General features: G+C 72.9%; 57 protein-coding genes and 1 tRNA gene (1 of these 58 running past the window's edge). 23 read left to right on the plus strand and 35 right to left on the minus strand.

Features of this window, described 5'->3' with window-relative positions; genetic code table 11:
• From Q1V71_RS03660 to Q1V71_RS03675, 4 genes are all read right to left on the minus strand, one after another.
• Positions 1-542 (minus strand): proteasome accessory factor PafA2 family protein (locus tag Q1V71_RS03660; protein ID WP_300640842.1); only part of this gene is annotated, 542 nt, incomplete at its 3' end.
• Between the two features lie 95 nt (positions 543-637).
• A complete protein-coding gene (arc, locus tag Q1V71_RS03665) occupies positions 638-2,422 on the minus strand; it encodes a proteasome ATPase (protein ID WP_300640844.1) in 1,785 nt (594 codons plus the stop codon).
• Positions 2,423-2,569: 147 nt separating this feature from the next.
• Positions 2,570-3,538, minus strand: a complete 969-nt coding sequence (locus Q1V71_RS03670) for a tRNA (adenine-N1)-methyltransferase (RefSeq protein WP_300640846.1) — start codon at positions 3,536-3,538, stop codon at positions 2,570-2,572.
• Positions 3,539-3,660: 122 nt separating this feature from the next.
• Positions 3,661-4,797: a site-2 protease family protein gene (locus Q1V71_RS03675; protein ID WP_300640848.1), complete on the minus strand. Its 1,137-nt coding sequence runs from the start codon at positions 4,795-4,797 to the stop codon at positions 3,661-3,663.
• An 88-nt stretch (positions 4,798-4,885) separates the two neighbouring features.
• Between Q1V71_RS03675 and Q1V71_RS03680 the strand changes: the two genes are divergently transcribed.
• Positions 4,886-5,785, plus strand: coding sequence for a PD-(D/E)XK nuclease family protein (locus Q1V71_RS03680; protein ID WP_300640850.1), 900 nt, complete (start codon positions 4,886-4,888; stop codon positions 5,783-5,785).
• Between the two features lie 8 nt (positions 5,786-5,793).
• Here Q1V71_RS03680 and Q1V71_RS03685 read toward each other — a convergent pair whose 3' ends face one another.
• The 5 genes from Q1V71_RS03685 to metH form a co-directional block, all read right to left on the minus strand.
• A complete protein-coding gene (locus tag Q1V71_RS03685; protein ID WP_300640851.1) occupies positions 5,794-6,426 on the minus strand; it encodes a response regulator transcription factor in 633 nt (210 codons plus the stop codon).
• On the minus strand, positions 6,423-7,787 hold the full coding sequence (locus Q1V71_RS03690) for a sensor histidine kinase (RefSeq protein WP_300640853.1): 1,365 nt from the start codon (positions 7,785-7,787) through the stop codon (positions 6,423-6,425). The genes Q1V71_RS03685 and Q1V71_RS03690 overlap by 4 nt, the downstream gene beginning before the upstream one ends.
• A 17-nt stretch (positions 7,788-7,804) precedes the next feature.
• Positions 7,805-8,221 (minus strand): hypothetical protein, encoded by a 417-nt coding sequence (locus Q1V71_RS03695; protein ID WP_300640855.1) that lies wholly within the window; start codon positions 8,219-8,221, stop codon positions 7,805-7,807.
• A 310-nt stretch (positions 8,222-8,531) separates the two neighbouring features.
• Positions 8,532-9,239, minus strand: a complete 708-nt coding sequence (locus Q1V71_RS03700) for an HAD family phosphatase (RefSeq protein WP_300640856.1) — start codon at positions 9,237-9,239, stop codon at positions 8,532-8,534.
• Positions 9,232-12,960, minus strand: a complete 3,729-nt coding sequence (gene metH, locus Q1V71_RS03705) for a methionine synthase (protein ID WP_300640858.1) — start codon at positions 12,958-12,960, stop codon at positions 9,232-9,234. The genes Q1V71_RS03700 and metH overlap by 8 nt, the downstream gene beginning before the upstream one ends.
• Positions 12,961-13,097: 137 nt before the next feature.
• On the opposite strand from metH, the gene Q1V71_RS03710 reads away from it, so the two are divergent.
• Entirely contained in the window at positions 13,098-13,946 is an 849-nt protein-coding gene (locus Q1V71_RS03710) for a PAC2 family protein (protein ID WP_300640860.1), read from the plus strand.
• Between the two features lie 49 nt (positions 13,947-13,995).
• On the opposite strand, the gene mshC is transcribed toward Q1V71_RS03710, so the two are convergent.
• Genes mshC through Q1V71_RS03730 form a run of 4 tightly spaced genes read right to left on the minus strand, consistent with a single transcriptional unit; the run spans position 13,996 to position 17,392 of the window.
• A complete protein-coding gene (mshC, locus tag Q1V71_RS03715) occupies positions 13,996-15,243 on the minus strand; it encodes a cysteine--1-D-myo-inosityl 2-amino-2-deoxy-alpha-D-glucopyranoside ligase (protein WP_300640862.1) in 1,248 nt (415 codons plus the stop codon).
• Between the two features lie 34 nt (positions 15,244-15,277).
• Positions 15,278-16,051: an SCO1664 family protein gene (locus Q1V71_RS03720; RefSeq protein WP_300640864.1), complete on the minus strand. Its 774-nt coding sequence runs from the start codon at positions 16,049-16,051 to the stop codon at positions 15,278-15,280.
• Positions 16,052-16,062: 11 nt separating this feature from the next.
• Positions 16,063-16,644 (minus strand): DUF3090 domain-containing protein, encoded by a 582-nt coding sequence (locus Q1V71_RS03725; protein ID WP_300640866.1) that lies wholly within the window; start codon positions 16,642-16,644, stop codon positions 16,063-16,065.
• Between the two features lie 10 nt (positions 16,645-16,654).
• Positions 16,655-17,392 (minus strand): histidine phosphatase family protein, encoded by a 738-nt coding sequence (locus tag Q1V71_RS03730; RefSeq protein ID WP_300640868.1) that lies wholly within the window; start codon positions 17,390-17,392, stop codon positions 16,655-16,657.
• Positions 17,393-17,436: 44 nt separating this feature from the next.
• Here Q1V71_RS03730 and corA point away from each other — a divergent pair, with 44 nt between their 5' ends.
• Positions 17,437-18,426, plus strand: coding sequence for a magnesium/cobalt transporter CorA (gene corA, locus Q1V71_RS03735; protein ID WP_300640870.1), 990 nt, complete (start codon positions 17,437-17,439; stop codon positions 18,424-18,426).
• Between the two features lie 10 nt (positions 18,427-18,436).
• Here corA and Q1V71_RS03740 read toward each other — a convergent pair whose 3' ends face one another.
• On the minus strand, positions 18,437-19,261 hold the full coding sequence (locus Q1V71_RS03740; RefSeq protein WP_300640872.1) for an undecaprenyl-diphosphate phosphatase: 825 nt from the start codon (positions 19,259-19,261) through the stop codon (positions 18,437-18,439).
• 89 nt (positions 19,262-19,350) lie between these two features.
• On the opposite strand from Q1V71_RS03740, the gene Q1V71_RS03745 reads away from it, so the two are divergent.
• Positions 19,351-20,301 carry an aldo/keto reductase gene (locus tag Q1V71_RS03745; protein ID WP_300640874.1) on the plus strand — a complete coding sequence of 317 codons (951 nt, stop codon included), beginning with the start codon at positions 19,351-19,353 and terminating at the stop codon, positions 20,299-20,301.
• Positions 20,302-20,332: 31 nt separating this feature from the next.
• The gene (locus tag Q1V71_RS03750; RefSeq protein ID WP_300640876.1) at positions 20,333-20,548 is read left to right on the plus strand and encodes a DUF5703 family protein; all 216 of its coding nucleotides are present in this window, start codon (positions 20,333-20,335) and stop codon (positions 20,546-20,548) included.
• Here the strand turns inward: Q1V71_RS03750 and Q1V71_RS03755 are convergent.
• Positions 20,545-21,900, minus strand: a complete 1,356-nt coding sequence (locus Q1V71_RS03755; RefSeq protein WP_300640878.1) for a M20/M25/M40 family metallo-hydrolase — start codon at positions 21,898-21,900, stop codon at positions 20,545-20,547. The genes Q1V71_RS03750 and Q1V71_RS03755 overlap by 4 nt on opposite strands.
• Positions 21,901-22,025: 125 nt before the next feature.
• Between Q1V71_RS03755 and Q1V71_RS03760 the strand changes: the two genes are divergently transcribed.
• A tRNA-Leu gene (locus Q1V71_RS03760) sits at positions 22,026-22,110 on the plus strand.
• 104 nt (positions 22,111-22,214) lie between these two features.
• Here the strand turns inward: Q1V71_RS03760 and Q1V71_RS03765 are convergent.
• A complete protein-coding gene (locus Q1V71_RS03765; protein ID WP_300640880.1) occupies positions 22,215-23,807 on the minus strand; it encodes a hypothetical protein in 1,593 nt (530 codons plus the stop codon).
• On the minus strand, positions 23,804-24,742 hold the full coding sequence (locus Q1V71_RS03770) for an ABC transporter ATP-binding protein (protein ID WP_300640882.1): 939 nt from the start codon (positions 24,740-24,742) through the stop codon (positions 23,804-23,806). The genes Q1V71_RS03765 and Q1V71_RS03770 overlap by 4 nt, the downstream gene beginning before the upstream one ends.
• Before the next feature lie 158 nt (positions 24,743-24,900).
• Here Q1V71_RS03770 and Q1V71_RS03775 point away from each other — a divergent pair, with 158 nt between their 5' ends.
• Both Q1V71_RS03775 and Q1V71_RS03780 read left to right on the plus strand, forming a co-directional pair.
• Positions 24,901-25,575: a hypothetical protein gene (locus tag Q1V71_RS03775; RefSeq protein ID WP_300640884.1), complete on the plus strand. Its 675-nt coding sequence runs from the start codon at positions 24,901-24,903 to the stop codon at positions 25,573-25,575.
• Positions 25,576-25,606: 31 nt separating this feature from the next.
• Positions 25,607-26,185, plus strand: a complete 579-nt coding sequence (locus Q1V71_RS03780; RefSeq protein WP_300640886.1) for a LysR family substrate-binding domain-containing protein — start codon at positions 25,607-25,609, stop codon at positions 26,183-26,185.
• Positions 26,186-26,197: 12 nt separating this feature from the next.
• On the opposite strand, the gene Q1V71_RS03785 is transcribed toward Q1V71_RS03780, so the two are convergent.
• Entirely contained in the window at positions 26,198-27,631 is a 1,434-nt protein-coding gene (locus Q1V71_RS03785) for a GuaB1 family IMP dehydrogenase-related protein (protein WP_300640888.1), read from the minus strand.
• Positions 27,632-27,712: 81 nt separating this feature from the next.
• Between Q1V71_RS03785 and galK the strand changes: the two genes are divergently transcribed.
• A complete protein-coding gene (gene galK, locus Q1V71_RS03790; protein WP_300640890.1) occupies positions 27,713-28,924 on the plus strand; it encodes a galactokinase in 1,212 nt (403 codons plus the stop codon).
• Between the two features lie 15 nt (positions 28,925-28,939).
• Here the strand turns inward: galK and Q1V71_RS03795 are convergent, their stop codons facing one another.
• A complete protein-coding gene (locus Q1V71_RS03795) occupies positions 28,940-30,295 on the minus strand; it encodes a DUF2252 domain-containing protein (RefSeq protein ID WP_300640892.1) in 1,356 nt (451 codons plus the stop codon).
• 167 nt (positions 30,296-30,462) lie between these two features.
• Between Q1V71_RS03795 and Q1V71_RS03800 the strand changes: the two genes are divergently transcribed.
• From Q1V71_RS03800 to Q1V71_RS03810, 3 genes are all read left to right on the plus strand, one after another.
• The gene (locus tag Q1V71_RS03800) at positions 30,463-30,756 is read left to right on the plus strand and encodes a YiaA/YiaB family inner membrane protein (protein WP_300640894.1); all 294 of its coding nucleotides are present in this window, start codon (positions 30,463-30,465) and stop codon (positions 30,754-30,756) included.
• A 107-nt stretch (positions 30,757-30,863) separates the two neighbouring features.
• Positions 30,864-31,475, plus strand: a complete 612-nt coding sequence (locus tag Q1V71_RS03805) for a hypothetical protein (protein WP_300640896.1) — start codon at positions 30,864-30,866, stop codon at positions 31,473-31,475.
• A gap of 172 nt (positions 31,476-31,647) precedes the next feature.
• Positions 31,648-31,836, plus strand: coding sequence for a hypothetical protein (locus Q1V71_RS03810; RefSeq protein WP_300640898.1), 189 nt, complete (start codon positions 31,648-31,650; stop codon positions 31,834-31,836).
• 71 nt (positions 31,837-31,907) lie between these two features.
• On the opposite strand, the gene Q1V71_RS03815 is transcribed toward Q1V71_RS03810, so the two are convergent.
• Together Q1V71_RS03815 and Q1V71_RS03820 are read right to left on the minus strand one after the other, a co-directional pair.
• Positions 31,908-33,128, minus strand: a complete 1,221-nt coding sequence (locus Q1V71_RS03815; protein ID WP_300640900.1) for an acyl-CoA dehydrogenase family protein — start codon at positions 33,126-33,128, stop codon at positions 31,908-31,910.
• Complete coding sequence (locus Q1V71_RS03820; protein WP_300640902.1) at positions 33,128-34,501, minus strand: acyl-CoA dehydrogenase family protein; 1,374 nt, start codon at positions 34,499-34,501, stop codon at positions 33,128-33,130. Before Q1V71_RS03820 ends, Q1V71_RS03815 begins: the two co-directional genes overlap by 1 nt.
• Positions 34,502-34,595: 94 nt before the next feature.
• Here Q1V71_RS03820 and def point away from each other — a divergent pair, with 94 nt between their 5' ends.
• Positions 34,596-35,204, plus strand: coding sequence for a peptide deformylase (def, locus tag Q1V71_RS03825; protein WP_300640904.1), 609 nt, complete (start codon positions 34,596-34,598; stop codon positions 35,202-35,204).
• A 134-nt stretch (positions 35,205-35,338) separates the two neighbouring features.
• Here the strand turns inward: def and Q1V71_RS03830 are convergent, their stop codons facing one another.
• Positions 35,339-36,142: an RNA methyltransferase gene (locus Q1V71_RS03830; protein ID WP_300640906.1), complete on the minus strand. Its 804-nt coding sequence runs from the start codon at positions 36,140-36,142 to the stop codon at positions 35,339-35,341.
• 1 nt (position 36,143) lies between these two features.
• On the minus strand, positions 36,144-37,478 hold the full coding sequence (gene cobA, locus Q1V71_RS03835; protein WP_300640908.1) for a uroporphyrinogen-III C-methyltransferase: 1,335 nt from the start codon (positions 37,476-37,478) through the stop codon (positions 36,144-36,146).
• Positions 37,479-37,563: 85 nt separating this feature from the next.
• Between cobA and Q1V71_RS03840 the strand changes: the two genes are divergently transcribed.
• Positions 37,564-38,094, plus strand: a complete 531-nt coding sequence (locus tag Q1V71_RS03840) for a YbhB/YbcL family Raf kinase inhibitor-like protein (protein WP_300640910.1) — start codon at positions 37,564-37,566, stop codon at positions 38,092-38,094.
• On the opposite strand, the gene Q1V71_RS03845 is transcribed toward Q1V71_RS03840, so the two are convergent.
• The 3 genes from Q1V71_RS03845 to Q1V71_RS03855 are packed head-to-tail and all read right to left on the minus strand — an operon-like array spanning position 38,048 to position 40,897.
• Complete coding sequence (locus Q1V71_RS03845; protein WP_300640912.1) at positions 38,048-38,989, minus strand: hypothetical protein; 942 nt, start codon at positions 38,987-38,989, stop codon at positions 38,048-38,050. The two genes, Q1V71_RS03840 and Q1V71_RS03845, sit on opposite strands and share 47 nt — an antisense overlap.
• Complete coding sequence (locus tag Q1V71_RS03850; protein WP_300640914.1) at positions 38,982-39,743, minus strand: class F sortase; 762 nt, start codon at positions 39,741-39,743, stop codon at positions 38,982-38,984. Before Q1V71_RS03850 ends, Q1V71_RS03845 begins: the two co-directional genes overlap by 8 nt.
• Before the next feature lie 50 nt (positions 39,744-39,793).
• Positions 39,794-40,897 carry a PP2C family protein-serine/threonine phosphatase gene (locus Q1V71_RS03855; RefSeq protein ID WP_300640916.1) on the minus strand — a complete coding sequence of 368 codons (1,104 nt, stop codon included), beginning with the start codon at positions 40,895-40,897 and terminating at the stop codon, positions 39,794-39,796.
• Positions 40,898-41,044: 147 nt separating this feature from the next.
• Between Q1V71_RS03855 and Q1V71_RS03860 the strand changes: the two genes are divergently transcribed.
• The 4 genes from Q1V71_RS03860 to Q1V71_RS03875 are packed head-to-tail and all read left to right on the plus strand — an operon-like array spanning position 41,045 to position 44,884.
• Complete coding sequence (locus Q1V71_RS03860; protein WP_367280119.1) at positions 41,045-42,556, plus strand: catalase; 1,512 nt, start codon at positions 41,045-41,047, stop codon at positions 42,554-42,556.
• A 44-nt stretch (positions 42,557-42,600) separates the two neighbouring features.
• Entirely contained in the window at positions 42,601-43,431 is an 831-nt protein-coding gene (locus Q1V71_RS03865) for a glycerophosphodiester phosphodiesterase (protein WP_300640918.1), read from the plus strand.
• Entirely contained in the window at positions 43,428-44,411 is a 984-nt protein-coding gene (locus Q1V71_RS03870; protein ID WP_300640919.1) for an alpha/beta hydrolase, read from the plus strand. The genes Q1V71_RS03865 and Q1V71_RS03870 overlap by 4 nt, the downstream gene beginning before the upstream one ends.
• Before the next feature lie 53 nt (positions 44,412-44,464).
• Positions 44,465-44,884, plus strand: coding sequence for a hypothetical protein (locus tag Q1V71_RS03875; protein WP_300640921.1), 420 nt, complete (start codon positions 44,465-44,467; stop codon positions 44,882-44,884).
• A gap of 74 nt (positions 44,885-44,958) precedes the next feature.
• Here the strand turns inward: Q1V71_RS03875 and Q1V71_RS03880 are convergent, their stop codons facing one another.
• From Q1V71_RS03880 to Q1V71_RS03890, 3 genes are all read right to left on the minus strand, one after another.
• Positions 44,959-46,047, minus strand: a complete 1,089-nt coding sequence (locus Q1V71_RS03880; RefSeq protein WP_300640923.1) for an SPFH domain-containing protein — start codon at positions 46,045-46,047, stop codon at positions 44,959-44,961.
• A gap of 73 nt (positions 46,048-46,120) precedes the next feature.
• Complete coding sequence (locus Q1V71_RS03885) at positions 46,121-46,612, minus strand: NfeD family protein (RefSeq protein WP_300640925.1); 492 nt, start codon at positions 46,610-46,612, stop codon at positions 46,121-46,123.
• Between the two features lie 9 nt (positions 46,613-46,621).
• Positions 46,622-47,416, minus strand: a complete 795-nt coding sequence (locus tag Q1V71_RS03890; protein ID WP_300640927.1) for an ABC transporter ATP-binding protein — start codon at positions 47,414-47,416, stop codon at positions 46,622-46,624.
• Positions 47,417-47,524: 108 nt separating this feature from the next.
• Between Q1V71_RS03890 and Q1V71_RS03895 the strand changes: the two genes are divergently transcribed.
• Together Q1V71_RS03895 and serB are read left to right on the plus strand one after the other, a co-directional pair.
• The gene (locus Q1V71_RS03895) at positions 47,525-48,283 is read left to right on the plus strand and encodes a hypothetical protein (protein WP_300640929.1); all 759 of its coding nucleotides are present in this window, start codon (positions 47,525-47,527) and stop codon (positions 48,281-48,283) included.
• Between the two features lie 34 nt (positions 48,284-48,317).
• A complete protein-coding gene (gene serB / locus Q1V71_RS03900) occupies positions 48,318-49,568 on the plus strand; it encodes a phosphoserine phosphatase SerB (protein ID WP_300640931.1) in 1,251 nt (416 codons plus the stop codon).
• A 73-nt stretch (positions 49,569-49,641) separates the two neighbouring features.
• On the opposite strand, the gene Q1V71_RS03905 is transcribed toward serB, so the two are convergent.
• The 4 genes from Q1V71_RS03905 to Q1V71_RS03920 all read right to left on the minus strand — a co-directional run bounded on the left by Q1V71_RS03905 (position 49,642) and on the right by Q1V71_RS03920 (position 52,127).
• Positions 49,642-50,181 (minus strand): histidine phosphatase family protein, encoded by a 540-nt coding sequence (locus Q1V71_RS03905; protein WP_300640933.1) that lies wholly within the window; start codon positions 50,179-50,181, stop codon positions 49,642-49,644.
• Between the two features lie 128 nt (positions 50,182-50,309).
• Positions 50,310-51,089, minus strand: a complete 780-nt coding sequence (gene fabI / locus Q1V71_RS03910; RefSeq protein WP_300640935.1) for an enoyl-ACP reductase FabI — start codon at positions 51,087-51,089, stop codon at positions 50,310-50,312.
• Positions 51,090-51,102: 13 nt separating this feature from the next.
• The gene (fabG, locus tag Q1V71_RS03915; protein WP_300640937.1) at positions 51,103-51,840 is read right to left on the minus strand and encodes a 3-oxoacyl-ACP reductase FabG; all 738 of its coding nucleotides are present in this window, start codon (positions 51,838-51,840) and stop codon (positions 51,103-51,105) included.
• A 74-nt stretch (positions 51,841-51,914) separates the two neighbouring features.
• Positions 51,915-52,127 (minus strand): dodecin, encoded by a 213-nt coding sequence (locus Q1V71_RS03920; RefSeq protein WP_300640939.1) that lies wholly within the window; start codon positions 52,125-52,127, stop codon positions 51,915-51,917.
• A gap of 106 nt (positions 52,128-52,233) precedes the next feature.
• Between Q1V71_RS03920 and Q1V71_RS03925 the strand changes: the two genes are divergently transcribed.
• Both Q1V71_RS03925 and Q1V71_RS03930 read left to right on the plus strand, forming a co-directional pair.
• A complete protein-coding gene (locus tag Q1V71_RS03925) occupies positions 52,234-52,584 on the plus strand; it encodes a DUF3099 domain-containing protein (protein WP_300640941.1) in 351 nt (116 codons plus the stop codon).
• Positions 52,585-52,596: 12 nt separating this feature from the next.
• On the plus strand, positions 52,597-52,818 hold the full coding sequence (locus Q1V71_RS03930) for an acetone carboxylase (protein WP_300640943.1): 222 nt from the start codon (positions 52,597-52,599) through the stop codon (positions 52,816-52,818).
• A gap of 27 nt (positions 52,819-52,845) precedes the next feature.
• On the opposite strand, the gene moaA is transcribed toward Q1V71_RS03930, so the two are convergent.
• Entirely contained in the window at positions 52,846-53,859 is a 1,014-nt protein-coding gene (gene moaA, locus Q1V71_RS03935; RefSeq protein WP_300640945.1) for a GTP 3',8-cyclase MoaA, read from the minus strand.
• 87 nt (positions 53,860-53,946) lie between these two features.
• On the opposite strand from moaA, the gene Q1V71_RS03940 reads away from it, so the two are divergent.
• Positions 53,947-54,735, plus strand: coding sequence for an SURF1 family protein (locus tag Q1V71_RS03940; protein ID WP_300640947.1), 789 nt, complete (start codon positions 53,947-53,949; stop codon positions 54,733-54,735).
• Positions 54,736-54,750: 15 nt separating this feature from the next.
• Here Q1V71_RS03940 and Q1V71_RS03945 read toward each other — a convergent pair whose 3' ends face one another.
• Positions 54,751-54,869, minus strand: the end of a protein-coding gene (locus tag Q1V71_RS03945) for an ABC transporter ATP-binding protein (protein ID WP_300640973.1). 1,753 nt of this gene lie beyond the right edge of the window; only the last 119 of its 1,872 coding nucleotides appear in the window; its start codon lies off the right edge, out of view; it ends in the stop codon at positions 54,751-54,753.

Raw genomic sequence — 54,869 nt, forward strand, 5'->3', positions numbered from 1 at the left:
CGGGACACGAAGAACGGCGTCAGCCCGGCGATCACCGAGTTGAACGGCGTCTGCCGGCTCATCAGATAGTTCTCGTGCGTGCCGTACGACGCGCCCTTGCCGTCGACGTTGTTCTTGTACAGCTGCAGCCTGGCCGCGCCCGGGACGCTGGCGACGTAGCGGGCCGCGGCCTCCATGACGCGTTCGCCGGCCTTGTCCCAGATGACCGCGTCCATCGGGTCGGTGACCTCGGGAGCGGAGTACTCCGGGTGGGCGTGGTCGACGTACAGGCGGGCGCCGTTGGTGAGGATGACGTTGGCCAGGCCGAGGTCCTCGTCGGTCAGCTGGCTGGGGTCGGCGACCTCGCGAGCCATGTCGAAGCCGCGCGCGTCCCGCAGCGGCGACTCCTCCTCGAAGTCCCACCGCGCCCGGCGCACGTGCAGCTCGGCGCTCGCGTAGGCGTTGACCAGCCGGGTGCTCGCCACCATCGGGTTCGCATGCGGCTGGCCCACCACCGAGATCCCGAACTCGGTCTCGGTGCCCATGATGCGACGCACGGTCATGCAGTGAACCCTAGTGGGGACGGGTTTGCGCGCACGTCACCCTCCGTCTCGACAGGCTCGACGACCGCCTGATCAAGGCCGCAGAGCGGCCGTGATCACAGGTACTGACCCGTGTTCGACACCGTGTCGATGGAGCGGCCGGGCTCGGTGCCCTGCTTGCCGGTGACGAGCGTGCGGATGAACACGATCCGCTCGCCCTTCTTGCCGGAGATGCGGGCCCAGTCGTCGGGGTTGGTCGTGTTGGGCAGGTCCTCGTTCTCCTTGAACTCGTCCACGCACGCCTGCAGCAGGTGGCTGACCCGCAGACCCTTCTGCTGGTGGTCCAGCCAGTCCTTGATCGCCATCTTCTTCGCGCGGTCGACGATGTTCTGCAGCATCGCGCCGGAGTTGAAGTCCTTGAAGTAGAGGACCTCCTTGTCGCCGTTGGCGTAGGTGACCTCGAGGAAGCGGTTCTCGTCGGTCTCGGCGTACATCCGCTCGACGGTGGCCCGGATCATGCCCTCGACGCAGGCCTGCCGGTCGTCGCCGAACTCGGCGAGGTCCTCGGCGTGCAGCGGCAGGTCGGGGGTGAGGTACTTGCTGAAGATGTCGCGGGCGGCCTCGGCGTCGGGGCGCTCGATCTTGATCTTCACGTCCAGGCGACCGGGACGCAGGATGGCGGGGTCGATCATGTCCTCGCGGTTGGAGGCGCCGATGACCAGCACGTTCTCGAGCAGCTCCACGCCGTCGATCTCGCTCAGCAGCTGCGGGACGATGGTGTTCTCCACGTCGGAGGAGACACCGGTGCCGCGGGTGCGGAACAGCGAGTCCATCTCGTCGAAGAACACGATGACCGGCGTGCCGGCCGAGGCCTTCTCGCGGGCCCGCTGGAAGACGAGCCGGATGTGGCGCTCGGTCTCGCCGACGTACTTGTTGAGCAGCTCGGGGCCCTTGATGTTGAGGAAGTAGGCCCTGCTCTCAGGACCCAGCCCCTCCTGGCCCGTCTTGGCCGCCACCTTCTTGGCGAGGCTGTTGGCGACCGCCTTGGCGATCAGCGTCTTGCCGCAGCCCGGAGGGCCGTAGAGCAGCACGCCCTTGGGCGGCTTGAGCTGGTGCTCCTTGAAGAGCTCGGGGTAGAGGTAGGGCAGCTCGACGGCGTCCTGGATCGCCTCGATCTGGCCACCGAGGCCACCGATCGACTCGTAGGCGATGTCCGGGACCTCCTCGAGGACGAGCTCCTCGACCTCGGACTTCGGGACCTTCTCGTAGACGTAGCCCGCGCGGGAGTCGAGCAGCAGGGAGTCACCGGCGCGGATCGTCTCCTCGCGCAGCGGCTGGGCCAGCCGGACGACCTTCTCCTCGTCGGCGTTGGCGATGACCAGGGCCCGCTCGCCGTCGGCGAGCAGCTCCTTGAACATCACGACCTCTCCGACCTGCTCGAACTCCATGGCCGCGACCACGTTGAGGGCCTCGTTGAGCATGACCTCCTGGCCACGGCGCAGGGTGTCGAGGTCGACCTCGGGACTCACGTTGACCCGCAGCTTGCGGCCTCCGGTGAACACGTCGACCGAGTCGTCGTCGTTGCGTTGCAGGAAGGTGCCGAAGCCGGCCGGGGGCTGGGCGAGCCGGTCGACCTCCTCCTTGAGCTTGGTGATCTGGTCGCGCGCCTCGCGCAGGGTCTGGGCGAGCCGCTCGTTCTGGCTGGTGACGGCCGCCAGCGAGCGCTGGGCGTCGGCGAGCCGGAGCTCGACGGTGCGGTGGGAGCCGGGCGCGTCGCTCAGGCGGCGCCGCAGGTCGGTGACCTCGGCCTCCAGGAAGCGCACCTGGTTCATCAGCTCCTCGGCGCTGCGCCCAGCGTCCTCGGGGGAACCTTCACGTGACCTGCCATCGGATGTCGACATCAGAGCACCTCCTCGTTGCGACCCTACTCACTCCGACCACGCACGGTAGGGGTGAGCGGACGATGTCGGTCACGATTCGGTCACCGGCGCGTCGCTGCCGGTCGAAGGCCGGGTCAGTGGCCCGTCGGCCCTGCGGACCCCTCCGGTCTACTGATCGGCAGCGTCGGCCGGATCCTGCGGTGCGCCGGCCGGACGGGGGCCCGTGTAGTCGGGGCCGTAGGCGCCCGGTGCGGGTCGGCGGGTCTTGCGCGGGGGCTTCTCCCCCGGCGCCATCCGGCGCGCGGTGACGAGGAACGCGGTGTGGCCGATCATCTTGTGGTCCGGGCGCACGGCGAGCCCCTCCACGTGCCAGTCGCGCACCAGGGACTCCCAGGCGTGCGGCTCGGTGAAACCGCCGTGCACCCGCACGGTCTCGACGAAACGCGAGAGCTGCGTGGTGGTCGCGACGTAGGCGCAGACGATCCCGCCGGGCACGAGGGCGTCGGCCGCCGCGTCCAGGCACTCCCAGGGCGCGAGCATGTCGAGGATGATCCGGTCGCAGCGCTCGCCGGAGGCGGGCAGTGCCTCCGCGAGGTCGCCCAGGGTCAGGGTCCACGCCGGGTGGGTCGTGCCCTCGGGCGCGGAGAAGAACTGGTCGACGTTCTTGCGCGCGACCTCGGCGAACTCCTCGCGCCGCTCGTACGACGACACCCGGCCGTGCGGGCCGACGGCGCGCAGCAGCGAGCAGGTCAGCGCACCGGAGCCCACGCCGGCCTCGACGACCCGCGCGCCGGGGAAGATGTCGGCCATCGCGACGATCTGGGCGGCGTCCTTGGGGTAGATCACCGCGGCGCCGCGCGGCATCGAGACCACGAACTCCGAGAGCAGCGGGCGGAAGACGAGGTAGTCCCCGCCGCCGGAGGTGGTGACGGTGAAGCCCTCCTCGCGTCCGATCAGCTCGTCGTGGTCGAGGTGGCCGCGGTTGGAGAAGAACTTCTTGCCGGCCTCGAGCGCGAAGTTGTGCTTGCGTCCCTTGCCGTCGAGCAGCCGGACCCACTCGCCCGCGCGCAGCGGACCACGGTGGACGCCGGACCAGGCCTCCTGGGGTACGTCGGGCAGGGGCTCGTTCTCAGGCACGGCGGAACCCTAGACCGGCGGCGCCACGGGCGGCGAGTCGGCGCTCGCGCGGTGCTGGCCCACCGGACCGGGCGGCCGGCCCAGCGCGTCGCGCGGAACGCTCAGCGGGTGGCGCGGAACCCTCAGCGCGTAGCGCGGAACGCGCGGTCGACGTCCTCGGTGGTGAGCACGCCGTAGACCGACCCGTCCGGCTCGACGAGGAGGTACTCCGCGGCCGGGGTGCGGGTCAGGGCCCGCACGAGGTCCTCGCCGCGGATGTCGACCGGCAGCCGCAGCCCGTGCTCGAGGGTGCGGGCGACGCTGGAGGTCGGCACCCACGGGCGACGGTCCTCCGGGGTCGCCAGCAGTGCGGCCTCGCTGACCAGCCCGGCCGGCGACCCGTCGTGCTGGGTGGTGACGATCCCGCCCGCCTGGGCGTCCTGGGCCCGGCGTACGGCCTCGGCGAGGGGGAGGTCGCCGGGGACGGCGAGGGTGCGGCGGGCGAGGTCGCGCGCCACGAGCTGCGGGAGGCGACTGCGCAGCCGCGCCGAGGCCATCGCCGCGGTGGCGCCGGCCCACAGGAACGCGGCGATGACGAGGGCGAGGAGGAAGTCGATGACGTCCGGCCGCGTGCCGAGCACCGACTCCTGGAGCAGCGGCCAGCAGAGCACGGCCACCGCCGCCAGACGTCCGCCCCACCCGGCGACGACGGTGCCGCGCACGACGCTGCCGGTGACACCCCAGACGCCGGCCTTGAGCACGCGGCCGCCGTCCAGCGGCAGGCCGGGCACGAGGTTGAGGACGCCGACGAGCAGGTTGGCGCCGGCCAGGCCCTCCACCGCCAGCTGGAGCAGCCCGTCGGGGGTGACCGGGAGGAGTGCGAGCGCGGCCAGCCCGACCGCGATCGAGGTCAGCGGACCCACGACGGCGATCACGAACTCCTCGCGCGGGCGCTTGGCCTCACCCTCGATGGAGGTCATGCCGCCCAGGAAGTGCAGCGTGATCGAGGTGACGGGGTAGCCCAGGCGCTTGGCCGCGACCGCGTGCGAGGCCTCGTGCAGCAGCACCGAGCCGTAGAGCAGCACGGCGAAGGCCAGACCCGCGACGTAGCGCAGCGCACCCAGGCCGGGCTCGACCTGCTCGACCAGCGGAGCCATGATCACCGCGATCAGCGCGGCCACGACGAACCACGAGCCGCTCACGAGCACGTCGCTGCCGGCGACGGTGCCGACCTTGAAGGTGCCGGGCGGGCGCGGGGCCGCGGGCGGTCTCTCGTCCACGCGGCGAGGCTATCCGAGGCCTGGTCCCGGCCGCCGTCCCAGGTGTGGTGACCGTTGGCTGTCGGCACGGTCGCCTACCGTTCGGGGCATGAGCACGGCCCCCTCGCTGGAGACCCCCGTCCCGGGCACCCTCGCCGCGGGCGCCAGCCCCGCGGAGCGGCACTCGACCCCGGTCGACGGCGTCGAGGTCGTGGGTGCGCTCTCCCCCAGCCGGGCCGGGGACTTCATGACCTGCCCCCTGCTCTACCGCTTCCGCACCATCGACAAGCTCCCCGAGCCGTTGTCGCCCGACGCCGTGCGCGGCACCGTCGTGCACAAGGTGCTGGAGGACCTCTTCGACCTGCCTGCCGTCGAGCGCACCGCCGTGCGCGCCGAGCAGATGCTGGAGCCGGCGTGGCGCCGGCTGGTGGAGGCCGAGCCCGGGCTGGGCGCGCTGCTGGAGGAGGAGTCCGGCGTCGACGCCGAGCGCTGGTGGGCCTCGTGCCGCACGGTGCTGGAGCGCTACTTCACCCTCGAGGACCCCACCCGGCTCGAGCCGGCCGAGCGCGAGCTCTACGTCGAGTGGCTGTTGGAGAGCCGACTGCTCCTGCGCGGCTTCGTCGACCGGGTGGACGTCGCGCCCGACGGCGCGATCCGGGTCGTGGACTACAAGACCGGGCGCGCACCCGGACCGCAGTTCGAGGCCAAGGCACTGTTCCAGATGAAGTTCTACGGGCTGGTGCTCTGGCGCACGCGGGGCGTGGTGCCGGCGATGTTGCAGCTGGTCTACCTCGGCAGTGGCGAGGTGCTGCGCTACGTCCCCGACGAGCACGACCTGCTGGCGACCGAGCGCAAGGTGCAGGCAGTCTGGGAGGCGATCAACCGGGCGACCGTCGAGCAGGACTGGCGGCCCAGCCGGGGTCCGCTGTGCTCGTGGTGCGCCCACCAGGCGCTCTGCCCGGCGTGGGGCGGCACTCCCCCGCCGCTGCCGGAGCCCTCCGCGACCTGAGGCTCCGGTCAGAGACCGTTGCGCTGCGCCCAGAGCGCTGCCTGCGTCCGGTCGGAGACACCGATCCGCGAGAAGGCGCTGGTCAGGTGCGCCTTGACGGTCCGCTCGCTGATCTCCAGCCGCTTGGCGATCTGCTTGTTGGCCAGCCCGTCGCGCACCAGGGTCAGCACCTCGACCTCGCGGGCGGTGAGCTGCGGGCGCCCACCGGCCGAGCGCGCACCCAGCAGGGCGCGGGCGGCCTTCGGGTGGATCGGGGACTCCCCGCGCGAGACCGCGCGGATGCCGGTCAGCACGTCGTCGGGGTCGGCGTCCTTGAGCAGGTAGCCCACCGCGCCGGCGTCCAGCGCGTCGAGGATCCGCTCGTTGTCGGAGTACGACGTCAGCACCAGCACGTCGACGCCCAGCCCGGCCGCGACGATCTCGCGGGTCGCGCTCACGCCGTCGACGCCGGGCATCTGCAGGTCCATCAGCACCACGTCGGGCTTGAGCGCCCTCGCCTGCTCAACGGCGGTCGCTCCGTCGGCTGCCTGCCCCACGACCTCGATGTCGTCGGCGGTGGCGATCAGCTGGGCCAGACCGGCCCGGATCACCGCGTGGTCGTCGACGAGGACGACCCGGGTCGTGCCCGAGTGCTCGCTCATCGTCGTACCGCCATCCGCACCGACGTACCTTCACCCACCGCGGACGTGACGTCCAACTCACCACCGACGTCGCGCACCAGGCTGCGGAGCCCGCGCAGCCCGAACCGGTCGGGCTCGCTGGGTGCTGTGGTGTCGAAGCCGACCCCGTCGTCGACCACCTCGAGCAGCAGCTGCTCCTCGTCACCGCGGACGGTGACGGCCAGGGTGGAGGCGCCGGAGTGCCGGGTGGCGTTGCGGACCGCCTCCTGGGCGACCCGCCACACCAGGGCGACCTCGGGATCCGAGGCGTTCTCGACCCCTGAGACGCTCACCGAGGCGTGGATGCCGGCGGCGGCCGCCGGGGCGATCAGGTCCTCGAGCGCGGTCTCGAGCCCGCGGCCGTGCAGCTCGGGCGGGTGGATCTCCGCCAGCAGCGAGCGCATCTGCTTGAGGCTGTCACGCAGCGAGGCACCCACCGAGTCCAGGACCTGCGCGGTCGCCGGGGTCGTGCTCGGGTCCCGCGCAGCCCCCGACAGCGCGAAGCCCGACCCGGCGAGGTCCTGGACAACGCCGTCGTGCAGGTCGCGCGCGATCCGTCGTCGCTCGGCGTCGGAGGCGTCGATCGCCGTCTGGAGCAGGCGCTCACGCTCGCGGCTGCCGCGGCGGACCTGGGCGTTGAGCACGCCCAGCATCAGGGTGGAGACGGCAACCAGGAGCAATAGTGGCAGCAGTGTGATGGTTTGGAGAGACGACAACAGCGCTTGCTGGCGTGCCTCCACACCCTCGAGTCGCCAATACGCAACAAAGAGAGCTGGCTCGGTCGTCGGGAGTCCACGCGTGTCTCGGATATCACGCTGATTGAGAGGGTAGGAGGCATCGACGTACGTGGAGATCTTGACCAGGCCCGCCTCGTCGCCCGGTCGGTCCTCGCTGCGGCGCGAGTCCGGGTCGGCGAAGGACGAGACGGTTCCGGCACCCGAGCGCAGCACCTCTTGCTCTGCAGTGGTCAAGGGATAGATCTCCTGACGACCGGCAACGCCTGGATCCGTGCTGTCGAAGGCCAGGAAGCCGTCCGATCGCAGGATGTCGAAGGACTCGATCGCCTCGCCCTTGAAGGTCCGCACAGAGAAGTTCTGCGTGAATCGGTCGATTGCACTGGTCTTCCCCCGCAGAACGGCTGTCGGGATGCGGTCGTCGAAGACTGTCTGTGCGAGCACCGTCGTGTTGGACTCGGCTTGGTCGAGGATGACCTCACGTGCGGTCCGATCGGCCAAGGCGCTGGTAGATACGAAGATGATCACCACCACCGCGACGCTGACAGCGAGAAACAATGTCAACGGGCTGCGCAGCAGGCGGCTCATCATCAGTCGACCGGGCGTCACCGGATCAGTGTGAGTTATCAGTAGTTCACAGCGAGAGAGCAGACCTCGCCGGTCGCGTTGTTCTGTGCGCGGAAGACGATCTCGTCGAGGCCTGAGAAGTCGGCCATCTCCTTAACGATCCGAAAGGAACGGTCTGCGTCCTTCGCCTTGACGGTCCCCTTGTAGGAAACGTCGCCGTTGTGCTTGAGCTTCCAGTCCCAGGTGTCGTCGTCCTCGCTGAAGACCGAAGCGGAAACCTGGATCACCCCGCTTCCGGCGTCCTCGGCCCTCAGTTTCACGTCACTGGTCTTTCTGCAGGGCTCCTTCGCGACCTCAAAGTCATCCTTGGCTACGGCGCTAGGTCCGACAAGGACCATTGAGGTGGCCACCAGGAGTCCGGCCAGGATGCGCGGCGCACGGCTGTGGACCACTCGGGTGGTGCTGCGGTGGTCCATGGTGCCCTTCTGGAGGTCCTGCTGCCGGTCGGTCGGTCGATGCCCCCAGGGTCTCACGGAAGTCGCCGCGCACCCAAGGAAACAGCCGTGCCCGGCCTCGCCATCACCTCCGGTGACCGGAGGCCGCTTGTGGTGACGAGGTCGGGCCTGGCCAGGGCGCCCGGTCCGCCGCTGTGGACCGGGTGGTCCGCCCTGTGTGGTCCCATCCTGCGTCAAGGTAAAGGGCGAGTGCCAGTACCCGGTGGTCGTAGCACCGGTGACTACGTCCCGGGGTCCCCGGCGTAGTCATTCCCGCCGCCGCGACGGGCCGTCAGGACGCGGCGACGCCGCGGCGTACGTCAGCGAGGACCGCCGCCAGGTCGGCGGGACCGAGCCCGGCGAGGGTGTCGCGGAATACCCGGCGCGGCCCGTCGGGCACCGGGACGTGGTTCTCCACGACCAGCACGGCGCAGCCGGCGGCCTCGGCCGAGGTGGCACCGGTGCCGGAGTCCTCGATGGCCACACAGTCGGCGGGGTCCAGGCCGAGTGCCGCCGCCGCTGTCAGGTAGGGGTCGGGGTGCGGCTTGCCGCGGGAGACCTTCTCCCCCGTCACGACGACCGGGAAGGTGCCGGCCGGCAGCTGGCGCAGGATCGGGGTGACGAACCGCTCGTAGGACATCGTCACCAGCGCGCACGGGACCTCGGCCTCGCCGAGCGCCGCGAGCAGCTCGACCGCGCCGGGTCGCCACGGGACCGCCTCCTCGACCCGGGCGACGACGCCGTCGAGCAGCTCCTCGACGACCTCGGCCGGTGACTGAGACAGCCCCATGGCCCCCTTGATCACCCGGCCGGACTCCAGCAGGTCGTTGCCGACGAGCTGCAGTGCCTGCTCGTGGGTCCACGTGGCGCCGTACTTCTGCGCCATCGCCATCTCGGTGGCGATCCAGTAGGGCTCGGTGTCGACGAGGGTCCCGTCCATGTCCCACAGGACGGCCGCCGGCACGCCGTTGCCCTTCTGCTGGAGCGCCGGCTCAGTCATCGGGGTCGTAGCCGAGGTTGGGCGAGAGCCACTTCTCGGCCTCGGCGAGCGTCCAGCCCTTGCGCTCGGCGTACGCCGCCACCTGGTCGCGCCCGAGCCGGCCGACGACGAAGTACTGGCTCTCGGGGTGGCTGTAGTAGACCCCCGAGACCGACGCGCCGGGCCACATCGCCATCGACTCGGTGAGTCGGATGCCCGTGCTCGACTCGACGTCCATGAGGTCCCACAGGGTGAGCTTCTCGGTGTGGTCGGGGCAGGCGGGGTAGCCCGGCGCGGGCCGGATGCCGGCGTACTTCTCGGCGATGAGGTCCTCGTTGGAGAGCGTCTCCGCGGCGTCGTGGCCCCAGAACTCGGTGCGCACCCGCTGGTGCAGCCGCTCGGCGAAGGCCTCGGCGAGCCGGTCCGCGAGCGCCTCGACGAGGATCGCGTTGTAGTCGTCGAGGTCGTCACGGAAGGCCTTGACCCGCTCGGGGAGCCCGATGCCGGCGGTCACCGCGAAGCCGCCGACGTGGTCGGCCAGGCCGGTGGAGACCGGCGCGACGTAGTCGGCCAGCGAGCGGTTGGGGATGCCGCCGCGGTGCTGGCCCTGCTGGCGCAGCTGGTGGAGGACCGCGCGCCTGTCGGTGCGGGAGTCGTCGGCCCACACGACGACGTCGTCGCCGTCAGCGTTGGCGGGCCAGAGCCCGTAGACCCCGTTCGCGCGCACCCACTTCTCGGCGATCATCGTGTCGAGCATCTGCTGGGCGTCGTCGTAGAGCCTGCGCGCGGCCTCGCCGTGGCTCGGGCTGTTGAGGATGTCGGGGAACTTGCCCTTCATCTCCCAGGCGTTGAAGAACGGCTGCCAGTCGATGTACTCCCGCAGCTCGGCCAGGTCGTAGTCCTCGAGCAGGTGCACCCCGGGCGTCTTGGGTGCCGGAGGGACGTAGCCGGTCCAGTCGACGGGCGTGGCGTTGGCGACCGCGTCGGCGTAGGAGAGCTGCGGGCGGTCGCTCTTGGCCGCGTGCCGGGCCCTCAGCGCGTCGTAGTCCTCCTGGACGGTCGCCAGGAGCGCCTTGCGGCGCTCGGGGTTCAGCAGCGCGGAGACCGTCGGCACCGAACGTGAGGCGTCCTTGACCCAGACGACGGGACCGTCGTACTTGCGGTCGACCTTGACCGCGGTGTGGGCGCGCGAGGTGGTGGCCCCGCCGATCAGCAGCGGGATGTCCATGCCGAGCCGCTGCATCTCGGTGGCGAAGGCGACCATCTCGTCCAGCGAGGGCGTGATGAGGCCGGAGAGGCCGATGACGTCGGCGCCGACCTCCTGGGCGGCGTCGAGGATCTTCTGGGCCGGCACCATGACGCCGAGGTCGACGACCTCGTAGTTGTTGCAGGCCAGCACGACCCCGACGATGTTCTTGCCGATGTCGTGGACGTCGCCCTTGACCGTGGCCAGCACGACCGTGCCGTTGGTGTCCTTCTGCGAGGCGAGGGCGGGGTTGGTCCGCTTCTCCTCCTCGATGTAGGGGATGAGGTAGGCGACGGCCTTCTTCATGACCCGTGCCGACTTCACGACCTGCGGGAGGAACATCTTCCCGGAGCCGAAGAGGTCGCCGACGACGTCCATCCCGTCCATGAGCGGGCCCTCGATGACTTCGATCGGGCGGCCGCCGCGGGCGTCGATCTCCCGGCGCAGCTCCTCGGTGTCGACCTCGACGAAGGCGTCGATGCCCTTGACCAGGGCGTGGGTGACCCGCTCGGCCACGGGCAGCTCGCGCCAGGCCTCGGTGACGGCCTCGGCCTGCTCGCCCGCCTGGTTGTGCGCCTCCGCGATCTCCAGCAGCCGCTCGGCCGCGTCGGGGCGCCGGTTGAGGACGACGTCCTCGATCCGCTCCCGGAGCTCGGGCGCGACCTCGTCGTAGACCACCAGGGCGCCGGCGTTCACGATGCCCATGTCCAGGCCTGCGCGGATCGCGTGGAACAGGAAGACGGCGTGGATCGCCTCGCGCACGGGGTTGTTGCCGCGGAAGGAGAAGGAGACGTTCGAGATGCCGCCGGAGACCTTGGCACCCGGCAGGTTCTGCTTGATCCAGCGGGTCGCCTCGATGAAGTCCAGGCCGTAGGACGCGTGCTCCTCGATGCCCGTGGCGACCGCGAACACGTTGGGGTCGAAGACGATGTCCTCGGGCGGGAAGTCCGCCTCGTCCACGAGCAGCCGGTAGGCGCGCTCGCAGATCGCCTTGCGGCGCTCGAGGTTGTCGGCCTGGCCGTCCTCGTCGAAGGCCATGACGACCGCGGCTGCGCCGTACTTGCGGCACAGGCGCGCCTGGGCGAGGAACGCCTCCTCGCCCTCCTTCATCGAGATCGAGTTGACGATCGGCTTGCCCTGGACGGTCTTGAGACCGGCCTCGATGACCTCCCACTTGGAGGAGTCGACCATCAGCGGGACCCGGGAGATGTCGGGCTCGGAGGCGACCAGGCGCAGGAAGCGGTCCATGGCCGCGACGCCGTCGATCATGCCCTCGTCCATGTTGACGTCGATGACCTGCGCGCCGTTCTCCACCTGCTGCGCGGCCACCGACAGGGCGGTGTCGTAGTCACCGGCCTTGATCAGGTTGCGGAAGCGCGCGGACCCGGTGATGTTGGTGCGCTCGCCGACGTTGACGAAGAGGCTGTCGGCGTCGATGGTGAACGGCTCGAGGCCGGACAGGCGCATCGCGGGCGTGACGGTCGGGACCTCGCGGGGAGCCAGGCCCTCCACGGTGCGGGCGATCGCCGCGACGTGCTCGGGCGTGGTGCCGCAGCAGCCACCGACCAGGTTGACCAGGCCGGACTCGGCGAACTCGCGGATGATGCCCGCGGTCTGCTCGGCGACCTCGTCGTACTCGCCGAAGGCGTTGGGCAGTCCGGCGTTGGGGTAGGCCGAGACGAATGTGTCGGCGATCCGGGAGAGCTCGGCGACGTAGGGCCGCATCTCGCGGGCCCCCAGCGCGCAGTTGAGGCCGATCGCCAGCGGTCGGGCGTGGCGCACGGAGTTCCAGAAGGCCTCGGTGGTCTGGCCCGACAGGGTCCGGCCGGAGGCGTCGGTGATCGTGCCGGAGATCACGACCGGCCAGCGGCGCCCGGCCTGCTCGAAGAAGGTCTCCAGGGCGAAGATCGCGGCCTTGGCGTTGAGGGTGTCGAAGATGGTCTCGACGAAGAGCAGGTCCGCTCCCCCGTCGACCAGGCCCCGGATCGCGTCGGTGTACGCCGGCACGAGGTCGTCCCAGGTGACGTTGCGCGCCGCGGGGTCGTTGACGTCGGGGCTGATCGAGGCGGTGCGGGTCGTGGGACCGAGCGCGCCGGCGACGTACCGCGGCTTCTCCGGCGTGGCGACCCCGTCGGCCACCCGACGCGCCAGCCGGGCGGACTCGAGGTTGAGCTCGTAGGCGAGCTCCTCGAGGCCGTAGTCGGCCAGCGAGATCGCGTTGGCGTTGAAGGTGTTGGTCTCGATGACGTCGGCGCCGGCGAGGAGGTACTCGCGGTGGATGCCCTCGATGATCGCCGGCTGGGTGATCGTCAGCAGGTCGTTGTTGCCCTGGAGGTCCTCGCCGGTCCAGTCCTTGAACCGCTCGCCGCGGTAGCCGGCCTCGTCCGGACGGTCGCGCTGGATCGCGGTGCCCATGGCGCCGTCGATCACCAGGATCCGCTCCGCCAGCACACGGCGCAGCTCGTCGGTGACATCAGGGCGCCAGTCGGTGCTCACGCGGGTCCTCTCGCGGTCGGGATCTCCAGCGTAGGAAGGGTGTCCGGAGGCTGGACGGCCTTCCCAGATCGTGACACCGCGAGCAAGCACGCCGAAATCGCCGCGGTCATCGCACCAGCCCGGCCTAGGGTGGACGGGTGATCGAGATCGACGACGCCCCGGAGCTGGTGGACCCCATCGTCATCGCGGCCTTCGAGGGCTGGAACGACGCCGCGGACGCCGCTTCCTCCGTGGTGGACCACCTCATGCGCGTCTGGGACGCCCGGGTCGTCGGTGCCGTGGATCCCGAGGACTTCTACGACTTCCAGGTCAACCGACCGGTCGTGGGCACCGACCACCACGGCCACCGGAGGCTGACCTGGCCGACCACGCAGATCGCCGTGGCCTCCCCGCCCGACCTGGGGCGCGACGTGATCCTGATCCGCGGCATCGAGCCCAACATGCGCTGGCGGCAGTTCTGCGCCGAGCTGCTCGCCGCCACCGACGAGCTCGGCGGCGAGATGGTCGTCACGCTCGGGGCGCTGCTCGCCGACACCCCCCACACCCGCCCCATCCCGGTCACCGGCACTGCCACCGAGCCCGAGCTGGTCGACCGGCTCAAGCTCGAGCAGTCCACCTACGAAGGACCCACCGGCATCGTCGGGGTCTTCCAGGACGCCTGCGTCCGCGTGGACATGCCGGCCGTGTCCTACTGGGCCGCGGTCCCCCACTACGTCGCCCAGCCCCCCTGCCCCAAGGCCACGCTGGCGCTCGTCGGGCAGCTCGAGGACCTGCTGGAGACCTCCATCCCGCTCGGTGACCTCCCCGAGGAGGCACGGGCGTGGGAGCGCGGCGTGGACGAGCTGGCCGAGGAGGACGAGGACGTCGCCGACTACGTCCGCTCCCTGGAGCAGACCCGTGACACCGCCGACCTGCCGGAGGCCTCCGGCGAGGCGATCGCGCGGGAGTTCGAGCGCTACCTCAAGCGACGCGAGGACGACGACTGACGGGCCGCGTGGCTCGCTGACGCTCCACGCACCTCGACCAGCGGAGGGGTCAGAGCGAGAGGCCCAGGGCGGCGTCGAGCAGCAGGTGGACCCGGACTGCGGCGTGCGGGTCGGAGGTGTCGGCCAGGCCGCCGGTGCCCAGCGTCGCGTCGGCCCAGGCGTCCACGAGCGCGACCGCGCGGGGTGCGTCGAGGTCGTCGGCCAGGGCGGCCAGCACCCCGGTGACCACCGGCTCGGAGGGCGCGCCCGCACCCAGTGCCAGCGCCCGGCGCCAGCGGGCCAGGCGGTCGACCTCGTCGAAGAGCTCGGCGTCGGTCCACTCCCAGTCGCTGCGGTAGTGGTGCTGCAGCAGGGTCAGCCGGATCGCCATCGGGTCGACGTCGGAGTTGCGCAGGGCCGAGACGAAGACCAGGTTGCCGCGCGACTTCGACATCTTCTCGCCGTCGTAGGCGACCATCCCGGCGTGCGCGTAGGCGCGGGCGAAGGGGGTGCCGCCGGTGGCGACGTGGGCGTGCCCCGCGCACATCTCGTGGTGGGGGAAGACCAGGTCCGAGCCGCCACCCTGCACGTCGAGGGTGCCGCCGAGGTGCTCCCACGCGATGGCGGTGCACTCCACGTGCCAGCCGGGGCGACCCGGGCCGAAGGGGCTCTCCCACGAGGGCTCCCCCGGTCGCTCGCCCCGCCAGACGACGCAGTCGAGCGGATCCTTCTTGCCGGGTCGGTCGGGGTCCCCGCCGCGCTCGGGGAAGATCTCGAGCATGGCCGCGCGGTCGAGACCGGACTCGGCGCCGAAGGCCGGGTCCGCGGTGACGGAGAAGTAGAGGTCGTCGTCGACGCGGTAGACCGCGCCGGCCGCCTCCATCCGCTGGATCAGGTCGATGACCAGCGGGATCGACTCGACTGCGCCGACGTAGTGCTGCGGCGGCAGGACGCGCAGTGCGGTCATGTCCTGGCGGAACAGCTCGGTCTCGCGCTCGGCCAGCTCGACCCAGTCCACCTTGACCTTGGTGGCGCGCTCCAGCAGCGGGTCGTCGACGTCGGTGACGTTCTGCACGTAGGTGACAGGGTGGCCGGCGTTGATCCAGGCGCGGTGGAGCAGGTCGAAGCCGACGTACGTCGCCGCGTGGCCCATGTGCGTGGCGTCGTAGGGCGTGATGCCGCAGACGTAGAGCCGGGCCGAGGAGGCACCCTCCTGCGGCTCGAGCACCATCCGGCCCCCGGTGGCGGTGTCGTGGACGGACACCGGCGGGGCCGTGACCCCGAGGTCCGGGACGGCAGGAGCAGACCAGGCGCGCATGGGGCGAGCCTAGACGGGGACCCTCCCCGGAGGATCAGAAGGGCGGCCAGGGGATCGCCGGCCCGCCACCACCGGGGAACGGCAGCGCCCCGGCGGACAGCAGCCGGTCGCAGCGGCGGCGCACGCAGTCGATCTCGAGGTCGGTGAGCAGCGGGGCGAGCGCGTCGCCGAGAGCCCCGGCGAGGGCCTCGCGGACCCGGGAGACCGCGGCGGTCTCGACGTCGGTCAGCCGCTCCCCGGCCCAGCCCCACAGCACGGTGCGCAGCTTGTGCTCGTGGTGGAAGGCGATCCCGTGGTCGATGCCGAAGCGGTGGCCGTCGGGCATCTCCAGGACGTGACCGCCCTTGCGGTCGGCGTTGTTGAGGACCACGTCCAGCACCGCGACCCGCCGCAGGGCGTCGGTGTCCTCGTGGACCAGCGAGATGGGGCGGTCGTGGGCGTCGTACCCGTCGAAGACGTGGAGGTAGCCCTCGGGCAGCTCGTCCTCGGGGACCAGCGTCACGGCCGCCTGGGACTCGTCGGGCTCCTGCCACTCCTGGAACATCCCCGGGCCGTGCGGGCCCTCACCGAGCCAGGTGAGGGGCACCGGGCAGCGGAAGGCGTCGCCGGCGAAGACCTCGGCGACCAGGTGGGCGGCCACCTCGCGGTCGGCGAGCACGGCGCCCGGGAAGTCCCACAGGGGGCGCTCCCCCGCCGCGGGCTTGTAGACCACGCGCACGTCGCCGTCGGGGGTGCGCACCGCGCCCACGAAGGTCGCGTTGGAGGCGGGCATGACCCGCCCGTGCAGGACCAGCTCGCCCTCGAGCACGGGGCCCTGCCTCAGACGGGGTCGCGGCGGCGGAAGCCGTTGGCCCGGACGCACAGGTGGCCCTCCGGGTCGATCGGCTCGCCGCAGAACGGGCAGGTGGGTCGGCCGGCGCCCAGCACGCTCTCGCTGCGCTGGACGAAGGCCCGGGCGACCCCGGCCGGTACCCGGACCAGCAGCACCTCCTCGGGCTCGGGCTCCTCGAAGTCGTGGTCCTGCCCGAGCTGGTCGGGGCTCACCACGGCGGCCTCCGTGAACGGGAAGACCTCGATGACCACGCGCTCGTCGCCGGGGTCCCAGGACAGGGTCATGGTGCCGGCGCGGAACTCCTCCTCGATCGGCTGCTCGAGGGGGTCGTTGTCCTGCAGGGCCAGCGGTGCGACCGCAGGGATGACGGCCTCGGTGCCGCTGGCCATGACCTCGTCGAGCAGCTCGTCGATCCGCTCGGCCAGCGCGGCGACCTGCTGCTTCTCCAGCGCCACGCTCACGAGGCGGTTGCCGGTGCGGGCCTGCAGGAAGAAGGTGCGGGAGCCGGGCGGGCCGACGGTGCCCGCGACGAAGCGCTCGGGCGGGTCGAATCCGTGGACCAGGGGCATGGCGGCAACCTTAGGGGCGGGCCCCAGCAGGGGCCTCCCCCGGACCGGCGCCCCCGCCGACCGCGGCGTCGGCCGAAGCGCTGGCCTTGCGGGAGCGTCCCTTCTTCGCCGGGGGCCTGAGCCAGGACAGGTCGCCCTCGTGGGTGTTGCTCGCCAGGACGTAGGGCCGGTGCTCGGTGTAGCGCACGATCGACAGCGAGGCGGGGTCGACGGAGATGCGCTGGAAGAGGTCCAGGTGCATGCCGAGCGCGTCGGCCAGCACCGACTTGATGATGTCGCCGTGGCTGACCGCGACCCAGACCGCGTGCGGGCCGTGCTCGGCCTCCACGAGGGCGTCGTGGCGGCGTACGGCCTCGACGGCGCGGGCCTGCATCGTGGCCATCGACTCCCCGCCGGGGAACGCCGCGGCCGACGGGTGGGCCTGGACGGTGCGCCACAGCGGCTCCTTGGCCAGCTCCTTGAGCGTGCGGCCCTGCCAGTCGCCGTAGTCGCACTCGGTGATCCCGCGCTCGGTCACGACCGCCGGCTCGCCCTGCTGGGCGGCCAGCACGAGCCTGGAGGTCTGCTTGCAGCGCTCCAGCGGGCTGGTGACCAGCTTGACGACGGGCACGCCCGCGAGCCGGGCTCCGGCCCGCTCGGCCTGGCCCCTCCCGTGGTCGTCGAGGCGGACCCCGGGGGTGCGACCGGCCAGCACGCCCGAGGCGTTGGCGGTGGTGCGGCCGTGGCGGACGAGCACGACGGTGGCCATGTCCTGGACTCTAGCCAGGGGGTCGCGGCGCTAGCGTGAGGTCCGTGATCGTCGACAGCGCCGTCTACCGCCAGGGCACCCGGGTGGTCGTGGAGGACGGCACCCACGACGCGCACGACTACCCTCACCTGCGCGATGCGGCGGCCCGTGGGGGCGGCTTCGTCTGGGTGGGGCTGCACGAGCCGAGCCAGGAGGAGCTGGGCGCGGTGGCCGACGCGTTCTCGCTGCACCCGCTCGCGGTCGAGGACGCGGTCAAGGCCCATCAGCGGCCCAAGCTCGAGCGCTACGGCGACAGCCTGTTCCTGGTGCTCAAGACCCTCTGGTACGTCGACGAGGAGGACGCGGTCGAGACCGGGGAGATCAGCATCTTCATGGGCGCGGACTTCGTCGTGACGGTGCGGCACGGCCTGGGCAGCGGCCTCGCCGCCGCGCGCGAGAGCCTCGAAAGCGATGCGCACGTGCTGGAGCACGGGCCTGCGGCGGTCGTCTACGCCGTCTGCGACCGGGTCGTCGACGAGTACGTCGCGGTCGTCGACGAGCTGCAGGTCGACGTGGACGAGGTGGAGGTCTCGGTCTTCTCCGAGGAGCGCACCAACGACGCCGTACGGATCTACACCCTCAAGCGCGAGATCGCGGAGGTGCGTCGGGCCGTGCTGCCGCTCCGCGAGCCGATGTCCCGCTTCGCCGCCGGTCAGGTGCGCGAGGTGGGCGAGGAGGCGGCGCCTTTCTTCCGCGACGTGCTCGACCACCTGGCCCGCACCGCGGACGAGGTCGACAGCCTCGACACGCTGCTCTCCACCGCCTTCGAGGCCCACGTCGCCCAGCTGTCGCTGCAGCAGAACGACGACATGCGCAAGATCTCCGCCGGGGCCGCCCTGGTGGTCGTCCCGACCCTCATCGCCGGGATCTACGGCATGAACTTCACCCACATGCCCGAGCTCGGGTGGACGCTGGGCTACCCGTTCGCCTTGTTGCTCATGGGTGGGGTGTCAGGGCTGCTGTGGTGGTTCTTCCGGCGCTCGGGGTGGTTGTAGGCCGGCGCCCTCAGGCGGCCAGGACGCCGGTGGACAGCAGCACCAGCACCGCGCCGCCGAGGGCGACCCGGTAGACCACGAACGGGGTGTAGGTCCGGGTGGTGACCCAGCGCAGAAGCCAGGCGATGACGGCGTACCCGACGACGAAGGAGACGACGGTGCCGACGATGGTCGGGCCCCAGCCGTAGGCGTTGTCGCCGTCGGGGATCTCGCTGAGCTGGAAGACCCCGGCGCCGACGACCGCGGGGATCGCGAGCAGGAAGGCGAACCGGGTGGCCGCGGCCCGCTCGTAGCCGAGGATGCGGCCCATCGACAGGGTCGCGCCCGAGCGGGAGACGCCGGGCACCAGCGCCATCGCCTGGGCCATGCCCATGAGCACCGCGTCGCGCAGCGTGAGCTTCTTGATCGGCCGGTCGTTGCGGCCGAGGCGGTCGGCGAGCCCCAGGACCACGCCGAAGACGATCAGGGTGGTGCCGACGATCCACAGGCTGCGGAAGTCCTGCTCGATCAGGTCCTTGAGCAGGATGCCCAGCACCACGATGGGCAGCGAGCCGACGATGATGAACCAGCCCATCCGGGCGTCGAGGTGCCCGCGGTACTCCGCCTGGAACAGCGAGCGCACCCACGTCGAGCCGATCCGCCAGATGTCCTCGCGGAAGTAGATGAGCACCGCCAGCTCGGTGCCGATCTGCACGACCGCGGTGAAGGCCGCGCCCGGGTCCCCCCAGCCGAACAGCTCGGGGAAGATCCGGAGGTGGGCGCTGGAGGAGATGGGGAGGAACTCCGTGAGTCCCTGCAGCGTCCCGAGGACGACGGCCTTGAGGAGGTCGAGCACGGGCAGCAAGCCTAGGGGTGGCAGGCCCGTGGACGTGCACGGCGAGCCGAGGCGGGTGCGGGCGGCCGCTGCCGCTAGGTTCTGCTGCCATGCAGCAGCGATCCGTGGGAGCCACCGGGCTCCGGGTCTCCCGGCTGGGCCTGGGCACGATGACCTGGGGTCGCGACACCGACGAGCACGAGGCGCGCGACCAGCTGGTCGCGTTCGTGGAGGCGGGCGGCACCCTGGTCGACTCCGCGGCGGCGTACGCCGAGGGGCGGTCGGAGGCACTGCTGGGCTCGCTCCTGGGCGACGTCGTGCACCGCGACGAGGTCGTCATCGCCACGAAGGCGGCGATCAGCGCCCGCGACGGGCGCACCCACGTCGACGCCTCGCGCGGGTCGCTGCTCCCCACCCTCGACGCGTCCCTGCGCCGGCTCGGCGTCGACCACGTCGACCTGTGGCAGGTCCACACCTGGGACCCCCGCACCCCGCTCGAGGAGACGCTCAGCGCGCTCGACCTCGCGGTGACCAGCGGCCGGGCGTCGTACGTCGGCATCTCCAACTACTCCGGGTGGCAGACCGCGCAGGCGGCGACGTGGCAGGCCGCGTTGCCGGGGCGGGTGCGGCTGGCCTCGACCCAGGTGGAGTACTCATTGGTCAACCGCGGCGTCGAGCACGAGGTGCTGCCCGCCGCCCAGGCGATGGGACTGGGCGTGCTGCCGTGGTCCCCGCTGGGTCGCGGGGTGCTGACGGGGAAGTACCGCACCGGCACGCCTACCGACTCCCGCGCCGCCACCAGCCAGTTCTCCCGTTTCGTGCAGCCCTACCTCGACGACGAGCGGACCGTGGCGGTGGTGGAGGCGGTGTGCCGCGCGGCCGAGGGGCTCGACCTCTCCCCGGTGCAGGTCGCGCTCGCCTGGGTCCGCGACCGTCCTGGGGTCACCTCGCCTATCGTGGGAGCGCGGACCGCGGCCCAGCTGCGGACCGCCCTCAGCGTCGAGGACCTCACCCTGCCGCCCGAGATCGTGGCGGCACTGGACGACGTGAGCGCGGACTGACCCGCCTCACCGGCACGTGACGGGAGGGCTGATGAGAGCCGACCGACGACCCCTCCGCAACGGGGTGGAGTGGGAGTTCGAGAGCGTCGCCTTCTCGCGCGACCTGTCACGCAACGTCGTGCGCAAGCTGCTCGTCGAGCGCGCCGAGCACGGCGGCTGGGAGCTGGACCGGGTGCGGATCGGCAACGACGGGGTGCGGCGGGTCGTGCTGCGGCGCAAGATCATCCGCGCGGTCCGGACGGCCTAGACGTCATCCAAGAAGCGGTCGAACACCCGCGCACCGAACTCCAGGGCGTCCACCGGCACCCGCTCGTCGACGCCGTGGAAGAGCGCGGTGAAGTCGAGGTCGGCCGGCAGCCGCAGCGGGGCGAAGCCGTAGGAGCGCATCCCGAGCTTGCGGAAGTGCTTGGCGTCCGTGCCGCCGGACATGAGGTACGGCGCCACGATGCCCTCGGGGTCCTCCGCGAGGATCGAGCGGTTCATCGCGGCGACCAGGTCACCGTCGTACGGCGTCTCCCAGGGCTGCTGGTGCGAGAGGTATTCGATGTCGATCCCCTCCCCCGTGAGCTCGGCGAGCGTGGCGAAGAACTCGTCCTCGAAGCCCGGGAGGAAGCGCCCGTCGACGTGGGCCGTGGCCTCGGTGGGGATGACGTTCACCTTGTAGCCGGCCTGGAGCATGGTCGGGTTCGTCGTGTTGGAGATGACCGCACCCAGCATCCGTGCGGCTCCGCCGAATTCCTCGATCAGGGCCGGGGCGTTCTCGGGGGTGGCCTCGGTGCCGGCGAGGTCCGCGACGGTGGCGAGCAGCACCTCCATCGTGGGCGTGAGCCGCACGGGCCACTGGTGGGCCCCGATCCGCGCGACCGCGGCCGTGAGCCGGGAGACGGCGTTGTCGGTGTTGATCATCGACCCGTGCCCGGCACGCCCCCGCGCGGTGAGCTTCATCCAGGCCATGCCCTTCTCGGCGGCCTCGACGAGGTAGACGCGACGACCGCGGACCGTGGTCGAGAAGCCCCCGACCTCGCCGACGGCCTCGGTGCAGCCCTCCAGGAGCTCGGGGTGGTCCTCGACGATGACCTGGGCGCCGTGGTGGCCTCCTGCCTCCTCGTCGGCGGTGAAGCAGAGCACGACCGGGCGGTCCGGGACCTGGCCCGCCCGGGCCCGGGCGCGCACGACGCTGAGAAGCATCGCGTCGAAGTCCTTCATGTCGACCGCCCCCCGGCCCCACACGTAGCCGTCGCGCACCTCGCCCGAGAACGGGTCGACCTGCCAGTCCTCCGCGGCGGCGGGCACGACGTCGAGGTGGCCGTGCAGCAGCAGGGCGTCCCTGCCACTGCTCTCGTCCCCCCAGCGGGCGACGAGGCTGGTGCGGCCGTGGAGCTTCTCCACCACGGTGCACCCGATGCCGACCTCGTCCAGGAGCGCGGCGACGTGCTCGGCGGCCTTCCGCTCCCCCGGGCCCTCCTCCTCGCCGTAGTTGGAGGTGTCGATCCGGATCAGGTCCCGGCACAGCTCCACCACCTCCGCCGCGGGGTCGTAGCCGCGGTGGGCCGTGGTGTCGGTGGTGCTGCCGGGGCTGTCCGAGAGGGGCGTCGACATGGGCCCCAGCATCGCACCCGACCGCCCACGCGCCCACGAGCGCAGGGGTGGGAGCGCACGGCGACCCGCGGAGGGGTGCCGATGCGGTGGTCGGGGTGCGGTTTTGCTACTGTTCCGACGCACTCGTCCGGGTGGCGGAATAGGCAGACGCGCTAGCTTGAGGTGCTAGTGCCCGTATAGGGCGTGGGGGTTCAAGTCCCCCCTCGGACACGGCACGGGACCGGCCCCTGACCTGCGACGAGCAGGCAGGGGCCGTCCTGCTTCCCAGACAGGGTGCGGGCCGGGTCCGGGCCCGGTTCGGTCTGCGTGCAGGCTCAGCGCAGGTCGCGACGGCGCAACCCCACGAGCCCGGCTGCGAGCAGCAGGGCCGCGACGGCGGTCATCGCCACCAGCGGTGTGGCCGAGAGCGCCTCGGCCGGGTAGCGGGGCGCGTGGTCGAAGACCGAGAACCGGTAGACCCACTCCGGCAGGTCCAGGACTCCCCCGAGCCACCCGATCACCGCCTCGAAGGCCAGCACCAGCCACCCGACCCAGGTCCAGCGCGGGGCCCAGCCGTAGGCCAGCACCAGCACCCCGACCAGCACCGCGATCGCCGGGAGGTAGACCAGCGGAGCGAACGAGATCTGCAGGCCCTGCGACGTGTCTCCGACGACGGTGGCGTACGACAGCCCGGAGCCCAGGCCTGCCACCAGCAGCAGCACGAGGACCCCGCCGCCGGCGACGGCGAGGTCGGAGAGGGTCGAGCGGACCCGACCGACGGGGCCCGCGCACACCAGCGCCGTGCGGCCCGCGGTCTCCTCGGTGAGCACCCGACCGGCGGCCCAGATCCCGTAGCCGGCGATCGTGAGGGCGATGACCAGCGTGAACGTGGCCTGGTAGGCGTCGATCATGGACGCGCCGCCGGTCGCGGCCAGGTACGCCGCCAGCGCCGGGTTGTCACGCACCATGTCCTGCATCGAGGTGCCCAGGGTGCCGATCAGCACCCCCAGCAGGCCCAGCGCCGCGGACCAGGCCAGCAGCCCGCCGCGCTGCTGGCGCCAGGCGAGCCCGACGGGACCCGACAGCGACCGGGCGGCCCGTGCGGGCCCGGGCCGCGAGGGCAGCAGACCGGCCGCGAAGTCGCGCCGCTCGGCCAGGCGCACCGCGATGACGAGCAGGGCCGCGGCACCCAGGAGCAGCAGCAGCACCGGCCAGGGCCGGTCCTCGGTGGGGATCCGGGTGGCCTGGGCCCAGCCGATCGGGCTGAACCAGACCGTCGCGTCGTCGCGGACGTCCCCGACAGCGCGGACGACGTAGAAGACGAGGAAGACGGCCAGCCCGGCGCCGCTGACCGTCCGGGCGTGCACGAAGACCTGGGCCAGGCAGAGCGTCAGCGCGGCCATGAAGATGCCCAGGCACGCCATCGCAGCGCCGTACACCAGCGAGTCGCGCACGGTCAGCGGCGTCCAGGGCAGCACCAGCGCCATCCCGGACCCGATCAGCAGGCAGGTGGAGCCGGTGGCGATCAGGGCGGCAGCCGCCCCCGCATGCCGTCCGACCTCGGTGGCGCGCACCAGCTCGGTGCGCCCGGACTCCTCCTCGGCCCGCGTGTGCCGCGACACCATCAGCACGGCCAGGATGCAGATCGCGCAGATCACCGTCAGGTAGGTCTCGTACATGACGATGCCGCGCAGCGAGTCCAGGCCCGTGGCCGGCCCGGCGAGGGCCACGGTGGCGGAGGATTGTGTGACCAGGCGTCCGTAGGCGTCGACCTGGGCCTGGTCCTGGTAGAGCCCGGCCTGGGCAGCGGCGCTGAAGTAGAGCACCCCGACCACGCCGAGCACCCAGGCAGGGATCCGGACCCGGTCGCGTCGCAGCGCCAGGCGCAGCAGCGCGCCGGTCCCCACGAAGCCGTCGGACGTCCTCATGCAGGCTGGTCCCCGCGTGCCGACGCCAGGCGGCCGGTCTCGTGCCTGGTCCCGGCCGGGTCGTCGTAGTTGCGCAGGAACAGCTCCTCCAACGTGGGCGGGTGGACGGCGAGCGACTCGATCCCCCGCTCGGCCAGGGCCGCCATCACCTCGCTCATGCGGCCGGTCTCGACCTCGGCCCGGACCTCACCGTCGACCTCCTCGAGCACCCGCAGGCCCGCGAGCTCCGCGAGCCCGTCGGGGCGCGCGAGCCGCACCGACACCGCGGTCCGGCTCGCCCCCCGCAGGTCGCGGAGCCGACCGGCCAGGACGGTCCGACCGTCCCGGATGATCGACACCCGGTCGCACAGGGACTCGACCTCACCCAGGATGTGGCTGGAGAGCAGGACCGTGCGTCCCTGCACGACCTCCTCGCGGACGACCTCCTGGAACTCAGCGGCCATGATCGGGTCCAGGCCCGCGGTGGGCTCGTCCAGCACCAGCAGCTCGACGTCGGCGCTGAGGGCGGCGACGAGGGCGACCTTCTGCCGGTTGCCCTTGCTGTAGCTGCGGCACTGCTTGGTCGGGTCGAGCCCGAAGCGCTCCAGCAGCTCCGCGCGCCGGGCCTCGTCGATCCCGCCGCGCATGCGGGCCAAGAGGTCGATGACCTCCCCACCTGTCAGGTTGGGCCACAGCGAGACCTCACCGGGGACGTAGGCGAGGTGCTCGTGCAGCCTGACGGCGTCGCGCCACGGGTCACGGCCCAGCACGCTCACGTCGCCGGCGTCCGCGCGCAGCAGGCCCAGCAGGATCCTGATCGTCGTCGACTTGCCGGAGCCGTTGGGTCCGAGGAACCCGTGCACCTCACCGGCCTCGACCCGCAGGTCCAGCCGGTCCAGGGCCGTGAACCGACCGAAGCGCTTCACCAGGTTGGAGACCGCGATCACAGCGTCCATGCCGGCAGTATCGCGCTGCTCCGACCCTGCCCGGACCGGTTCCGGGCGTCCCGCCGCGCTGGACCCCTCAGGTCCGTTCCCGCCTGGCCGATGCGGAGGGTCCCAGCCCCACCGGAGGGTCCCCCCGCCATGACCGCGCAGCCCCAGACCGCCCGCCCATGACCGCGCAGCCGTTCCCGCTGCCGCCGGCGCGGCCGTCCCTGGTGCGCCTGGGTGGCGCGGCCGCGCCGGACGGTACGGCGCTGCTCGGCCCGGCCCCGGAGGTCGACCTGGCCGCCGCCGCGACCACGGCGTTCGTGATGGCCGACCACCAGGTCGGCTGGCACGACATCGAGGACACCGTGGTCGTCTACCACTGGGTCCTGGGCGGCACCGGGGCCCAGGCGGGGCTCCCCGCCGGCCTCCAGGTCTTCCCGACCGCCGGCCAGGCGGCGTCCTTCCTGCACGGCCACCGGGCCCGGCAGGGCCGCGACGTCGCCTGCGGCTGGTGCCTGAGCGACCTCCGCCCGCCTCGCGACCTGGTGGAGGTCGACGAGTGCGCCGTCGCCACCACCCGCTACGTCTTCGCCGGCCACCCGACCCGGACCGGCGAGGCCCTGGAGATGCTGCTGGTCTACCTGTGGGTGGTGGCGACCTCGCGACCGCTCGGGGACGGCACCCGTGCCTACGACCAGGGCCGGGGTGCGCTGCGGTTCCTCCACTCCTGGCGGGTCGGGCAGGGGCTCGAGGAGCCCGGCACGTGCGGGCTGTGCGCGGACGCCGAGGGCGCCCGCGCCGCGGGCCCGGACGGGGGCCCGGACGGGAACCCGGTCGAGGAGCCCGCCGCCGACTGACCCCGGCTTCCCCAGGGCCTAGGCTCGGCGGGTGGCCACCCCCTTCCGTCTCGGCTTCGTGACCGGCGCGACCCCCGACAAGTGGGCTCGGACCTTCCGCGAGCGCAGCGGGCCGATCGAGCTGGTCCCCGTCGAGGAGGAGGCGCAGGAGCAGGGCGTGCGCGAGGGCTCCCTCGACATGGTCCTGGCGCGGCTCCCCGTCGACCGCGACGGACTGCACTGCATCGCTCTCTACGAGGAGGTGCCGGTCGCCGTCGTGTCGGTCGAGCACCCGGCCACCGTGGTGGAGGAGCTGACCACCGAGGACCTCGCCGACGAGCAGCTGGTGCACCCCGAGCGCTCGGGCTGGACCCCGCGCGCCGAGCAGCTGGACTGGCCGCCGATGAGCACCAAGGACGCCGTCGAGACGGTCGCCGCGGGCACCGGGGTGCTGGTCGTGCCCATGTCGATCGCCCGGCTGCACCACCGCAAGGACGTCACCCACCGGCCGGTCACCGACCTCCCGACCACGACGGTCGGCCTGGTGTGGCGCACCGACCACGACGACGAGCGGGTGCAGTCCTTCATCGGGGTCGTGCGCGGCCGCACGGCCAACAGCTCGCGCCGCTGATCAGCAGGCTGTTCACCAGGAGGTGCTGAGCGGGCGCCCCTCGGCGTACCCCGCGGCCGACTGGATGCCGACCACGGCGCGCTCGTGCAGCTCGGCCAGCGTCGAGGCGCCGGCGTAGGTGCAGGCCGAGCGGACGCCGGAGCAGATCTGGTCGAGCAGGTCCTCGACACCAGGGCGTGCGGGGTCGAGGTACATCCGCGAGGTGGAGATGCCCTCCTCGTAGAGCCCCTTGCGGGCCCGGTCGTACGCCGACTCGCCGGACGTCCGGTGCGCGACCGCGCGTGCGGAGGCCATCCCGAAGGAGACCTTGTAGGCCCGCTCGCCGTCCTCGACCAGGTCGCCGGGCGACTCGTGGGTGCCGGCGAACCAGGAGCCGACCATGACGTTGGCCGCACCGGCCGCCAGCGCGAGCGCGACGTCGCGCGGGTGGCGCACTCCCCCGTCGGCCCACACGTGGGCGCCCAGCTCTCGGGCGGCCGCCGCGCACTCCAGCACGGCCGAGAGCTGGGGCCTGCCGACCCCGGTCATCATCCGGGTCGTGCACATCGCGCCCGGTCCGACGCCGACCTTGACGATGTCGGCACCTGCCTCGACGAGTGCCCGGGTGCCCTCGGCCGAGACGACGTTGCCGGCCGCGACCGGGACCGCGGGGTCGAGCGCGCGCACGGCGGCCAGGGCCTCGAGCATCCGGTCCTGGTGGCCGTGGGCGGTGTCCACGACCAGGCAGTCCACGCCCGCCTCCAGCAGCGCTGCGGCCTTGGCGGCCACGTCGCCGTTGACGCCGACGGCTGCGGCGACCCGCAGTGCGCCACGCGCGTCCACGGCCGGGGTGTAGAGCGTGGCGCGCAGCGCACCGCTGCGCGTCAGCACGCCGACCAGGCGCCCCGCCGCGTCGACCGCGACCGCGAGCGCCGCCCGGGCGCGGTCGATGGCGTCGAAGGCGTCGCGCGGGTCGGTGTCGGCGCCGATGACCACGCTGGGCGTGCGCATGACCCGCTCGACCGGGGCGAACCGGTCCACCTCCGCGCAGTCGTGCTCGCCGACCACGCCGACGGGGCGACCGTCCTGCACCACGACGGCCGCACGGTGCGCCCGCTTGGGGATGAGCGCGAGCGCCTCGCCGACCGTCTGCTGCGGCTCGAGCTCGATCGGGGTGTCGAGGACGAGGTGGCGGGTCTTCACGTGGTCGAGCACCTGCCGCACCACGTGCTCCGGCACGTCCTGCGGCACCACTGCCAGACCTCCGCGCCGGGCGACGGTCTCGGCCATGCGCTTGCCGGCGACGGCGGTCATGTTGGCCACGACCACGGGGATGGTGGCCCCGGTGCCGTCGGTGGTCGACAGGTCCACGTCGTGGCGGCTGGCCACCGAGGAGTGTCGCGGGACCATGAACACGTCGTCGTAGGTCAGGTCGTGGGGCGGCACGGTGTCGTGGAGGAAGCGCACCGGCCCGAGCCTACGCGTCACGGACGTGCCGATCGGGTCCGTGGGCGGACGCGCCGCCGCTCACGCTCCTAGGCTGCGCGCGTGGGCTTCCTCGCAGCGCTCGACCGTGGACCGACCGCCCGCGCCGCGCTGGAGGCGATGACCGGCGCACCGGCGCAGGTCCTCGCCCGCGCGCCCGGCCGCGTCAACCTCATCGGGGAGCACACCGACTACAACGGTGGCGCGGTGCTGCCCGTGGCGCTGCCGCACGCGACCTGGGCGGCGGCGTCGGTGCGCACCGACGGCCGGGTGCGGGTGCGCAGCCTCCAGCGGCGGGACGATGAGGTCGCGGTCGAGCTCCCGTCCGTCGCGGCCTGTGGGCCGGGCCTGTCCCCCACGTGGGCGGGGTACGCCGTCGGGGTGCTGTGGACCCTCGCCCGCGCGGGCGTCCCGGTGCCCGGCCTGGACCTCGTCGTCGACTCCACCGTCCCCCTCGGCGCCGGGCTGTCGAGCTCGGCGGCGCTGGAGTGCGCCGTCGGGGCGGCCGTGCTCGGGGTGCTCGGCCGGCCGGTCGCCGGCGCCGACGCGGACCTGCTGGTCGACGCTGCGGTCGCCGCCGAGCAGCAGGTCGTCGGCGCGCCCACGGGCGGGATGGACCAGGCGGTCGCCGTCCACGGTCGCGCGGGCCACGCGGTGCACCTCGACTTCGCCACCGGGGCGGCCGCGGCCCGCCGGCTGGTCGCCCTCCCGCTGCACGAGCGCGGGCTCGCCCTCCTGGTCACCGACACCCGGGTCGCGCACGCCCTCGCCGACGGTGGGCCGGACGCCGAGCCGGTCGGGTACGCCGCGCGGCGGGCCGACTGCGAGGAGGCTGCCCGGCTCCTCGGCGTACCCTCCCTGCGGGAGGCGGTGCCCGACGCCGTGGAGGCGCTGCCCGACGGGCGGCCGCGGCGCCGCGCCCGGCACGTGGTGTCGGAGACGGCGCGGGTTGCGGCCTTCGTCGCGGCGCTCGAGCGCGACGACCGACGGGAGCTGGGCCGGCTGCTCGCCGGCTCCCACGCGTCGCTGAGAGACGACATGGAGGTCTCCTGCCCCGAGCTCGACCTGGCGGTCACGGCGGCGACCGGCGCGGGCGCGCTCGGCGCCCGGATGACCGGCGGGGGCTTCGGGGGCTCGACCGTGGCCCTGGTCGACGAGCAGTCCCTGGGGCTGGTCGCCGCGGCGGTGGACGAGGCCTTCGAGCGGGAGGGACTGGCAGCGCCCCAGCACCTGGTCGTCGAGGCGTCCGACGGTGCGTCCTGGTCGCCGGTCTGACGCGGGGTCGACAGCTCAGCCGGTCGCGGCCACCCCGATACGACCGGAGCGGAAGGCCTCCACGAAGAGAGCGTGGTCGGCGCGGACCCGGTCGGCGTAGCGCTTGCCGAAGTCCACCACCCAGTCGACCAGCTCCTCGCGCCGTTCGCCCACGGAGGCCACGACGGCCTCCTCGACCTGGAAGTCGACGAGGTCCTGGTCGCTGTCGGAGTCCGAGGCGCAGTGCACCTTCGCGGTCGCCCGCCCCAGCAGCCGCACGACCTGGCGGATCTCGTCGGGCTCGGTGAGGTCCTCCCACGACAGGTCCAGCTCGTAGGGCGAGACCTCCGAGACGACGTACCCCGTGCCGTCGATGTCGGTCCAACCCAGCAACGGGTCGGTGTGGGCCTGCAGCGCCCGCTGGCTGACGACCGTGCGGTGCCCCTCGTGGTCGAAGTCGGAGTCGACGTCGGCGGTGTCGACGAAGCGGCTCACCGCCGGCACGTTGGCCTGCTTCATCGAGAGCACCACGTCGTTGTCGAGGGCCTGGCTGTGGCCCTCCACCAGCAGGCTGTACGCCGGCAGCCCCGCGCTGCCGATGCCGAAGCCGCTCTTGCCGACCACGTCGCGCAGCTCGTAGAACAGCTCGCCGCGACGCTTGTCCGCCGGGATCGTGTCCAGGTAGCGCCGGTAGGCCTCGACGACGCGGCTCTGCTCCTCGACGCCGAGACGGCGCACCGTCGCATCCTCGAGGAAGACCCGCTCCCCCGCGTGCCGAGTCGTCTCGGAGTCCAGCAGGTCGGCGCGGCGGCGCTGCCGGGCGGCGACCAGCACCTGGTGGATCGGCCCGTCGGTGTTGTGGAGGTAGAGCGCGTAGTCGTCGGTCTCGCTCTGCACGTAGGCGTCGACCTGGTCGAGGTAGGCCCGGCAGTAGTCGGCGACCAGCGCGTCGACGTCCTCCTCCGGCAGCGCCTTCTGCCACCCGACGAGCGCGAGCGAGGCGGCGAAGCGCTGCAAGTCCCAGGTCCACCGGCCGAGGTAGGCCTCGTCGAAGTCGTTGACGTCGAAGACCAGCCGGCCGTCGCCGTCGAGGTAGGTGCCGAAGTTCTCCACGTGCAGGTCCCCGTGGATCCAGATGCGGCCGGACCTGTCGTCGACCCAGGCGGCGCCGGACTCCTCGTCGCCGGCGCCGTCGGCCGCGACGTCGGCGTAGAACAGACACGCGGTGCCGCGGTAGAAGGCGTGCGGGTCGGCCGCCATCTTGCGGTACTTCCCGCGGAAGGCCGCCGGGTCCGCGCGCACCAGCGGTGCGAACGCGTCGCCCAGGACCGCCACGATCTGCTCGGTGCGCTCGGTGTCGTGCCCCTGCCCCTGCCGCGTCGTCCTCGCCATACCCGGGAGCCTGTCCCCCTCGGGCGCCGGCTTTCTCACCCGGTCAGGTCACCCGACGGTCCTCCTGGGTCCTCCTCGGTCCTGCGTCGCGGTTGAGCCCGCGTACTCACCGCGATCGGGTACGCCGGCGCAGCCGCGCCCCCCGCGCCCGCGGCCAGGCTGCTGCCATGACGAACGACACCACGCCCCAGTCCCGCACCACCGCCGCCTTCCACGCCCAGGCCTGGATCTCCTTCGGGGCCGCGCTGCTCTCGATGGTCGTGGCCGTCCTCTGGCTGCCGGTCGACCCGTGGGTCCGCGCCTTCCTCGGCCTCGGCACGCTGTACCTGACGACCTCGGCCTTCACCCTGGCCAAGTGCGTGCGGGACCAGCAGGAGCTCAGCTCGGTCGCGAACCGCCTGGACCAGGCCCGGGTCGAGCGGATCCTCGCCGAGCACGACCCCTTCCGCGCGGTCTCCTGACCGGCACCACGGCAGTGGCGCTCACCACATGTGGCGCCCGGGTGGGGTGGATCCCCTGGACCTGGGCACCGTGGGCAGTGATCGACCACCGAGCAGAAGGAGCCGTCGTGACCGGACCGCTGACCGCCGTACGCCGCTTGACCTCGACCGCCACCGGGCTGGCGAGCGCCACCGTCCGCACAGGGGTGGGGGTGGCCTCGACCGCCGTCCACGGGGCGCTTCACCTCCTCCATCGCGGCGACGGGGCCAGCGGCACCCGCGCCGAGCAGCAGCCCGAGCCGGTCCGCGTGCCCACGCCTCCGGACCCCGCCGTGGCAGTCGCGAAGAAGCAGGCCGAGGCAGCGGCTGCGCAGAAGCCCGCCCGGAAGACGGCGAGGAAGGCTCCCTCCGCGAAGGCAGCCACCACGGCACCCGCGACCGCCGGGAAGGCCAGCACCGGGAAGGCCGGCTCTGGGAAGGCCGGCTCTGGGAAGGCCGGCACGAGGGCTGCGTCCCAGCCCGCCCCCAAGCCCGCACCGCCGAGGAAGAAGGCCAGCGAGGTCCCGCTCAAGTCCGAGCCGACCCCCGCCTCCGCGGCCCCGCAGGAGCCCGAGGGCCCGGACGTCCGCCCGGGTGACGGCGGAGCGACCGGTCTGGCCGAGGGGGAGCCGCTGCTCGACCCCGGCGTCGCGGCGCAGGTCCGCGCGGAGTCCGAGCAGCTCCGCTCCGCGGCCGAGTAGGCCGCAGCACGCCCCTGCAGGGGCCGCCCACCGGAGTCGGTGGGCGGCCCCTGCGGCGTGTGCGGGGCGTCCCACCGCTCAGGCGCGGACCCGCGGGTTGGGGGCAGGCGGGCAGACTCGGGGCGACTACTCCCCCGCCACCAGCCACGTCGAGACACCGAGGAGCCCGCGCGTGAGGTCGCTCAGGTCCACAGCCCGCCAGGTGAGGTCCACCGCCCAGGAGGTCACGCTCGCGGGCGTGCGCACCGGGCTCGCGCTGACGACGACGATGACCCTCGTGGTCCGCCGGGCGATCCGGCCCGACCCGCCGGGCGCGGGCTCCGGTGCGGCTCGCCCCGGGAGCGGTCGCGGCCCACGCTGACCGCGCCCCCGACGTACGACGAAGGGCCCCACCGCTCCGGCGGTGGGGCCCCTCGTGTCGTTGCTGCCGGGTCAGCGCAGCTCGGCGCTGGAGAGCCCGAGGATGCGGCGGGCCACGATCAGCTGCTGGATCTGCTGGGTCCCCTCGAAGATGTCGAGGATCTTGGAGTCCCGGGACCACTTCTCGAGCAGCTCGCCCTCGGAGTAGCCGACGGACCCGCAGAGCTCGACGCACGAGAGCGTGATGTCGGAGCCGACGCGGCCGGCCTTCGCCTTGGCCATGGAGGCCTCGAGGCTGTTGGGCTCGCGGTTGTCGGCCATCCACGCCGCCTGCATCATCAGCAGCCGGGCGCCCTCCCAGTCGGCCTCCATCTGCAGGAACTTCGCCGCGGCGGCGGACTGCAGGTGGGCGGGCCGGTCGTAGTCGACCTCGACGCCGGCCTGCGCGAGCAGGTCACGGGTGAGGTCGAGTGAGGCCTTGGCGCAGCCGACGGCCATCGCGGCCACCAGCGGCCGGGTGTTGTCGAAGGTGGCCATCGCGCCGGCGAAGCCCTGCTTGGTGTCGATCTCCGGGGAGCCGAGGAGGTTCTCCTTCGGCACCCGGCAGTTCTCGAAGATGATCGCCGCGGTGTCGGAGGCGCGGATGCCGAGCTTGTGCTCGAGCCGCTCGACCCGCATGCCGGGGGTGCCCTTGGCGACCACGAACGACTTGATCGCCGCGCGGCCCAGCTCGCGGTCCAGGGTCGCCCACACCACGATGTGATCGGCCCGGTCGCCGGAGGTGACGTAGATCTTCTCGCCGTTGATGACGTACTCGTCGCCGTCGAGCACCGCGGTCGTCTTGATGTTGGCGGAGTCCGAGCCGACGCCGGGCTCGGTGATCGCCATGCCGGCCCACACGCCGGCGAACCGCTCGGCCTGCTCGTCGTCGGCCACCGAGGCGATGGCGGAGTTGCCCAGGCCCTGGCGCGGCATCGACAGCAGCAGGCCCACGTCGCCCCAGCACATCTCCTGGATCGACATCACCGACGCGAGGTTGGCGCCGTTCTTCGTACCGGTGTCCTTCGTCTCCGGCTTCTCGTCGCGGCGGACGCCGGCGGCGCCCGCGCCCTCGGACGCGCCGGACTCCGAGAGCCCGTCGATCATGGCGGCGAGCATGTCCAGCTCGGTGGGGTAGGCGTGCTCGGCGCGGTCGTACTTGCGCGAGATGGGCCGCAGCATGTTCATCGCGACCTGGTGGGCCTGCGAGGCCAGGGGCTTGAGCTTCTTGGGGTCGTCCAGGGAGATGGCCATCAGACCAGCACCGTTCCTTCCATGACTGCGACGGCACGCAGGTCGCGGTACCACCGCTCGACCGGGTGCTCCTTGACGAATCCGTGCCCACCGAGGAGCTGGACGCCGTCGTTGCCGATCGCCATGCCCTTCTCGGCGCACAGCTTGCGGGCCAGGGCGACCTCGCGGCTGAAGTCCTTGCCCTCGGCCGCGCGGCCGGCGGCCTTGTAGGTGAGCAGGCGCATGGCCTGCAGCTCGATCGTGATGTTCGCGACCATGAACGCCACCGACTGGCGGTGGGCGATCGGCTCGCCGAACGCCTCCCGGGTCTTCACGTAGGGCGTGACGTAGTCGAGCACGGCCTGGCCGGTGCCGACGGCCAGCGCGCACCAGGCGAGGCGGGAGAGTCGCACGCACTCGGCGTACGTCGTCCCGTCGGTCGCGCCCAGCACGGCGTCGGCCGGGACGGTGACGCCCTCGAGGCGCAGGGTCGCGAGCGCGGCGGCGCGGATGCCCATGGAGGGGTCGGCCTCGACCGTCAGCCCGGGGGTGGAGGACTCGACGAGGAACAGCACCGGAGTGCCGTCGAGGCTGGCGCCGACGACGAAGAGCTCGGCCTCGGCGCCGCGCACGACACCGGCCTTGGCGCCGTCCAGGACGTAGCCCTCGGAGGTCCTGCGAGCGGTGGTGGAGGGCTGCAGGACGTCGAAGAGGACCGTCTTCTCCTGCAGCGCGAGCGCGGCCGCCGGGGCCTCGTCCTCGGTGAAGGCCGGGAGGTAGGTCTGCTGCTGGGCCTCGGTGCCCCACAGGCCGAGCGCGGTGGCGACCGAGCCGGGGCCGAGGGCGGCCAGCGCGATGCCCATGTCGCCCTTCGAGAGCGCCTCGGCGACGAGCGTGCCGGCCATGGCCGAGCGCTCCTCGGAGATGCCGCCGAGGGTCTCCGGCACGCCCAGGATGGGCAGGCCGAGCTGGAGGCCGGCCTTGATGACGCTGTCGGGGGTGGTGCAGGCCTCGTCGGCCTCGGCCGCCGCGGGACGGACGACCTCCTCGGTGTACTCCGTCACCGCGTCGACGAGCATCTGCTCGTCCTCGGTCGGGGTCAGGTCGAAGACGCCGGTCCGCTTGGCCGCCGGAACGCGGGTGCCCGGACCCTTGCCGCTGGCCTTCGCGAACGTCCGGCTCGCGGCCGTCACCGTGCGGAAGCCCTCGCGGGTGGTCGTGAAGACGACCTGCTCGGCCTGCTTGCGCAGACCGACGCGGTCGAGGAGGTCGCTCTGGGCCAGCTTGTTCAGCGCGGCGACGGCGTACCCGATGGGGTCCCGCTGCTCCGCGCTCGCCAGCCCGTGCCTGCCGCCGGGCGACAGGCGCGTCATGAGGCTCTTGCCGATGTCCATGCGGAGAAATGTAACTGTGAGTTACACATTGCGCTACAGGTCGTCTCGTGGAGCAGGTCACAGGGCTGCGTGGGGCGATGACTAGGGTCCTCGCATGGCCGAGACCACCCCGATCCCGCCGCCCGAGCACGCGCCGCACGGACCCCTCCCCACCGGAGGCACGGTGCGGCCGATCACGCGCTGGGGCACCCCGGTCATGCACCGCGCCCAGGAGCCGGTGACCTCCTTCGACGAGGAGCTGCGCTCGCTGGTCGCCGACATGGTCGCCACGATGTACGCCGCCGACGGGGTCGGCCTGGCCGCCTGCCAGATCGGCGTCGACAAGGCGGTCTTCGTCTTCGACTGCCCCGACGAGAGCGGCGAGCGCACCGTCGGAGTGGTCTGCAACCCCGAGCTCACCCTGCCCGAGGGCAAGGACCGCAACCTCGACGACTCCGACGAGGGCTGCCTGTCCTTCCCGGGCGCGTTCGTCGAGCTGGCGCGGCCCGACTGGGCCTCGGTCACCGGCCAGGGCCTGGACGGCGAGCCGGTCTCCTTCGCCGGCGACGGTCTGCTGGCCCGCTGCCTCCAGCACGAGACCGACCACACCCGCGGCACCGTCTTCGGCGACCGGCTGCCCACCAAGGCCCGCAAGAAGCTCACCAAGGAGCACGACCGCCTCGCCGAGGACTACCCCCTCGACTGGCCGGCCTCGGACGCCTGACTCGGCGCTGGTTCAACGGTGACTCGGCGCTGGTTCGAGCGTGAGTCGGCGCTCGCCGAGTGACCCTCGAATCCGTGCCGAGTGACGCTCGAACCCGTGCCGAGTGACCCTCGAATCCGTGCCGAGTGGGCGGGTCAGCGGCGGGCGGTGACGTAGCAGGCGACGGCGGCAGCCGCGGCGACGTTGAGCGAGTCGATGCCTGCGGCCATGGGGATGATCGCGCGGCGGTCGGCGGACTGCTCCCAACGGGTGGACAGGCCGTGGCCTTCGGAGCCCAGGACCAGGGCGACGCGGTCGAGCCCGGCCACCGCCTCCTCGAGGGGTACGGCGTCGGGCGCGAGCGTGAGCGCCACGCTGGTGAACCCGCGTGCGGACAGGTCGGGCAGCGCGCCGTGCCAGTCCGGCACGCGGGTCCAGGGCAGGGCGAAGACGGCCCCCATCGCCACCTTGACCGATCGGCGGTAGAGCGGGTCGGCGCAGCGCGGGCCGAGGAGCACGGCGTCGACCCCGAGCGCTGCGCCGGAACGGAACGCGGCGCCGACGTTGGTGTGGTCGACCAGGTCCTCCAGCACCAGCACGAACCTCGCGCCCTCGAGCACCTCCTCCACCGGCCGGTCGGGGCGCCGGTGCAGGGAGGCCAGCGCGCCGCGATGGACGTGGAAGCCCGTCACCTCCTCGGCGAGCGCCTCGGAGATGACGTAGCAGGGCGCGTCGGAGGTCTCCAGCACGTCGGCCAGGCCGTCCAGCCAGCGGGGCGCCATGAGGAACGACCGGGGCGTGAAGCCGCCCTCGACCGCCCGGCGCACGACCTTCTCGCCCTCGGCGAGGAAGAGGCCGTGCTCGGCCTCGAGTGCGCGGCGCAGCTGGACGTCGCGCAGGTCTCGGTAGTCCCCGAGTCGGGGGTCGGCGGGGTCGTCGATCTCGACGAGGTGCGCCACGTCAGTCCTGCCCGGCGGCGCCCGCGGCACCGGCCGCCGGGCCACCGGCGACGTGGGCCGCACGGTCGGGCACCACGACCTCGGGGGCCGGGTAGTGCTCGGGACGCGCCACAGCGACGACGTCGCCGACGACGATGATCGCCGGCGGTCGGACGGACTGGGCCTCGATGTCGGCGCCCAGCGCGCCCAGCGTCGTGAGGACGGTCCGCTCCTCGGGCATCGTGCCCTCCACGACGACCGCGACCGGCGTGCTGGCCGGGCGGCCTCCGGCGACGAGCACCTCGGCGATCGCCCCGGCGTTGTGGACGGCCATGAGCAGCACCACGGTGCCGCGCATCCGGGCCACCGCTCCCCACTCGACCAGCGACTGGGGGTGGTCCGGGGGCAGGTGGCCGGAGATGACGGTGAACTCGTGGGCCACGCCGCGGTGGGTGACGGGGATGCCGACGGCCGCCGGCACCGCGATCGAGGAGGTGATGCCCGGCACGACGGAGACCGGCACACCGGCGGCCTGGCAGGCCAGCACCTCCTCGTAGCCGCGGCCGAAGACGAAGCCGTCGCCGCCCTTGAACCGCACCACCCGCTTGCCCTCGCGGGCCCTCGCCACGATGACGTCGTTGATCGCCTCCTGCGTGGCCGAGCGGCCGCGCGGCAGCTTGGCGACGTCGACCAGCTCGACGTGGGCGGGCAGCTCGTCGAGCAGCTCGCGGGGGGCCAGCCGGTCGGCGACGACGACGTCGGCCGAGGCGAGGGCCTGGCGGGCCGCGACGGTGGCCAGCGCGGGATCGCCCGGTCCGCCGCCGACGAGGACGACGCCGGGGGTGCGGTCGTGCGTGGCGCGTGCGCTGAGGGTGCCGTTCTGGAGCGCTCCCATGATCTCGTCGCGCACGCCGGCGGACTTGCGCGGCTCGCGGTTGGCCAGCACCGCGACGGTCAGCCCCGCGTGCCGTCCGACGGCCGGGGTCCACGCACTGGCCGCCGACGCGTCGTCGGCGCGGACGCAGAAGATCCGCCGCCGCTCGCACTCGGTCGAGACCAGCTCGTTGGCGTGCGGGTCGTTGGTCGCCGCGACGACGTACCACGCGTCCTCGAGGTCGCCCGGCTCGAAGCGGCGCTGCTCCCACGTGATCTCGCCGGCCAGGCCCTCGAGGGCCGGGGTGACCTGGGGCGAGACCAGCAGCACGTCGGCGCCCGCGGCGATGAGGGCGGGGACCCGCCGCTGGGCCACGTGGCCGCCGCCGACGACCACGACGCGACGACCCGCCAGCCGCAGGCCGACGGGGTACGGCGGGTGGTCCCCCTCGGGGGACGGACCGTCCTGGGACTCACCGAGCATGCGGTCCATCCTCCCCCAGCAGGGTGGCCGCGCGGCCCGCTGAGGGTGGTGGTCCGGCCTCCGAGACGCGGCTACGTTCGAGGACATGACCTCTCTCGACCGTCCCGTGACCCCGAACCCCTACGACCTGCTGCCAGCGGTCCCGTCGTTCGCGGTGACCAGCACCGACGTCAGCGACGGCCAGCCGCTCGGCTCGGGCCAGGTCGCCGCCGAGGGCAACACCTCCCCGCAGCTGTCGTGGGAGCCCGGCCCCGAGGGGACCAAGAGCTACACCGTCACCTGCTTCGACCCAGACGCACCCACCCCCAGCGGCTTCTGGCACTGGGTCCTGGTCGACCTGCCGGCCGACTGCACCTCGCTGGACACCGGTGCCGGCGCCGAGGGTGCGGACCTGCCCGGCGGTGCCTTCATGTGCCGCAACGACGCCGGGGGCAAGGGGTTCATGGGTGCCGCTCCTCCGCAGGGCGACCAGGTCCACCGCTACTTCTTCGTCGTGCACGCCGTGACCGAGGAGAGCCTCGGCGTCGACTCCGACGCCAGCCCGGCGGTCGTGTCGTTCAACCTGGTCTTCAAGACCGCCGCGCGCGCGATCCTGCACGGGACCTACCAGCACTGACCCGCGCCCCCGCGTCGGTGCTCACCGCCGGCGCCACGGTGGCCGCCTCGTGCCGCAGCCAGGTGGCCACCGCTGGGTCGCACCGGTCGGGGTCGGTCAGCCACGCCACGCAGGCCTCGTAGCCACGGGTGACCCCGTTCGCTGCGTCGGCCGCTGCGGCGAGGACCAGCGAGGCGGCGCCGGGCAACGGCTCGCTGCCGCTGGTCTCCGCGCGCAGCCGGCTCGGGGCCGCGAGCAGCTCGTCGTCGGAGACCGCGTCGCGGCGGCGGCCGCGCAGTGCGGTCGCGGCCGCCCCGAGGTAGCCCGTGGTGCCGGGCCCGAGGGCGTCCTCGATCTCGGCGACCAGGTCCTCCAGGTGCCGCTCCAGCAGCCAGGTGGGCATCCCTCGGCCGGCGAGGACGCGGGAGAGCCAGTCGACCTGGCCCAGGCAGCCGTCGCGCGGCAGCTCGCCCAAGGTGACCAGCCACGCGGAGTCGGTGCCGGCGAAGCGGGCTCCGCGCTCGGCGTACCTCTCGCGGTAGTAGGGCTCGGCCTCGAACGTGCGGTGCGCCGCCCGCAGCGCGGCGCGGAGGCGTACGGCGTCGAGGGTCACGGAGTGGTGGCCGGCGTCGCGGTGGGCCACCCCGGAGTCGGGGCCGCGGTGCTGTGCCGAGCGCACGAGCGCGTCGACGACCCGCTCCCGGGCGCGGTGGACCTCCGGCAGGACGTCGTCCTCGGCGTGGCCCTGCAGCAGCAGGCGCAGCCGACCGGGATCCTGGGTGCCGGCGACGAGCGAGACGCGCTCGACCCCGACCACGGCGGCCCAGGTCGCGGCGTCGCTCACCTCGCCGGTGCGGTCGCGGTCCGCCTCGGCCAGCAGCAGGTCGACCGCGCGGCCGTCGTCAGGCTCAGCCATCGACCGAGCCGCTGTCGGAGGTGGGTCCAGCAGTGGGTGAGACCTCGGGGTCGACGGGCAGCGCCGTGACGACGACGTTGGACAGGTACCGCGTGCCGTCCCAGTCCTCGCAGGTCAGCAGCACCAGCCGCCCGTCGACCTCCTGGCTGAAGAGCTCCGCGGCCCGCTCGGCCAGCCGGCCCTTGCGGTAGACGCGCACGGTCTCGACGACGTACTCCATCGTGCGCAGGGCCCCCTCGCCGTCCTCGGTGCGCGTGCTACGCACCAGGACCTGGTCGCCCTCGACGAGTGTCTCCAGGTCGTCCAGCGCCCCGCCGCCGGAGTGGACCGTGTGCCCCACGACCAGGGCACTGCCGGTGGCGGCTCCGGGCTGGGCGCCGTCGGCCCACCAGCCCAGGACCTGCGGGTCGGCCGGCGGCACGAGCGTGCGGTCGGGCGCCTTGATCGGCAGCACGGGGGCGTCGACGTCGAGGGTGGGGACGATGACGCGATCGGGGTAGCCGGGCCGGATGCGGGCGTACGTCGCGTCCTGGGTCGTGTCGACACCGGGGAGGGCCGAGCCGCTCGGGGCCGCAGGGGTCCCGGGCGTAGCCGAGGGCGGAGCCGGCTCCTCGCCCCCGATCCAGACGAGCACGGCCACCAGCGCCAGCACGAGGGCGGTCGCAGCCGCGACCGAGCGCCTCGGGCGGTCACGCACGTAGTGCCACAGGTCGACAGGAGCGGCCGAGAGGTCGCGCGTCGCCGAGGTGTCCACGAGGTCCAGCCTGCCCGATGGGTGCCGGCGGGACACCCGCCGGGGCCCGCCTAGCCTCCCCGGGGCTGCCCCGGACAGCGGTCCAGCACCAGCACCGCCCGATCGTCGTCACCGCGCGGAACCTCGCGCAGGACCCGGTCCGCGAGCCCCGGGAAGCCGGCGGCGAGCGCGGTGCCAGCGGTGCTGCGCAGCCAGTCGATGCCCTCGTCCAGGTCGAGACCGGGCCGTTCGACGACCCCGTCGGTGTAGAACATCAGCGCGTCGCCCGGTGCCAGGACGCCGGTGCTGTGGTGCAGCTCCGGCCGGCGCTGGACGCCGAGGGCCGTGCCTCGGGCGCTGTCGACCTCCCACTGCGCCCGCGAGGCCCGCCAGACCAGTGCCGGCGGGTGGCCGGCGCTGTGCAGGTCGTAGGAGCCGGAGCGCAGGTCGACCAGGACGTGGACCGCGGTGGCGAAGGTCTCGTCGGACTCCTGGCGCAGCAGGAAGTCGTTGGCGGCCTCGACGAGGCCCACCGGGGGCAGCGACCCGATCAGCCCGCCCAGGGCTCCGGCGAACTGCAGGGCGTCGGTCCCGGCCGCGACGCCCTTGCCGACCACGTCGACCAGCACCATCTCCAGCGTGCTGCGGTCCTCGGCCAGCCGGGCGACCATGAAGTCGCCGGCGTACCCCACGTCGTGCGCGGCGACCATGGCCGACTGGCAGCGCCACCCGTCCGGCAGCGGCGGCACGGTGCCCTGCCGTCGCAGCCGGTCGCGGAGGTCGGCGAGCATCGCGCCGCCGAGCGGGACCGGCAGCCCCGAGCGCTGGCGTCGGGACTGGAACAGGATGAGGGCGGCGCCGATGACCAGGGCGAGCATCCCGGACGCGCGGGCGCTGCCGAAGTCGCCGTCGCGCAGCCCGTCCACGACGGCCAGGCAGAGCGCCCCGGAGACGGTCCAGGCACTCAGCACGACCAGTTGGCGGTGCTTGAGCAGCAACATGCCCAGCACCAGCCAGACGAAGTAGGTGCTCACCGGCATGACCGAGTAGTAGGGCAGCGAGATCGCGAAGCAGCCGGAGATGAGGACCAGCAGGACCGCGAGCGTCGCCCACTGGCTCGAGGACGTGCCGCTGCGCCACCTGCCCACCAGGTCCGGCCACGGTCGCGATCCCACGTCGTGACCCTAGGGGGTCGGGACGACCGGCGCCGTCGTACGGCGACGCCGAGGGGGTGGGCTGGCGCGACGCCGTCCCGGGCACCGTGGGGGTCCGGGCGCTGGTGACCCATCGCCGGCGCCACCCCGACGCCCCTCGGAGGCCTCGTGAGCGACCACGTCTGCCCCTTCTCCACTACCGGGACCGGTGCTCCGGCGCCGAGTGACCGCAACAGCCTGACCGTCGGCCCGGACGGCCCGATCCTGCTGCACGACCACCACCTCGTGGAGCAGATGGCGCACTTCAACCGCGAGCGCATCCCCGAGCGCAACGTCCACGCCAAGGGCTCCGGCGCGTTCGGCACCCTCGAGATCACCGAGGACATCTCCCGCTGGACCAAGGCGGCGGTCCTGCAGCAGGGCGCTCGCACCGACGCCCTCGCCCGGTTCTCCACCGTGGCCGGTGAGCTCGGCTCGCCCGACACCTGGCGCGACCCCCGCGGCTTCGCGCTGAAGTTCTACACCTCCGAGGGCAACTGGGACCTCGTCGGCAACAACACCCCCGTCTTCTTCGTGCGCGACGTCATGAAATTCCAGCACTTCATCCGCAGCCAGAAGCGTCGGGGGGCCAACGGGCTGCGCGACAACGACATGCAGTGGGACTTCTGGACGCTCAACCCCGAGTCCGCCCACCAGGTCACCTACCTCATGGGCGACCGCGGCATCCCCCGCAGCTGGCGACACATGAACGGCTACGGCAGCCACACCTACCTGCTCTACAACGAGGCCGGCGAGAAGTCGTGGGTGAAGTTCCACTTCATCTCGGAGCAGGGTGTCGAGTGCCTGACCCAGGACGAGGCCAACCGGATCGCCGGCGAGGACTCGGACTTCCACCGGCGTGACCTCTTCCAGTCGATCGAGGCCGGCGAGCACCCCTCGTGGCGCTTCCGCATCCAGGTGATGCCCTACGAGGAGGCGAAGACCTACCGCTTCAACCCCTTCGACCTGACCAAGGTGTGGCCGCACGAGGACTACCCGCTCCACGACGTCGGGACGCTGACCCTGCACACCAATCCCGAGAACCACTTCGCCCAGATCGAGCAGGCCGCCTTCGAGCCCTCGGCCGTCGTGCCCGGCATCGGCTTCTCCCCCGACAAGATGCTCCTGGGCCGGGTCTTCTCCTACGCCGACACCCACCGCTACCGGATCGGCCCCAACTACCAGCAGCTGCCGGTCAACCGGCACCGGGTCGAGGGCGCCTACACCTACCAGTTCGACGGGCCGATGGCCTACGACCACACCGGCGACAGGTCGAAGTACGCACCCAACTCCTACGGCGACCCGTTCTCCGACCTCACGGGACCGGCCGCGGACGGCTGGGAGACCGACGGCGAGATGGTGCGCGAGGCCTACACGCTGCGTGCCGAGGACGACGACTTCGGCCAGGCCGGGACCCTGGTGCGCGAGGTCTTCGACGACGCCGCCCGGGAGCGGTTCGTGGCGAACGTCGCGGGCCACCTCGCCGGCGGGGTGTCCGCCGAGGTCCTCGAGCGGGCCTTCGACTACTGGCGGCAGGTGGACGTCGAGATCGGCAAGCGGATCGAGGAGGCCGTGCGCGCCGGGGACCACGGCGACCCCGCCCCGCACCCGACCGAGGCCCGCGAGGTCGTGCCGGGCTGAGCCGTGGCCGGTCCCGACGCTGCCGACCACTAGGGTCGGGGCCCGTGTCGCGACGTCGCCGTGAGCGGGCCCCGGTCCTGGTCAGTGCCCACCGGTGCGGCGCGGGCACCGATCGGTCGCGCGAGAACAGCCGGGCCGCGCTGGACGACGCCGTCGCGATGGGCGTGGAGTACGTCGAGTTCGACGTCCAGCGTCTTGGCTGCGGCTCCCTGGTTCTGCTGCACGACGACGAGGTCGAGATCGAGGGGCGACGGGTCCCGCTCGGCCGGCTCACCCTCGCCGAGCTGCGCCGGGTCCACCCCGACGTGCTGGGCTACGAGGAGGTGCTGCGGGCGCTCGCCGGCCGCGCCATGGCGCACGTCGACCTCAAGTTCACCTCTCCCCCGGCGGCGTACGAGGTCGCCTCGACCACCCACGAGGTGGCTGCCGCGCGCCTGGCCGTGGAGCTGCTCGGCGTCGACGCCGTCGTGGTGACCACCCTCGAGGACGACTCCGTCCGCGCGGTGCGCGACTGGGCCGACGCCGAGGGCCTGGACCTGCTCGTCGGGCTGTCCCTGGGGCGCAGCGTCCGCGGGCTTCCCGTCGTGCGCCAGGTCCGGACACGCTGGTCGGAGCTGCGGCCGCACCTGCGCCTGACCGGGTCGCGGGCCAACCTCGTCGTCGCCAAGCACACCCTGGCGCGGCTCGGGGTCGCGGCCTACGCCCGCCGCCGCGGCCTCCCGCTGCTGGTGTGGACTGTCGACACCGAGCGCTCCCTGCGCTACTGGATGCGCCCGGGCCGCGCCTGGCTGGTGACCAGCAACGAGCCCGCGCTCGCGCTGAGGGTCCGCGACCTCGGAAGAGCAGGTCCCGAGGTTCCTAGGATGAGCGCGTGAGCAGCGGGGCGACTGGGACGACCAACGTGCGCACCGACGTCCTCGGCGAGCCGTGGCTGGCCGAGACGATCCCGCTGGGCCACGACGACGAGGGGCCGGTCGTCGCGACGCTCGTGTCCTGCCGTGCGGCCGAGCCGACGGGTCGCGCGGTCCTGCACGTGCACGGCTTCGCCGACTACTTCTTCCAGACCGAGTACGCCGCGTGGTGGCTCGAGCGCGGCTACGACTTCTACGCGATCGACCTGCGCAAGTACGGCCGCTCACTGCTGCCGGGGCAGACCGCCAACCACGTCACCGACCTGCGAGCCTACGACGCCGACCTGGACGCCGCCTGGCAGCGGATCACCGCACGCGACGGGCACGAGCACGTGGTGGCCTCCGCCCACTCCACCGGTGGCCTGACCCTGCCGCTGTGGCTGCACCGGCGCCGGCCGCGCGAGCTGGCCGGGGTGGTGCTGAACTCGCCCTGGTTGGACCTCCAGGGCAGCCTCCTGGTCCGCACCCTCGGGTCGCTGGTGCTCAAGGAGCTGGGCCGCCACCGTCCCCTCCACGAGATCCGCCGGGACGTGAGCGGGGTCTACGCCCGGTCGCTGCACCGCGACCACGAGGGCGAGTGGGACTTCGACCTGGCCTGGAAGCCGATCGAGTCCTTCGCCGTCCACGCGGGGTGGCTGCGGGCGGTCCGGCACGGCCACGCCCGGCTGCAGCGGGGCCTGGACGTGCCGGCGCCGGTCCTGGTGCTGTCCTCGGACCGCTCGGCCTTCCCCCGCGAGATGGTCGAGGACGTGCACGAGACCGACGTCGTGCTCGAGGTGCCCCAGATCCGGCGCTGGGCCACGGCGATCGGCTCGCGGGTCACCTACGTCGCGGTCGCCGGGGCGCGCCACGACGTGGTGCTGTCCCGGCAACCGGCCCGCGAGCAGGTCTACCGCGAGCTGGAGCGCTGGTGGGCGGCGTACGTCGACGACCCGACGGCCTGACCCACGCCCGGACGGTCCCCCACCCGGGTCGAGGTCGCGGCTAGGTTGACGCCATGAACCCTGTGACCGGACTCTCCCTCGGCCGGATCGTGATCGGCGCCGCCTCCCTGGCCCGCCCCGACGCGACGGTCGGCGCCATGGGCCTGGACGTGGCCAAGAACCCCCAGTCCGCCTTCGTGATGCGCCTCTTCGGTGCCCGTGAGGTCGCCCTCGGGGTGGCGACCCTCGTGTCCTCGGGCCGCGGCCGCACCGGCCTGGTGCTGCTCGGTGTCGGCGTCGACGCCGCCGACGCCTACGCGGGCCTCGTCGGGCCCAAGACCGACGGGATCGAGCAGCGCGCCGGGACGGTCATGACCGCGGTCGCCGGTGGCGCAGTGCTGGCGGGCCTGCTCGGCCTGCTCCCCCGCCGCTCCCGCAAGGCCGCCGCGGTCACCGCGGCCGCCGCCACTGCGGGCAAGCGCGCCAAGAAGTAGTCCCCGACGCACGGCACCGGCCGGGACCCCGCGGGGTCCCGGCCGGTGCTGGGTCGTGCTTCTCCCCGGGGGGGTCAGGCCGTCGGCGGCTCCGAGCCGTCGGCACGCCGCGGGTTGGCGGCCTGGGCGGCCTCCTGGATCGCGGCCTGCACCGCCTCGTGCGCGCCCGCGCCGGCGGAGGAGGTCTCCGGCAGCTCGGGCTCGCTGGAGCCCATGTCCACGCGCGTGGCGGGGCCGTCGACCTCCTGCGGGATGCCCGCCAGGTTGTTCATGGTCGAGCCCAGGCCCTCGAGCGCCTTGCCGATCTCGCTGGGGACGATCCACACCTTGTTGGCGTCGCCCTCGGCGATCTTCGGCATCATCTGGAGGTACTGGTAGGCCAGCAGCGACTGGTCCGGGCGACCGTCGTGGATCGCCTGGAAGACCGTCTGGATGGCCTGGCCCTCACCCTGGGCTCGCAGGATCGCTGCCTCGCGGTCGGCCTGTGCGCGCAGGATGCTGGACTCGCGGTCACCCTCGGCAGTGAGGATCGCCGACTGCTTCTGGCCCTCGGCGGTGAGGATCGCCGACTGCCGCTCGCCCTCGGCGGTCAGGATGGCCGCCCGCTTGTCGCGGTCGGCGCGCATCTGCTTCTCCATCGAGTCCTTGATCGACGGCGGCGGGTCGATGCCCTTGATCTCGACACGGTTCACGCGCACGCCCCACTTGCCGGTGGCCTCGTCGAGCACGCCGCGCAGCCCGCCGTTGATCGACTCACGGCTGGTGAGGGTCTCCTCGAGGTCCATGCCACCCACGATGTTGCGCAGGGTGGTCATGGTCAGCTGCTCGATCGCCTGGATGTAGTTGGCGATCTCGTAGGTGGCAGCCACCGAGTCGGTGACCTGGAAGTAGATGACGGTGTCGATCGAGACGACGAGGTTGTCCTCGGTGATCACCGGCTGCGGCGGGAAGCTGACCACCTGCTCGCGCATGTCGATGACGTAGCGGACCTTGTCGATGAACGGCACGACGATGTTGAGTCCGGGGTTGAGGGTGGTGCGGTACTTCCCGAAGCGCTCGACGATGCCCGCGCGTGCCTGCGGCACGATGCGCACCGTCTTGGCGAGCACGGTGAGGACGAACAGGAAGACGACAGCCAGCAGGATCAGGATCGCGACGCCCATGCTGCTCCTTCGTTGGGGGGCGGGTGTCTGGTCAGGGTGTGTCGGGGGTCTGGGGGGACCGCGTGAGGCCGTCTCAGGCGTCGTCGCGGGGTAGCTGGCGCGAGGGCGGCAGCGGGTCGCCGGTGGGATGCACGAACGCCGTGGCGCCGCGGATCTCCAGCACCTCGACGGTCTGCCCGGGCTCGATCACCAGGTGCTCGTCGTACGGCGCCGCGGACCAGGTGTCGCCGGCCAGCTTGACCCGGCCGGTCTCGGTGGCGGTGATCTGGGCGGTCACCACGCCCTGGGTGCCGATCAGCTTGCTCGTGCCGAGGGAGAGCTCGGGGCCGCCGTGCAGCCGACCCACGAGGCGCGGCCGCAGCAGCGTGAGGGTCGCCAGCGAGGTCCCGAGTGCCACGAGCACCTGCACGGCGACCGGCGCGGCGAGCACCCCGGCCACCAGGCCGCCCATCGCGCCGACGGCGAGCATGAGGAAGATGAGGTCGAGGCTGAACATCTCGGCCACGCCGAGCACCGCTGCGACCGAGAGCCAGGCCGCCCAGGCGTTGTCGCTGAGCCACTCCATGGATCGACCCTACCGGGCGCGCGTGCGCCGGCGCGCAGCCCAGCGACCCTCGCTGTGGACGACGGTCAGGGGCATGCCGAAGGTGGCGGAGAGGTTCTGCTCGGTGAGCGTCTGGTCGAGCAGACCCGCGGCCACGACCGAGCCCTTGCGCAGCAGCAGGGCGTGAGTGAATCCCGGCGGGATCTCCTCGACGTGGTGCGACACGAGGACGGTCGCGGGCGACTCCGGGTCGTAGGCCAGCAGCGACAGCGTCGAGACGAGGTCCTCCCTGCCCCCGAGGTCCAGGCCCGCAGCAGGCTCGTCGAGCAGCAGGAGCTCGGGGTCGCTCATCAGCGCACGGGCGATCTGGACGCGCTTGCGCTCGCCCTCGCTCAGCGTCCCGAAGGTGCGCGGAGCCAGGTGCTTGGCGCCGAGCTCACGCAGCAGCGAGGTGGCCCGGTCGTGGTCCAGCTCGTCGTAGACCTCGCGCCAGCGCCCGAGCACGCCGTACGCCGCCGACACCACGACGTCGTGGACGGTCTCGTGCCGGGGGATCCGCTCGGCGAGGGCGGCGCTGGTCAGCCCGATGCGGGGGCGGAGCTCGAAGACGTCGACCGAGCCGAGCCTCTCTTCGAGGACGTCGACGTCGCCCTGGGTGGGGAACAGCTGCGCCGAGGCGATCTGCAGCAGCGTGGTCTTGCCGGCGCCGTTGGGACCGAGGACGACCCAGCGCTCGTCCTCCTCGACGGTCCAGGAGACCCGGTCGAGCAGCACGGAGTCGCCTCGGCGGACGGTGACGTCGACGAGCTCGAGGACCGCAGCCATGGCCGCACCCTATCCACGGCCGCGCCCGGCGCCGACCGGGCGGGAGGACCCGGCGGGTCGGGCGGGGTTCCGGGTCGAGCGTCGGCCCGCGGCGTACCCTCTCCCGCCGTGACGTCGCACCTGCCTGCCTCGGCCCGCCTCGCGTGGTGGGGCACCTCCTGGTTGCGCGGCCAGGTGGTCCCCGACCTGCTCATCGACGCGGTGCTGGGCGACGACGTGACCCACGCGGTCGCCGGCCTCTCCGCGCTCGGACTGGGGGGCGACGGCGCGACCGAGACCCTGCTCGGCGGCCTGGCCCGGCTGCGGGTGGAGGGCGCGCAGTCCTTCGGTGCCGCGTTCCCGGTCGAGGGCGACCCGGTCGGCCTCGGTGGCCCGGCGGCCTTCAACGCCGCGGCGCTGGAGGCCGGGGAAGCCGTGGTGGTCGTCCTGTCCGACGGCAGCGCCGTGGGCCTGGTGCCGGAGACCGTGGGTGCGGCGACGACCTGGGTGGCCCACCGGGCCGCGCGTCGCCAGCTGCCGGACGTCGGGGAGGCCGACCGCGCGCTGCGCGCCGGGCTGCTCGAGGCCGCGGACGCCCTGGCAGCCCTGGACGTGGCCCGCTGGCGCCCCGAGGTGGCCGACCGGCTGATCGACCTGCGCCGTACCGAGCCGCTGGAGGGGCCTCCTGGCACTCCCCCGCGGTGCGTGGAGCTGCTGGCGCGGGGACTGCGCGCGGCCGAGGTGGTCGAGCTCGCCCTCGAGGACGAGGGCGGTGCGCTGAGCCTGCACGAGATCACCCGCCGGGAGGCCGCGATCCTGCCCCTGGGCGCGCACGCCCGCCGGGCGATGGTGGCCGCATGCTCTCCCGAGGTCTGGCCGCCTGCGTGAGCACGGCGTCGCGCACCGCTAGCCTCGTGCCGCGATGACGACTCCGCCGAGCAACCCCCCTCAGGCCGACGGGCCGATCCCACACCCCGAGACGCTGCTGGTCACGCTCACGGGGCGGGAGCGCCCGGGCATCACCTCGGCGGTCTTCGCGACCCTCGCAGGTGCCGGCGTCGAGGTGGTCGACCTCGAGCAGATCGTGCTGCGCCGCCGCCTCATCCTGGGTGTCCTCGTGACGGTGCCCAGCGACGTCCAGTCGCTGCGCCAGGCCCTCCAGGCCACGGCCGACGAGCTCGCGATGACCCTCGAGGTCGAGCCCGGCACCGGGGACACGTCGCCCCCGTCGTCGCGCGGCGCCCACGTCACCGTGCTCGGCACCCCGCTCACCGCCGCCGCGATGGCCGCGGTCGCCGGCCGGATCGCCGCGGCCGGGGGCAACATCGACCGGATCGAGCGGATGGCGCGCTACCCCGTCACCGCCCTGGACCTCCGCGTCTCCGGAGCCTCGCCCGAGGCGTTGCGTGCCGAGCTGGCCACCGAGGCCGCGCGCCAGGGCATCGACGTGGCCGTCCAGCCCGCCGACCTGCTGCGCCGCGGCATGCGCCTCATCGTCATGGACGTCGACTCCACGCTCATCCAGGGCGAGGTCATCGAGATGATCGCCGCCCACGCCGGCTGCGAGGCCGAGGTCGCCGAGGTCACCGAGCGGGCGATGCGCGGGGAGCTGGACTTCGAGGAGTCGTTGCGTTCCCGGGTCGCCCTGCTCGAGGGGGTCCCGGCCTCCGCCCTGCACGAGGTGTACGACGCCATCCAGCTCGCCCCCGGGGCACGCACCATGGTGCGGACCCTGCGGCGGCTGGGCTACCGGTTCGCGATCGTCTCCGGCGGCTTCACGCAGATCACCGACCGGCTCGCGGTCGACCTGGGCATCCACTTCGCCCGCGCCAACGAGCTGGAGATCGTCGACGGCCGGCTCACCGGCCGGATCGTGGGGCCGGTCGTCGACCGGGCCGGGAAGGCGGCCGCACTGCGCGAGTTCGCCGCCGAGGTCGGGGTCGACGTGGCCTCGACCATCGCCATCGGCGACGGCGCCAACGACCTCGACATGCTCGCCGCCGCCGGCCTGGGCATCGCCTACAACGCCAAGCCGGCCGTGCGCGACGCCGCCGACACCGCGGTGAACGTGCCCTACCTCGACACGATCATGTACCTCCTCGGCATCTCCCGCGAGGAGATCGAGGCCGCCGACCGGGCCGCCGGGGTCACCACCCCCGCTCCCCCCGTCTGAGCCCGAGCCGGCGCATCCCTCCGGAGCTGTGCGCCGGTTCGACCGTCCTCGGGGTCGGTCGTCGTCGAGCGAGTCAGGCGCGGGGCACGTGGTGGGCGCGGATGGTCGCGCCCTGCTCGTCGAGGTCGGCCCAGTCGCCGGTGAGGTCGTAGAGCGTCATGGCGGAGGTGGGGTAGCCCATGACCAGGGCGTTGGAGGCTTCCTCGTCGCCGTCACCGTCGTCGAGCAGCTCGGCGAGGTAGCCCATGGTCGGGTTGTGGCCGACCACGAGCAGCGCCAGCGCGTCCTCGGGCACCTCGCGCACGAGGTCCAGCGCGGTCTCCGGCCCGGCCTCGTAGAGGGTCTCGGACTCGTCGGTCTCGATCGCGTCGGCGTCCCACCCGGCCCCGTCGGCGAGGGCGGCCCAGGTCTCGCGGGTGCGCAGGGACGCCGAGACCAGCACGTGGTCGGGCACGAACCCCTGCTCGACCAGCCACCGCCCGGCCAGCTCGGCCTCGGTCACACCGCGATCGGCGAGATGGCGGTCGAAGTCGGTCGGTCCGTGCGCCTCGGCCTTGGCGTGGCGCATGACGACGAGCTGGCGCGGGGTCTCCGGGCGGCGGTTCTCGGGCACGCCCACAATCTGACAGGCCCCCGGGCACCGGACAACGCGGGGTCCGCCCACCGTCGTACGCCGGCACCGACCGCGGCCCCGGGGGCCCGGCGCAGCCCCGCCCGGCGTGCGCGCAGCGTCCGCGCCGGTCAGGCGCCCATCGCGTGGAAGCCGCCGTCGACGTGCACGATCTCACCGGTCGTGGCGGGGAACAGGTCCGAGAGCAGCGCGCAGACCGCGCGAGCGGTCGGCTCCTGGTCGGTGTTGTCCCAGCCGAGGGGCGCCCGGGTCGACCACAGGTCCTCGAGGTCGGTGAACCCGGGAATCGCCTTGGCCGCCAGCGTGCGCAGCGGTCCGGCGGAGACCAGGTTGACCCGGATGCCCTCGGGGCCGAGGTCGCGGGCGAGGTAGCGGGCGCAGGACTCCAGGCCGGCCTTCGCCACGCCCATCCAGTCGTACGCCGGCCAGGCCACCGTCGCGTCGAAGGTCAGCCCCACGACCGACGATCCGGGTCCCATGAGCGGGCGGCAGGCGACGGCCAGCGACTTCAGGGAGTACGCCGAGACCTGCACCGCCTGCGCGACGTCCTCCCAGGGCCCGTCCAGGAACTTCCCGCCGAGCAGCGTCTCGGGGTTGCCGTAGGCGATGGAGTGCACGACCCCGTCGAGGTGCGCGTCGGCGCCGAGGTGCTCGCGCACGAGGTCGGGGAGCCGTTCGAGGTGCTGGGGGTCGGTGACGTCGAGCTCGAGCACGGCCGGCTCCACCGGCAGCCGCTTGGCGATGCGGCGGGTGATGCCGAGCGCGCGGCCGAAGTTGGAGATGAGCACGGTCGCGCCCTGCTCCTGCGCGAACCGTGCGGTCGCGAAGCCGATCGAGGAGTCCATCGTCACGCCCGCGACGAGGACGACCTTGCCGTCCAAGATGCCCATACCCGCTCCCACGTCAGTGCCCCATCCCGAGTCCACCGTCGACCGGGACCACGGCCCCGGTGACGTACGCCGCGCCGGGGCCGGTCAGCCACAGCACCGTCTGCGCGACCTCGTCGGTCGTGCCGTACCGCTGGAGCGGCACCTGCGACCGGATCGCGTCCTTCTGCGCGTCGTCGAGCACCGCGGTCATGTCGGTCTCGATGAAGCCCGGCGCCACCACGTTGGCGGTGATGCCGCGCGAGCCCAGCTCCCGGGCGATCGAGCGGGCCATGCCCACGAGGCCGGCCTTGGAGGCGGCGTAGTTGACCTGGCCGGCCGACCCGGTCAGGCCCACGACCGAGGAGATGAAGACGATCCGACCACGCTTGAGCCGCAGCATCCCCTTGGACGCCCGCTTGGCGAGCCGGAAGGACCCGGTGAGGTTCGTGTCGAGGACTCGGGCCCAGTCGTCCTCCGACATCCGCAGCAGCAGCGTGTCGGCGGTGATGCCGGCGTTGGCGACCAGCACCTCGACCGGGCCGTGCGCCGCCTCGATCTCGGCGTACGCCGCCTCGACGGCCGCGGCGTCGGTGACGTCGCAGCGCACGTCCAGGGCGCCGTCGGGCGCTCCCCCGCCGCGGGTCGTCACGGCGACGCGGTCACCCTGGGCCAGGAAGGCCTCGGCGATCGCGCGGCCGATGCCGCGGTTGCCCCCGGTGACGAGGACGGAGCGGGGCTGGTGGTCGGGCTCGGCAAGGGGTGTCGGGCTCACGTGCGACGACGCTAGTGATTACCGACAGGTACCCGAAACGCAGCGACAGCGCAGCGACCGGCAACGCTGCCGGGTCAGTCGTCCTCGAGCCGGAAGCCGATCTTGAGGCCGACCTGGAAGTGCTCGACCGAGCCGTCCTTGACCTGGCCGCGGACCTGGGTCATCTCGAACCAGTCGACGTGGCGCAGGGTCTGGCAGGCGCGCTCGATGCCGTTGCGGATGGCCTGGTCGATGCCCTCGGGCGAGGTGCCGACGATCTCGGTGATGCGGTAGGTGCGGTTGGTCACGTCGCGACCCTACTCTCGACGGACCCTCGCGGCGGGCTGGCGCGCCAGGCGCGGGCGGGGTCCGCGAGCCCTGGTGGGTGACCGGGGCCGACGTACGCTTGAGGTCATGGCACGACAGCGTGGCGATCGCGACGACGACGCCGTCCGCATCACCTCCGCCGCCCCCAGCCCGCAGGAGGACCTGCGGCGGCGGCAGAAGCGCTACCTGCTCTCGATGAGCCTGCGGTCGCTGTGCTTCGTGGGCGCGGTCATCGCCGGACTCGCCGGCATCGACTGGCTCTGGCCGATCCTCATCGCGGGGGCGGTGATCCTGCCCTACATCGCCGTCGTGCTGGCCAACGTCCAGGCCACCCGGATGCAGGAGCACGACCTCGGCTCCGCGGCGTACACCGCCCGGGCGCTCGGTGGCGGCAGCGAGCAGCGCCCCCTCGGCGCCTCCTCCGCCGACCGGGGCTGAGACACTCTCCGCGTGGGATCACTGGACGAGCCGGACGTCTGCTCCGGCAAGGGCTGTCGCCAGCCCGCGACGCACGCGCTGCTGTGGAACAACCCGAAGATCCACACCCCCGAGCGCCGCAAGGCGTGGTTGGCTTGCGAGGAGCACCTCGAGTCGCTGCGCTCGTTCCTGGGCTCGCGCGGCTTCATCAAGGACGTCGTGGCGCATGAGCAGGGCGCCGACCACACCGTCTGACTGGGGCTGCGGCCCGGGTGGGGCTCCTCAGCCGCCGATCGCCGACATCGGGCGCGCGGGCTGCAGGAAGGTCTCGTCGTCGATGCCGTGCCCGGCCGCCTTGCCGCGCATGGCCACGACCCAGCGGTCGGCCAGCTCCTCGTCGCTGGCGCCGGCCCGCATGGCCGTGCGCAGGTCGGACTCCTCGCGCGCGAAGAGGCAGTTGCGGACCTGGCCGTCGGCGGTGAGCCGCACCCGGTCGCAGTCACCGCAGAAGGGTCGCGTGACCGAGGCGATGACGCCCACGGTGCCGGGGCCCCCGTCGACCGTGAACAGCTCGGCCGGGGCGGAGCCGCGGGGCTCCTCGGCCGGCTCGAGGACGAACGCTTGCTCGAGCATCGCGAAGATCTCGTCGGCCGTCACCATCGCGTCGCGGTGCCAGCCGTGCTGGGCGTCCAGGGGCATCTGCTCGATGAAGCGCAGGTCGTAGCCGTGGTCCAGGCACCAGCGCAGGAGCTCCGGGGCCTGGTCGTCGTTGACGCCGCGCAGCAGCACGGCGTTGACCTTGACCGGGCCGAGGCCGGCGGCCTGCGCGGCGGCGAGTCCCGCGACCACGTCGTCGAACCGGTCGCGGCGCGTGATCGTGTGGAAGGTGTCGGCCCGCACGGTGTCGAGGCTGACGTTGACCCGGTCCAGGCCCGCCTCGGCGAGGGCCGTGGCGGTGCGGGCCAGGCCGAGGGCGTTGGACGTCATGGAGACGTCGAGGTCGTCGCCGAGGGCCCGGGTCCGACGCACGATGTCGACCAGGCCGCGCCTCACCAGCGGCTCGCCGCCGGTGAAGCGCACCTCGTGCACGCCGAGGTGCTGCACGGCGACGCCGATCAGCCGGACGACCTCGTCGTCGGTGAGGACCTGCTCCCCCGGCAGCCAGTCCAGGCCCTCGGCCGGCATGCAGTAGCTGCACCGCAGGTTGCACCGGTCGGTGAGGGAGACCCGCAGGTCCGTCGCGACGCGACCGAACCGGTCGGCGAGTGCGCGCTGGTCCGAGACTCGGGTCGTCATGTGATGAAGCATACGTGCGCCACCTCACCACGGCCGGACCCCCGATCCCCCGGTGGGCCGTGACCTGCCCCTGGATAGCCTGGCCCCGTGCGCACGTTCGGTTTCCTGCTGTCCCGGCGCTGGATCCTGTTCGCGCTCGCGGTGGCCCTGCTGGCCGCCGGCGCCTGGTGGCTCGGCCAGTGGCAGTTCGACCGGCTCGAGGACCGCCGCGCCGACAACGAGGTCGTCCGCGCCAACGAGAACCAGCCCCCAGCCCCCGTCTCGGACGTCCTGCGCCCCGGCACCCCGGTGCGGGAGCAGGACGAGTGGCGCGTGGTCTCCGCGACCGGCGAGTACGCCGTCGAGGACACCATCATCGTGCGCTACCGCACCCGCGAGGGGATCGCGGGCGTCGACGTGGTGGTGCCGCTCGTGACCGAGTCCGGCGCGTCCCTCCTGGTCGACCGTGGGTGGTTGCGCACCGAGAACGCCGGCACCGCCGACCCCGACGACGTCCCCGAGCCACCTGCCGGCGAGGTCACGGTCACCGGCTACGTCCGTGCCGACGGCAGTGGCGACAGCACGGCCGTCACCGAGCGCTCGACGCGCGCGGTCAGCAGCGGGCGCATCGGCGAGGCGCTGGGCCGCGAGGTCTACGGCGGCTTCGTCGAGCTGAAGTCGGAGAGCCCGGAGCCCGCCACGGCGCTGGAGCCCGTGGAGCTGCCCGAGCTCGACGACGGCCCGCACTTCTTCTACGGCCTGCAGTGGTGGTTCTTCGGGGTCCTGGCGATCTTCGGCTTCGGCTACCTCGCCTACGACGAGCGCCGCCGCGGACCGCGCGGCGAGCGCCCGCGCCGCACGACCCGCGCCCCCCGCGAGACCACGCCGTCCCGCTAGCTCGGCCAGGCCAGGTCAGCCGGCGCGGGTGTCGTCGAGGAACTGCGTACGGTGCAGGTCGGCGTAGAGCCCGCCGCGGGCGAGCAGCTCGGTGTGGGTGCCGCGCTCGACGATCCGCCCCTCCTCCAGGACGA

The sequence above is a fragment of the Nocardioides sp. genome, assembly GCF_030149505.1.
Taxonomy (GTDB): Bacteria; Actinomycetota; Actinomycetes; order Propionibacteriales; family Nocardioidaceae; genus Nocardioides.

Excerpts from the sequence above, each read along its gene's own strand:
- arc (WP_300640844.1), bottom strand. The coding sequence starts at position 2,422 with ATGTCGACATCCGATGGCAGGTCACGTGAAGGTTCCCCCGAGGACGCT.
- Q1V71_RS03680 (WP_300640850.1), top strand. The coding sequence starts at position 4,886 with ATGAGCACGGCCCCCTCGCTGGAGACCCCCGTCCCGGGCACCCTCGCC.
- Q1V71_RS03685 (WP_300640851.1), bottom strand. The coding sequence starts at position 6,426 with ATGAGCGAGCACTCGGGCACGACCCGGGTCGTCCTCGTCGACGACCAC.
- Q1V71_RS03695 (WP_300640855.1), bottom strand. The coding sequence starts at position 8,221 with ATGGACCACCGCAGCACCACCCGAGTGGTCCACAGCCGTGCGCCGCGC.
- Q1V71_RS03700 (WP_300640856.1), bottom strand. The coding sequence starts at position 9,239 with ATGACTGAGCCGGCGCTCCAGCAGAAGGGCAACGGCGTGCCGGCGGCC.
- mshC (WP_300640862.1), bottom strand. The coding sequence starts at position 15,243 with ATGCGCGCCTGGTCTGCTCCTGCCGTCCCGGACCTCGGGGTCACGGCC.
- Q1V71_RS03725 (WP_300640866.1), bottom strand. The coding sequence starts at position 16,644 with ATGCCCCTGGTCCACGGATTCGACCCGCCCGAGCGCTTCGTCGCGGGC.
- Q1V71_RS03730 (WP_300640868.1), bottom strand. The coding sequence starts at position 17,392 with ATGGCCACCGTCGTGCTCGTCCGCCACGGCCGCACCACCGCCAACGCC.
- Q1V71_RS03745 (WP_300640874.1), top strand. The coding sequence starts at position 19,351 with ATGCAGCAGCGATCCGTGGGAGCCACCGGGCTCCGGGTCTCCCGGCTG.
- Q1V71_RS03750 (WP_300640876.1), top strand. The coding sequence starts at position 20,333 with ATGAGAGCCGACCGACGACCCCTCCGCAACGGGGTGGAGTGGGAGTTC.
- Q1V71_RS03755 (WP_300640878.1), bottom strand. The coding sequence starts at position 21,900 with ATGTCGACGCCCCTCTCGGACAGCCCCGGCAGCACCACCGACACCACG.
- Q1V71_RS03765 (WP_300640880.1), bottom strand. The coding sequence starts at position 23,807 with ATGAGGACGTCCGACGGCTTCGTGGGGACCGGCGCGCTGCTGCGCCTG.
- Q1V71_RS03770 (WP_300640882.1), bottom strand. The coding sequence starts at position 24,742 with ATGGACGCTGTGATCGCGGTCTCCAACCTGGTGAAGCGCTTCGGTCGG.
- Q1V71_RS03775 (WP_300640884.1), top strand. The coding sequence starts at position 24,901 with ATGACCGCGCAGCCGTTCCCGCTGCCGCCGGCGCGGCCGTCCCTGGTG.
- Q1V71_RS03795 (WP_300640892.1), bottom strand. The coding sequence starts at position 30,295 with ATGGCGAGGACGACGCGGCAGGGGCAGGGGCACGACACCGAGCGCACC.
- Q1V71_RS03800 (WP_300640894.1), top strand. The coding sequence starts at position 30,463 with ATGACGAACGACACCACGCCCCAGTCCCGCACCACCGCCGCCTTCCAC.
- Q1V71_RS03815 (WP_300640900.1), bottom strand. The coding sequence starts at position 33,128 with ATGGCCATCTCCCTGGACGACCCCAAGAAGCTCAAGCCCCTGGCCTCG.
- Q1V71_RS03820 (WP_300640902.1), bottom strand. The coding sequence starts at position 34,501 with ATGGACATCGGCAAGAGCCTCATGACGCGCCTGTCGCCCGGCGGCAGG.
- def (WP_300640904.1), top strand. The coding sequence starts at position 34,596 with ATGGCCGAGACCACCCCGATCCCGCCGCCCGAGCACGCGCCGCACGGA.
- cobA (WP_300640908.1), bottom strand. The coding sequence starts at position 37,478 with ATGCTCGGTGAGTCCCAGGACGGTCCGTCCCCCGAGGGGGACCACCCG.
- Q1V71_RS03840 (WP_300640910.1), top strand. The coding sequence starts at position 37,564 with ATGACCTCTCTCGACCGTCCCGTGACCCCGAACCCCTACGACCTGCTG.
- Q1V71_RS03845 (WP_300640912.1), bottom strand. The coding sequence starts at position 38,989 with ATGGCTGAGCCTGACGACGGCCGCGCGGTCGACCTGCTGCTGGCCGAG.
- Q1V71_RS03875 (WP_300640921.1), top strand. The coding sequence starts at position 44,465 with ATGAACCCTGTGACCGGACTCTCCCTCGGCCGGATCGTGATCGGCGCC.
- Q1V71_RS03880 (WP_300640923.1), bottom strand. The coding sequence starts at position 46,047 with ATGGGCGTCGCGATCCTGATCCTGCTGGCTGTCGTCTTCCTGTTCGTC.
- Q1V71_RS03885 (WP_300640925.1), bottom strand. The coding sequence starts at position 46,612 with ATGGAGTGGCTCAGCGACAACGCCTGGGCGGCCTGGCTCTCGGTCGCA.
- Q1V71_RS03890 (WP_300640927.1), bottom strand. The coding sequence starts at position 47,416 with ATGGCTGCGGTCCTCGAGCTCGTCGACGTCACCGTCCGCCGAGGCGAC.
- serB (WP_300640931.1), top strand. The coding sequence starts at position 48,318 with ATGACGACTCCGCCGAGCAACCCCCCTCAGGCCGACGGGCCGATCCCA.
- fabI (WP_300640935.1), bottom strand. The coding sequence starts at position 51,089 with ATGGGCATCTTGGACGGCAAGGTCGTCCTCGTCGCGGGCGTGACGATG.
- Q1V71_RS03925 (WP_300640941.1), top strand. The coding sequence starts at position 52,234 with ATGGCACGACAGCGTGGCGATCGCGACGACGACGCCGTCCGCATCACC.
- moaA (WP_300640945.1), bottom strand. The coding sequence starts at position 53,859 with ATGACGACCCGAGTCTCGGACCAGCGCGCACTCGCCGACCGGTTCGGT.